The 56,178-nt window shown below is 69.4% G+C and carries 58 protein-coding genes (2 of these 58 only partly in view); 34 read left to right on the forward strand and 24 right to left on the reverse strand.

Annotated features, from left to right (window positions below; all coding sequences use genetic code 11):
- Positions 1-220 carry the 3' end of an NAD-dependent protein deacetylase gene (locus tag SK571_RS04865; protein WP_319982817.1) on the forward strand. It extends 650 nt beyond the left edge of the window, so only the last 220 of its 870 coding nucleotides appear in the window; its start codon lies off the left edge, out of view; the stop codon is at positions 218-220.
- A gap of 6 nt (positions 221-226) precedes the next feature.
- Positions 227-1,648: a DUF4419 domain-containing protein gene (locus tag SK571_RS04870; protein WP_319982818.1), complete on the forward strand. Its 1,422-nt coding sequence runs from the start codon at positions 227-229 to the stop codon at positions 1,646-1,648.
- Between the two features lie 131 nt (positions 1,649-1,779).
- On the opposite strand, the gene SK571_RS04875 is transcribed toward SK571_RS04870, so the two are convergent.
- Complete coding sequence (locus SK571_RS04875) at positions 1,780-2,136, reverse strand: RNA-binding S4 domain-containing protein (RefSeq protein ID WP_319982819.1); 357 nt, start codon at positions 2,134-2,136, stop codon at positions 1,780-1,782.
- A 27-nt stretch (positions 2,137-2,163) separates the two neighbouring features.
- Between SK571_RS04875 and SK571_RS04880 the strand changes: the two genes are divergently transcribed.
- Positions 2,164-2,439, forward strand: a complete 276-nt coding sequence (locus tag SK571_RS04880; RefSeq protein WP_319982820.1) for a chorismate mutase — start codon at positions 2,164-2,166, stop codon at positions 2,437-2,439.
- Between the two features lie 223 nt (positions 2,440-2,662).
- Here the strand turns inward: SK571_RS04880 and SK571_RS04885 are convergent, their stop codons facing one another.
- Positions 2,663-3,637 carry an STAS domain-containing protein gene (locus SK571_RS04885; RefSeq protein ID WP_319982821.1) on the reverse strand — a complete coding sequence of 325 codons (975 nt, stop codon included), beginning with the start codon at positions 3,635-3,637 and terminating at the stop codon, positions 2,663-2,665.
- Here SK571_RS04885 and SK571_RS04890 point away from each other — a divergent pair.
- The 5 genes from SK571_RS04890 (at position 3,624) to SK571_RS04910 (ending at position 9,183) form a co-directional block, all read left to right on the forward strand.
- Positions 3,624-4,079 (forward strand): glycosyltransferase, encoded by a 456-nt coding sequence (locus tag SK571_RS04890; protein ID WP_319982822.1) that lies wholly within the window; start codon positions 3,624-3,626, stop codon positions 4,077-4,079. The genes SK571_RS04885 and SK571_RS04890 overlap by 14 nt on opposite strands.
- 132 nt (positions 4,080-4,211) lie before the next feature.
- Complete coding sequence (locus tag SK571_RS04895; RefSeq protein WP_319982823.1) at positions 4,212-5,870, forward strand: peroxidase family protein; 1,659 nt, start codon at positions 4,212-4,214, stop codon at positions 5,868-5,870.
- 60 nt (positions 5,871-5,930) lie between these two features.
- Positions 5,931-6,392, forward strand: a complete 462-nt coding sequence (locus SK571_RS04900; RefSeq protein WP_319982824.1) for a DoxX family protein — start codon at positions 5,931-5,933, stop codon at positions 6,390-6,392.
- Positions 6,393-6,447: 55 nt separating this feature from the next.
- Complete coding sequence (locus SK571_RS04905) at positions 6,448-7,671, forward strand: MFS transporter (protein ID WP_319982825.1); 1,224 nt, start codon at positions 6,448-6,450, stop codon at positions 7,669-7,671.
- Positions 7,672-7,782: 111 nt separating this feature from the next.
- Positions 7,783-9,183 (forward strand): serine hydrolase, encoded by a 1,401-nt coding sequence (locus SK571_RS04910; protein WP_319982826.1) that lies wholly within the window; start codon positions 7,783-7,785, stop codon positions 9,181-9,183.
- Between the two features lie 24 nt (positions 9,184-9,207).
- Here the strand turns inward: SK571_RS04910 and SK571_RS04915 are convergent, their stop codons facing one another.
- Genes SK571_RS04915 through SK571_RS04925 form a run of 4 tightly spaced genes read right to left on the reverse strand, consistent with a single transcriptional unit; the run spans position 9,208 to position 11,223 of the window.
- Positions 9,208-9,798, reverse strand: a complete 591-nt coding sequence (locus tag SK571_RS04915; protein WP_319982827.1) for a nitrile hydratase subunit alpha — start codon at positions 9,796-9,798, stop codon at positions 9,208-9,210.
- Positions 9,791-10,057, reverse strand: a complete 267-nt coding sequence (locus tag SK571_RS46325; protein WP_406601939.1) for an SH3-like domain-containing protein — start codon at positions 10,055-10,057, stop codon at positions 9,791-9,793. The genes SK571_RS04915 and SK571_RS46325 overlap by 8 nt, the downstream gene beginning before the upstream one ends.
- A complete protein-coding gene (locus tag SK571_RS46330; RefSeq protein ID WP_406601940.1) occupies positions 10,050-10,301 on the reverse strand; it encodes a hypothetical protein in 252 nt (83 codons plus the stop codon). Before SK571_RS46330 ends, SK571_RS46325 begins: the two co-directional genes overlap by 8 nt.
- A gap of 1 nt (position 10,302) precedes the next feature.
- Positions 10,303-11,223, reverse strand: coding sequence for a TIGR01777 family oxidoreductase (locus SK571_RS04925; protein ID WP_319982828.1), 921 nt, complete (start codon positions 11,221-11,223; stop codon positions 10,303-10,305).
- A gap of 98 nt (positions 11,224-11,321) precedes the next feature.
- Between SK571_RS04925 and SK571_RS04930 the strand changes: the two genes are divergently transcribed.
- The 7 genes from SK571_RS04930 to SK571_RS04960 are packed head-to-tail and all read left to right on the forward strand — an operon-like array spanning position 11,322 to position 18,557.
- Positions 11,322-12,350, forward strand: a complete 1,029-nt coding sequence (locus tag SK571_RS04930; protein WP_319982829.1) for a substrate-binding domain-containing protein — start codon at positions 11,322-11,324, stop codon at positions 12,348-12,350.
- A 33-nt stretch (positions 12,351-12,383) separates the two neighbouring features.
- Positions 12,384-13,682 (forward strand): ABC transporter substrate-binding protein, encoded by a 1,299-nt coding sequence (locus SK571_RS04935; protein WP_319982830.1) that lies wholly within the window; start codon positions 12,384-12,386, stop codon positions 13,680-13,682.
- Entirely contained in the window at positions 13,679-14,554 is an 876-nt protein-coding gene (locus SK571_RS04940; RefSeq protein ID WP_319982831.1) for a carbohydrate ABC transporter permease, read from the forward strand. The genes SK571_RS04935 and SK571_RS04940 overlap by 4 nt, the downstream gene beginning before the upstream one ends.
- Entirely contained in the window at positions 14,554-15,381 is an 828-nt protein-coding gene (locus SK571_RS04945; protein WP_319982832.1) for a carbohydrate ABC transporter permease, read from the forward strand. Before SK571_RS04940 ends, SK571_RS04945 begins: the two co-directional genes overlap by 1 nt.
- A complete protein-coding gene (locus tag SK571_RS04950) occupies positions 15,378-16,328 on the forward strand; it encodes a hydroxyacid dehydrogenase (protein ID WP_319982833.1) in 951 nt (316 codons plus the stop codon). The genes SK571_RS04945 and SK571_RS04950 overlap by 4 nt, the downstream gene beginning before the upstream one ends.
- Positions 16,325-18,037, forward strand: a complete 1,713-nt coding sequence (locus tag SK571_RS04955; RefSeq protein WP_319982834.1) for a DUF2264 domain-containing protein — start codon at positions 16,325-16,327, stop codon at positions 18,035-18,037. The genes SK571_RS04950 and SK571_RS04955 overlap by 4 nt, the downstream gene beginning before the upstream one ends.
- A gap of 37 nt (positions 18,038-18,074) precedes the next feature.
- Positions 18,075-18,557, forward strand: coding sequence for a hypothetical protein (locus SK571_RS04960; RefSeq protein WP_319982835.1), 483 nt, complete (start codon positions 18,075-18,077; stop codon positions 18,555-18,557).
- A 22-nt stretch (positions 18,558-18,579) separates the two neighbouring features.
- Here the strand turns inward: SK571_RS04960 and SK571_RS04965 are convergent, their stop codons facing one another.
- The 4 genes from SK571_RS04965 to SK571_RS04980 form a co-directional block, all read right to left on the reverse strand.
- Positions 18,580-18,879 (reverse strand): hypothetical protein, encoded by a 300-nt coding sequence (locus tag SK571_RS04965; RefSeq protein WP_319982836.1) that lies wholly within the window; start codon positions 18,877-18,879, stop codon positions 18,580-18,582.
- Positions 18,880-19,169: 290 nt separating this feature from the next.
- Positions 19,170-19,550: a class I SAM-dependent methyltransferase gene (locus SK571_RS04970; RefSeq protein WP_176929884.1), complete on the reverse strand. Its 381-nt coding sequence runs from the start codon at positions 19,548-19,550 to the stop codon at positions 19,170-19,172.
- Between the two features lie 62 nt (positions 19,551-19,612).
- Complete coding sequence (locus tag SK571_RS04975) at positions 19,613-20,020, reverse strand: VOC family protein (RefSeq protein WP_319982837.1); 408 nt, start codon at positions 20,018-20,020, stop codon at positions 19,613-19,615.
- A gap of 85 nt (positions 20,021-20,105) precedes the next feature.
- The gene (locus tag SK571_RS04980; RefSeq protein WP_319982838.1) at positions 20,106-21,251 is read right to left on the reverse strand and encodes an acyl-CoA dehydrogenase family protein; all 1,146 of its coding nucleotides are present in this window, start codon (positions 21,249-21,251) and stop codon (positions 20,106-20,108) included.
- A 94-nt stretch (positions 21,252-21,345) separates the two neighbouring features.
- Here SK571_RS04980 and SK571_RS04985 point away from each other — a divergent pair, with 94 nt between their 5' ends.
- Positions 21,346-22,005 (forward strand): winged helix-turn-helix transcriptional regulator, encoded by a 660-nt coding sequence (locus SK571_RS04985; protein WP_319982839.1) that lies wholly within the window; start codon positions 21,346-21,348, stop codon positions 22,003-22,005.
- Between the two features lie 107 nt (positions 22,006-22,112).
- On the forward strand, positions 22,113-22,550 hold the full coding sequence (locus SK571_RS04990; RefSeq protein WP_319982840.1) for a hypothetical protein: 438 nt from the start codon (positions 22,113-22,115) through the stop codon (positions 22,548-22,550).
- A gap of 312 nt (positions 22,551-22,862) precedes the next feature.
- Here the strand turns inward: SK571_RS04990 and SK571_RS04995 are convergent, their stop codons facing one another.
- Positions 22,863-23,240, reverse strand: coding sequence for a PH domain-containing protein (locus SK571_RS04995; RefSeq protein ID WP_319982841.1), 378 nt, complete (start codon positions 23,238-23,240; stop codon positions 22,863-22,865).
- 122 nt (positions 23,241-23,362) lie between these two features.
- Here SK571_RS04995 and SK571_RS05000 point away from each other — a divergent pair, with 122 nt between their 5' ends.
- Complete coding sequence (locus tag SK571_RS05000) at positions 23,363-23,851, forward strand: SgcJ/EcaC family oxidoreductase (protein WP_319982842.1); 489 nt, start codon at positions 23,363-23,365, stop codon at positions 23,849-23,851.
- Here the strand turns inward: SK571_RS05000 and SK571_RS05005 are convergent.
- The 3 genes from SK571_RS05005 to SK571_RS05015 are packed head-to-tail and all read right to left on the reverse strand — an operon-like array spanning position 23,808 to position 26,218.
- Complete coding sequence (locus tag SK571_RS05005) at positions 23,808-25,076, reverse strand: sensor histidine kinase (RefSeq protein ID WP_319982843.1); 1,269 nt, start codon at positions 25,074-25,076, stop codon at positions 23,808-23,810. The genes SK571_RS05000 and SK571_RS05005 overlap by 44 nt on opposite strands.
- Positions 25,073-25,723 (reverse strand): response regulator transcription factor, encoded by a 651-nt coding sequence (locus SK571_RS05010; RefSeq protein ID WP_319982844.1) that lies wholly within the window; start codon positions 25,721-25,723, stop codon positions 25,073-25,075. The genes SK571_RS05005 and SK571_RS05010 overlap by 4 nt, the downstream gene beginning before the upstream one ends.
- A gap of 9 nt (positions 25,724-25,732) precedes the next feature.
- Entirely contained in the window at positions 25,733-26,218 is a 486-nt protein-coding gene (locus tag SK571_RS05015) for a DUF6886 family protein (protein ID WP_319982845.1), read from the reverse strand.
- Positions 26,219-26,236: 18 nt separating this feature from the next.
- On the opposite strand from SK571_RS05015, the gene SK571_RS05020 reads away from it, so the two are divergent.
- The 7 genes from SK571_RS05020 (at position 26,237) to SK571_RS05050 (ending at position 37,077) form a co-directional block, all read left to right on the forward strand.
- Positions 26,237-27,268, forward strand: coding sequence for a hypothetical protein (locus tag SK571_RS05020; RefSeq protein WP_319982846.1), 1,032 nt, complete (start codon positions 26,237-26,239; stop codon positions 27,266-27,268).
- Between the two features lie 477 nt (positions 27,269-27,745).
- A complete protein-coding gene (locus SK571_RS05025) occupies positions 27,746-28,723 on the forward strand; it encodes an ABC transporter permease (RefSeq protein ID WP_090068720.1) in 978 nt (325 codons plus the stop codon).
- Between the two features lie 16 nt (positions 28,724-28,739).
- Positions 28,740-29,717 (forward strand): ABC transporter permease, encoded by a 978-nt coding sequence (locus SK571_RS05030; RefSeq protein WP_319982847.1) that lies wholly within the window; start codon positions 28,740-28,742, stop codon positions 29,715-29,717.
- The gene (locus SK571_RS05035) at positions 29,717-31,840 is read left to right on the forward strand and encodes an ABC transporter ATP-binding protein (protein WP_319982848.1); all 2,124 of its coding nucleotides are present in this window, start codon (positions 29,717-29,719) and stop codon (positions 31,838-31,840) included. Before SK571_RS05030 ends, SK571_RS05035 begins: the two co-directional genes overlap by 1 nt.
- 86 nt (positions 31,841-31,926) lie before the next feature.
- Positions 31,927-33,621 carry an ABC transporter family substrate-binding protein gene (locus SK571_RS05040; protein WP_319982849.1) on the forward strand — a complete coding sequence of 565 codons (1,695 nt, stop codon included), beginning with the start codon at positions 31,927-31,929 and terminating at the stop codon, positions 33,619-33,621.
- Positions 33,622-33,688: 67 nt separating this feature from the next.
- On the forward strand, positions 33,689-34,567 hold the full coding sequence (locus tag SK571_RS05045) for a hypothetical protein (protein WP_319982850.1): 879 nt from the start codon (positions 33,689-33,691) through the stop codon (positions 34,565-34,567).
- A gap of 41 nt (positions 34,568-34,608) precedes the next feature.
- On the forward strand, positions 34,609-37,077 hold the full coding sequence (locus tag SK571_RS05050; protein ID WP_319982851.1) for a caspase family protein: 2,469 nt from the start codon (positions 34,609-34,611) through the stop codon (positions 37,075-37,077).
- Here the strand turns inward: SK571_RS05050 and SK571_RS05055 are convergent.
- Both SK571_RS05055 and ligD read right to left on the reverse strand, forming a co-directional pair.
- Positions 37,056-37,988, reverse strand: coding sequence for a DNA polymerase domain-containing protein (locus tag SK571_RS05055; RefSeq protein WP_319982852.1), 933 nt, complete (start codon positions 37,986-37,988; stop codon positions 37,056-37,058). The two genes, SK571_RS05050 and SK571_RS05055, sit on opposite strands and share 22 nt — an antisense overlap.
- Positions 37,978-38,922 (reverse strand): non-homologous end-joining DNA ligase, encoded by a 945-nt coding sequence (ligD, locus tag SK571_RS05060; protein WP_319982853.1) that lies wholly within the window; start codon positions 38,920-38,922, stop codon positions 37,978-37,980. The genes SK571_RS05055 and ligD overlap by 11 nt, the downstream gene beginning before the upstream one ends.
- A 50-nt stretch (positions 38,923-38,972) precedes the next feature.
- Between ligD and SK571_RS46335 the strand changes: the two genes are divergently transcribed.
- Entirely contained in the window at positions 38,973-39,146 is a 174-nt protein-coding gene (locus SK571_RS46335) for a hypothetical protein (protein ID WP_406601941.1), read from the forward strand.
- 4 nt (positions 39,147-39,150) lie between these two features.
- Here the strand turns inward: SK571_RS46335 and SK571_RS05070 are convergent, their stop codons facing one another.
- Positions 39,151-39,516 (reverse strand): DUF5997 family protein, encoded by a 366-nt coding sequence (locus SK571_RS05070; RefSeq protein WP_319983153.1) that lies wholly within the window; start codon positions 39,514-39,516, stop codon positions 39,151-39,153.
- A gap of 56 nt (positions 39,517-39,572) precedes the next feature.
- Here SK571_RS05070 and SK571_RS05075 point away from each other — a divergent pair, with 56 nt between their 5' ends.
- On the forward strand, positions 39,573-40,298 hold the full coding sequence (locus SK571_RS05075) for a LysR substrate-binding domain-containing protein (RefSeq protein ID WP_319982854.1): 726 nt from the start codon (positions 39,573-39,575) through the stop codon (positions 40,296-40,298).
- A 51-nt stretch (positions 40,299-40,349) separates the two neighbouring features.
- On the opposite strand, the gene SK571_RS05080 is transcribed toward SK571_RS05075, so the two are convergent.
- Positions 40,350-40,772, reverse strand: a complete 423-nt coding sequence (locus SK571_RS05080; protein ID WP_319982855.1) for a YciI family protein — start codon at positions 40,770-40,772, stop codon at positions 40,350-40,352.
- A 117-nt stretch (positions 40,773-40,889) separates the two neighbouring features.
- Here SK571_RS05080 and SK571_RS05085 point away from each other — a divergent pair, with 117 nt between their 5' ends.
- Both SK571_RS05085 and SK571_RS05090 read left to right on the forward strand, forming a co-directional pair.
- Positions 40,890-41,282 (forward strand): CoA-binding protein, encoded by a 393-nt coding sequence (locus tag SK571_RS05085; RefSeq protein WP_319982856.1) that lies wholly within the window; start codon positions 40,890-40,892, stop codon positions 41,280-41,282.
- Positions 41,283-41,361: 79 nt separating this feature from the next.
- On the forward strand, positions 41,362-42,258 hold the full coding sequence (locus SK571_RS05090; RefSeq protein WP_319982857.1) for a ParB/RepB/Spo0J family partition protein: 897 nt from the start codon (positions 41,362-41,364) through the stop codon (positions 42,256-42,258).
- 191 nt (positions 42,259-42,449) lie between these two features.
- On the opposite strand, the gene SK571_RS05095 is transcribed toward SK571_RS05090, so the two are convergent.
- Entirely contained in the window at positions 42,450-43,556 is a 1,107-nt protein-coding gene (locus SK571_RS05095; RefSeq protein ID WP_319982858.1) for a helix-turn-helix domain-containing protein, read from the reverse strand.
- 121 nt (positions 43,557-43,677) lie between these two features.
- Between SK571_RS05095 and SK571_RS05100 the strand changes: the two genes are divergently transcribed.
- A complete protein-coding gene (locus SK571_RS05100) occupies positions 43,678-44,259 on the forward strand; it encodes an NUDIX hydrolase (protein WP_319982859.1) in 582 nt (193 codons plus the stop codon).
- Between the two features lie 326 nt (positions 44,260-44,585).
- Here the strand turns inward: SK571_RS05100 and SK571_RS05105 are convergent, their stop codons facing one another.
- Positions 44,586-45,545 carry a hypothetical protein gene (locus SK571_RS05105; RefSeq protein ID WP_319982860.1) on the reverse strand — a complete coding sequence of 320 codons (960 nt, stop codon included), beginning with the start codon at positions 45,543-45,545 and terminating at the stop codon, positions 44,586-44,588.
- A 225-nt stretch (positions 45,546-45,770) separates the two neighbouring features.
- Here SK571_RS05105 and SK571_RS05110 point away from each other — a divergent pair, with 225 nt between their 5' ends.
- Positions 45,771-47,609: a S8 family serine peptidase gene (locus tag SK571_RS05110; RefSeq protein ID WP_319982861.1), complete on the forward strand. Its 1,839-nt coding sequence runs from the start codon at positions 45,771-45,773 to the stop codon at positions 47,607-47,609.
- 3 nt (positions 47,610-47,612) lie between these two features.
- Here the strand turns inward: SK571_RS05110 and SK571_RS05115 are convergent, their stop codons facing one another.
- The gene (locus SK571_RS05115) at positions 47,613-48,233 is read right to left on the reverse strand and encodes an L-threonylcarbamoyladenylate synthase (RefSeq protein ID WP_319982862.1); all 621 of its coding nucleotides are present in this window, start codon (positions 48,231-48,233) and stop codon (positions 47,613-47,615) included.
- Between the two features lie 100 nt (positions 48,234-48,333).
- On the opposite strand from SK571_RS05115, the gene SK571_RS05120 reads away from it, so the two are divergent.
- From SK571_RS05120 to SK571_RS05130, 3 genes are all read left to right on the forward strand, one after another.
- Positions 48,334-49,980 carry a glutamate--tRNA ligase gene (locus SK571_RS05120; RefSeq protein ID WP_319982863.1) on the forward strand — a complete coding sequence of 549 codons (1,647 nt, stop codon included), beginning with the start codon at positions 48,334-48,336 and terminating at the stop codon, positions 49,978-49,980.
- A 103-nt stretch (positions 49,981-50,083) separates the two neighbouring features.
- Positions 50,084-50,659 carry a hypothetical protein gene (locus tag SK571_RS05125; protein WP_319982864.1) on the forward strand — a complete coding sequence of 192 codons (576 nt, stop codon included), beginning with the start codon at positions 50,084-50,086 and terminating at the stop codon, positions 50,657-50,659.
- Positions 50,660-50,778: 119 nt separating this feature from the next.
- Positions 50,779-53,382 (forward strand): exo 1,3/1,4-beta-D-glucan glucohydrolase, encoded by a 2,604-nt coding sequence (locus SK571_RS05130; protein WP_319982865.1) that lies wholly within the window; start codon positions 50,779-50,781, stop codon positions 53,380-53,382.
- 129 nt (positions 53,383-53,511) lie between these two features.
- Here the strand turns inward: SK571_RS05130 and SK571_RS05135 are convergent, their stop codons facing one another.
- The 3 genes in view from SK571_RS05135 to SK571_RS05145 are tightly spaced (at most 16 nt apart) and all read right to left on the reverse strand, a layout consistent with a single transcriptional unit that may run on beyond the window.
- A complete protein-coding gene (locus SK571_RS05135; protein WP_319982866.1) occupies positions 53,512-54,111 on the reverse strand; it encodes a YigZ family protein in 600 nt (199 codons plus the stop codon).
- Complete coding sequence (locus SK571_RS05140) at positions 54,108-55,175, reverse strand: ATP-dependent DNA ligase (protein WP_319982867.1); 1,068 nt, start codon at positions 55,173-55,175, stop codon at positions 54,108-54,110. Before SK571_RS05140 ends, SK571_RS05135 begins: the two co-directional genes overlap by 4 nt.
- A gap of 16 nt (positions 55,176-55,191) precedes the next feature.
- A protein-coding gene (locus SK571_RS05145; protein WP_319982868.1) for an MAB_1171c family putative transporter crosses the window boundary here: on the reverse strand, positions 55,192-56,178 show its 3' portion. 123 nt of this gene lie beyond the right edge of the window; the window shows 987 of its 1,110 coding nt (coding positions 124-1,110); the start codon falls outside the window, past its right edge — the gene reads right to left on this strand; its stop codon occupies positions 55,192-55,194.

Genomic DNA, 56,178 nt, shown 5'->3' on the forward strand with positions numbered 1-56,178 from the left:
GTGCTACTCGCTCGTCGACAGCGCGCGGTCCCTGCTCGTCCTCGGTTCCTCGCTGACCGTCATGTCCGGGCTGAGGTTCGTGCGGCGGGCCGCCACCGCCGGAATCCCGGTCGTGATCATCAACCGGGGCGAGACGCGGGGTGATCCACACGCGTCGCTGAGGGTCGATCTGCCGCTCGGGAAATCGCTCACGGAGCTGGCTGAAGTCGTTGTGGGGTGAGGAATGGTGACCTTTTCGGTCGACGACGTCACGCCGGTGACCGAGGCGCTGCCCACCCGCCCGATCGCCGACCTGTTCCCGGACGCGCTCGTCGTCGCCGGCGAGCAGGCCGTGCTCGAACCGGACGGCGTGCACCCGCTGCTGAGCGCGGTGGCGAAGGCGTTCGCCCAGCACCGGCCGCTCGTCCTCACCCCGGACGCGGTGTGGCTGACGATCGCACGCGGAATCGCCCAGCACATCAAGCTGCACGCGGAGGAACTGCGGCCGCTGCTGGTCAGCCACGAGGGCAAGAAGCGCCTGACGGTGCTGATCGACGGCCCGATGCCGGTGGACGCCGAGTCGTGGGCGCACGTCGTGGAGCTGTTCGGCAAGCAGATCGGCGACACGACTTTCGAGTGCGACTTCAGCACCAGCACGGAGATCGAACGAGTGGCGGGCCGCGTCGCGATGATGGACGCGTACTCGCCGTACTACGCCTACTGGGCGGTGTGCGTCTGCGGAATCCCGTCGATCACGCTCACCGGCACGGCCGACGACTGGCGCAAGATCCGCGCCCGCGTCGACGACCTGAGCGTGCTCGGACTCGGCCAGTGGGTGCGGTCGCTCGCACCGATCATGGACGAGTTCGTGCGGGCCGCGTCGGGCGATGCGCGCACGGAGTTCTGGAAGCGCATCTACAACCCGGCCGACGCCTACGGCGGCGAGGTGGTCACCGGGTGGATCTCGCGGTTCTACCCGTACCTGGCGCTGCAGGGCACGAACGGTGCGCCGAACCCCATGCTGGGCCTGCGTCTCGGCGAACCGCGCGGCGAACGAGGTCCGGGCATCAGGACGGACACCGTGCCCGCCACCCTGTGCCGCGCGACGATCAACGTCAGCGACCTCGGCACCAATCGCGTCGTGACGCTCGACGCGGGCCTGATCGGTGTCGTGCAGGATCCGGACGGCGCGCTCCGGCCGGTCGCGGGCTGGGCGCTGGTCGACGCGCCCCCGGACATCGAGACGGTGACAACCCGGCTGATCGCGGAACACGAGACGACGCCACCCACCGAGCACCCGCACGGGCCATCCGGCGCTGGGGAGGTGATCGCCCTGTACAACCGCGTCGGAACCGCTTCGCTGTTCGGCGGCACCTGGCGGCTCTGCCCGCACGACGCCACGACGTTCCTGGACTCCGGGCCGCACACGGTCCACGGCCGGTTCGCGCTCGCGGACGGGCGGTACGTCGGCGAGGTCCAGGCGTGGAACGACGCCGAACCGCACTGGGCGGTGCTGCGCGACGGCGACGACCCGGCGGAGGTGCCGTTGCTCGGCACCTCGCTCGCTCACCTGCTGGACGCCGCCATGGACGCGGACGGCGACATCGCGCAGCTCGAAACCGGGAAGCTCGCCGATCTAGGGCCTGTGTCGAAGTCTGGTCCGCGATAGCCGGGCCCGAGGCGGCCCCTGGCGGCACGGCCGGACGGCCCACGTACAACACCGGTATGCGGGCCGTCCGGCCGCACCACCAGGAACCACCTCAAGCGCGACTCTCATCGAACCAGACTTCGACACAGGCCCTAGTGCTGTGACCGGAACTGGTCCAGCACGCGCCGTTCCCGCTTCGTCGGACGCCCCGCACCCCGCTCGCGCCGCGCGATCGGGGCCTCCACGGGCGGCGGGGGAGTGCGGTCGATGAAGCAGGTGGCCGCGTCCGCCGCGCCCACCCGTTTCTGGATCACCCGCACCACCTCGACGATGCGGGTCTTGTCGCCCACCCGCGCCCTGACCTGGTCGCCGGGCACCACCGTCGCCGAGGCCTTCGCGGGCTTGTCGTTGATGCGCACGTGGCCGCCCTTGCACGCCTGAGAGGCGTCCGGGCGGGTCTTCGTCAGCCTGACCGCCCACAGCCAGCGGTCGATGCGCGTGGACTCCACCCCGCCATCATGGCACTCTCGGAGATCATGAGGCTCCTGGCGGTCGCGCTGACCCTCGCCGCGTCACTCACCCCCGTCGGCCCGCTCGGTGAGCTCACGGGCCTCGCCGTGCAGCGCGTCCAGGTCGCGGACCTGGTGGCGGCGGCCAAGTTCGGGACGGCACAACCGATCGACGACCCCTTGCGCGAACAGCAGGTGCTCGACGGCGTGCGGGCCAGGGCGGTGGAGCTGCACCTCGACAAGAGGTCCCGCAGCACAGGCCCGATCTCGCCACCGAGGTCCGGCCGGTCCTCGACCGGCTGACGACCGGCATCCTGGCCGAGATCGAGGACACCGAACGGCTCCGCCGCCCGTCGCTGCGGTGCGAGATCCACGCGACCATCGCGGAACGGTCGGCGGTGGTGCTGCACCGCCTCGACCGGTTGCACGAGAGCGCCCTGGCCGAGGCGATGCACACCGTGTGCGCATAGGCCCTGTCCTGCAGGTCTCGACCGTGACTCTCATCGAACGGACCTGCAGGACAGGCCTAAGCCTCCACAGTGGACTGCAGGCCCAGCATCCTTGCGAGCCCCGACAGTTCGAGCACGCGCGTCACCTGCTCGGACGCGGCGGCGAGCTTGAGACCGCCCGCCGCGGCCGAGGCGCGCGCATGTCCGCGCACGAGTGCGCTCACCCCGCTGGAGTCGCAGAACGTGACGGCTGTCAGGTCCAGCACGACGTAGCGGTGACCGTTGTCGAGCAGACGGTCCAGCCGTGCGAGCAGTCGTTCCGAGCCGGAGCCGGCCAGTTCGCCGGAGACCGTGACGAGGGTGGAGGCAGGCGACGACTCCGTCACCGTGACTTCGAGCATTTCGCAGCTGTACCCGGTGCTGCCCACCGCGAAACTGGTTTTGTGCGAGTTCTTCTGACGTCCTTGCCCATCCACTCCCACCTGATGCCGGCGATGGTGCCGCTCGCGCGGGCGTTCCGGCAGCGGGGCCACGAGGCCGTGATCGCGACAGGGCCCGCGATGGCGCACCTGGAGCACACCGTCGTGATGCGGGACGTCCCGGCGCCGTCCGACCTCGGGCCGCCGCCACCGTGGATCCCGGAACGCGACGGCGTGCTGAAGGTGCCGCTCTGGTCCGGCCCGCTCGTGGTCGCGTCCGCCGCCAACGTCCTCGACTTCGCCCGCACCTGGCGTCCCGACGTCATCGTGCGCGAGACCAGCGAGTACGGCGGCCAGATCGCCGCCGAGGTGCTCGGCATCCCGCACGCGCTGGTCGACATCGCCCCGTTCGCGCCGCTGGAGATCCCGCTGCTCGACGAGCTGGTGGACAAGGTCCGCGCCAGGTTCGGGGTCGGCGCGACCGAGCCGGCCCTCGTCGCCGGCCTGACCCCGGCGTCGTGGCACCCGGCCCAGCACCACTTCCGCGTGCCGATCGAGCAGGGGTGGCGAGGAAGGACCGGAGATCGTCGCGTCCTTCGGCACCAACGCCCAGTGGCTGATGCCGGGGTCCACGCTGCCGCACGTCGTGGTGGAGGCGCTGGGCGAGGTCTCCGCACCCTCCGTCGTCGCGATCGGCCACGGCGACTGGACCGGCCCGCGCCCGTCGAACGTCCGTCTCGAACCGGAGATCCCGCAGCAGCGGCTCCTCGGCACCGCGAAGGTGTTCGTGACGCACGCGGGCTACAGCGGCGTGCGGGAGGCGCTGACCGCCGGTGTGCCGATGGTCGCGGTGCCGTTGTTCGCCGACCAGCCGCGCAACGCGGACCGGGTTCAGGAACTCGGCGCGGGCGTGCGGGTGGACGTGAAAGGACTGACCGCCACCGTTCTGGCCGAACGGATCCGGCACGTGCTGAACACGAGGAAATATCACGAGGCCGCTGAGAACCTCGCCGCACAAACAATGGATCTTGAGGCTTTCACGAATATTCCGGACCACCTCGTATCCGCTGTGTGACGACATTTTGGGTGTGGCCAAAAGCTTCGACGGAAATTTAGTCCGTCCGGAGACTGGCGGTGGGGCAGGTGCTTGTTGGGGAGAACAGGTCGCCTGTACGAGGGGAAACCAGGGGGAAATATGAAGAGGCACGTGCGCGACAGTTTCTTCGTCGTGGGCGAAGGCGTACTGGAATTCGACGGCAGAGGTGGGGCCACCACGCGTCAGCCCTCCACGGCGGAGGAGCTGCGCAGGTTCCGGTTCTCACGACTGGGGCCGAAAGGGCCGCGCACCGACGAGGAGACGCGGGTCGCCCTCGCCACCGCGATCACCGCGGACGTTCCGCAGCCCGACTCGGCGGATCCGGCCGTCCCCGCGGGGTTCACCTACCTCGGTCAGTTCGTCGACCACGACCTGACCATGGACCGGACCGAGTCGCAGCTCGGGCAGGACGTCAACCTCGACGAGCTGACGCAGGGCCGCTCGCCCGCGCTGGACCTCGACTCGGTCTACGGCCGCGGCCCGCGAGACAAGGACGACCAGGCCTTCTACGCCCAGGACGGCGTGAAGCTCAAGGTCGGCACCACGACACCGGTGCCGTTCCCGGACGAGGGCACCAACGTCCCGTTCGAGGGCTTCGACCTGCCGCGCCGCGGTGGGACGGCCGGCACCGCGGCGGATCGGCGGCTGCCGCTGATCCCGGACGCCCGCAACGACGAGAACCTCGTGGTGGCGCAGACGCACCTCGCGTTCATCCGCTTCCACAACCGGGTGGTCGACGAGCTCGCGCTCACCGGCCTCACGGGTGAGCGGCTGTTCCGCGCCGCCAAGGAACTCGTGGTGCGGCACTACCAGTGGATGCTCAGGACCGACCACCTGCCGCGGATCATCGACCCGGCGATCGTGGACGACGTCTTCACCAACGGCCGCAGGTTCTTCGAGGTGCCCGGCCGGTGCCGCGACCACTCGCCGACGATGCCGATCGAGTTCTCGGTCGCCTCGTACCGCTTCGGGCACAGCCAGATCCGCGGCGCGTACCAGTGGAACCGCGTGTTCAACTCGGCCGGGCCCGGTGGCATCGCGACGCTGTTCGCGCTGTTCACGTTCACCGGCGTGAGCGGCAACTTCGATCCCAGCTCGGGCACGCCGGCCGACCTCGACGACGTCGACCGGGGGCCGGTCTTCACGTTGCCCAGCAACTGGATCGCGGACTTCCGGCGGCTCTACGACTTCACCGAGGCCGAGCGGGACGACCTGGTGCCGCCCGCGGAGTCCGGTGGCGGCAACGTCACCAAGCGGATCGACACGCTGCTGGTCGACCCGCTGACGCAGCTGCCGGCCGGCACGTTCGGCGGGCGCGGCACGCAGTTCCGCGAGATCGAGCGCAACCTCGCGTTCCGCAACCTCACCAGGGCCTCGATGATGGAGCTCGCCACCGGGCAGCAGATCGCCGAGCTGTTCGGCGTGGAGCCGCTCACCGCCGAGCAGATCCTCGTGGGCAACGGCGGCGCGGTCGTCGAAGGCCTGTCCGAGGAGCAGAAGGCGCAGCTGGTCGCCGCCACCCCGTTGTGGTTCTACGTCCTGCGCGAGGCCGAGGTCGGCAACGGGCTGATGGGCCCGGTCGGCGGCCGGATCACCGCGGAGGTCTTCCACCGCGCGATGGAGGGCAGCCGGATCTCGATCGTGCGCTCGCCGTACTGGCGGCCCACGCTCGGCCCGGACTCCAGCACGTTCCGCATGGTCGACCTGCTGCTGTTCGCGTTCGAGGGCAAGGCGGACCTGCTGAACCCGCTGGGGGACCCCGTCAGCTGATCTTCCTCGCGCGTCGGGGTCTGACCGGGTGGTGGCAGTCAGACTCCGAGGGGGAGATCGATGTCGCGTCCAGAAACCACACGCAGCGAAAGCACCGGGGAACGCCTGGCTCGTTTTGCGCGGGAGTCCGGAATTCCGTTGCTGCGCATCGGCCTGGGGGTCGTGTACCTCTGGTTCGGCGTGCTGAAGCTCTTTCCCGGTGGCAGTCCGGCCCAGGATCTCGTCGAACGCACGGTCTCCGCGCTGACGTTCGGGATCATTCACGGGGATGTGGCGAGAATGAGTGCCGCGATCAGTGAGATCGGGATCGCGCTGGTCCTGCTGAGCTTCCGCGCACCGCGGTCGTGCGCGGTCCTGCTGGCCGGTCATGTCGTGCTGGTGTCGACACCACTGGTGTTGTTCCCCGGCGAGATGTGGTCCGGTCCGCTGCAGGCGTCGTTCGAAGCCCAATACATCCTGAAGAACCTGGTGACCGTCGCCGCCGCGGTGGTCATCGCCTCATCGCACCCGAGGGTGCGGTGAACGGGAGCCGTTCGATCCTCGGGTCGGGCGGCTCCCGCCGTTATAGGTTTCCCTTATGGGGGATTCACTGGCGCCTTTGGCGCATCCGGCTTTCCGATGGCTTCTCGCGGGCCGCGTCACGACCATCACCGGCAACGCGATGGCACCGATCGCGCTGGCGTTCGCCGTTCTCGACCTCACCTCGTCGATCACGTCGCTGGGCCTCGTCGTCGCCGCGCGGTCGCTCACGAACGTGGTGTTCCTGCTGTGGGGCGGTGTCGTCGCGGACCGGCTGCCGCGCCAGCTCGTGCTCGCCGGGTCGTGCGCGGTCAGCTTCGCCAGCCAGGCGGTGATCGCGGGTCTCGTGCTGACCGGGACGGCGTCGGTGCCGTGGCTCGTGGTGCTGTCGGCGGTCAACGGGATGTCGAGCGCGTTCTCCCTCCCGGCCTCCGCCGCGCTGGTGCCGCAGACCGTGCCGGTCGAGCAGCGCCTGCAGGCGAACGCGCTGCTGCGCCTGGGGTTGAACTTCGCGCGCATCGGCGGTGCGGCGCTGGGCGGCCTGCTGATCGCGTTCACCGGTCCGGGCTGGGGCCTCGCCGTGGACGCGCTGTCGTTCGCGCTGGCCGGTGTGTTCTTCGCGTTCGTGCGCGTGCCCGCCGCCCACGTCCCGGCAGGCCACAAACCGTCGGTGCTGGCCGAGCTGAAGGTCGGCTGGACGGAGTTCGTGGCGCGGCAATGGGTCTGGGTCGTGGTCGTGGCCTTCACGTTCGTCAACGCGGCTCTCGCCGGCGGTGTGATGGTGCTCGGGCCGGTGCTGGCGGACACGACGTTCGGGCGCGAGATGTGGGGCCTGATCCTCGCCGCGCAGACCGCGGGCATGGTCGCCGGCGCGTTCGTCGTGATGCGGGTCAAGGTGCGCAGGCAGCTGCTGCTCGGGGTGGCGTGCGTGGCGGGCTTCGCGCTGCTGCCGCTGGTGATGGTCCTGCACCCGGCGCCGTGGCTGCTCCTCGTCACCGCGTTCCTGTCCGGACTGGGCCTGGAGCAGTTCGGGGTGGCGTGGGAGATGGCGCTGCAGCACCACGTGCCACCGGACCGGCTCGCGCGGGTCTACTCCTACGACATGCTGGGGTCGTTCGTGGCGATCCCGCTGGCCCAGATCGCCATCGGGCCGGTGTCGCACGCGTTCGGGACCTCGGCGGCCCTGCTCGGCTGCGCCGCGATCTGCCTGCTCGCGACCGCGGGAATGCTCGCCTCCCGGTCCGTGCGGTCGTTGGAGAACGTCCCCGAGCCGGTTCGATGATCCGTGCAACGCGACAGGAGTCCGCGGCGTCTATGTGGACGGAAGCGGAGCACTGATCATCAGCCTTCGATGCAGTCGCCCGCGCTGGATCCACTTCAACTGGGGAAGTGAATGAAAATCAAGCGTTTCGCCGTGCTGGGCACGGTTCTCGCGCTGGCAGGTGCGACCCTCGCGCCGGCGGCGTCGGCCGAGGAGTACGACCGTCCACTGGCCGACCGGCTGCGTGAGGCGATCGTCGCGCAGAACTTCAAGGACGTCATCGACCTGACCCCGCCGGAGTTCGGCGCACGGTCGGCGGGCAAGCGGGAGAAGTACGACGCCTCGCCCGCGGAGCTGATGAACAAGGCCCAGGCGCGGATGGCGGTGGCGGCGGGCAAGCCGTTGCACCAGACGCCGAACATGGACGCGGCGATCATCGAGCTCGACCCGTTCGGCCGCCCGAAGTCCGTGGCGAACGTGCTGCTCAGCCCGCAGTACCCGAACGGCGTGGTCGTGCCGGTCACGCACAAGGGCCTGTCCACCGACCAGGTGCGCTACCGCTGGTGGGACGACACCGAGTGGGACGTCAACGGCGGCAAGGGCACCGTCGACGTGCTGCCCGGCCGGGAGAACGCGGCGATCGACTTCTCCTCGCCGTACCCGGCGTCGGTGCTGAAGCTGATGGTGGGCTTCGGCGTCCTGCGCCTGGCCGACCAGGGCAGGATCGATCTCGACGCCGACTACGTCTACGCCCCGGACCCGGTGCGCCCGGCGTGCGGCGGGCCGTCGGTGAAGAAGATCCGGCAGCACTTCGACGAGATGATCACGAAGTCGCAGAACGAGTCCACCTGCTCGCTGATCAAGCTGATCCACGACCACAAGGCCTGGGACGAGGTCAACCAGACGTTCGCCGACCTCGGCATGCCGACCCTGATGGTCACCGGCACCCTGCCCGAGAACGGCGGCCGGTGGATCGGTTCCAACATGAGCGGCCTCGACACCGCGAAGCTCCTGCTGCTGGTCAACGGCGGCGCGGGCGTGCTGTGGACGACCGACAAGGGCAAGCCCGTCACCCGCAACGAGCTCTCGTACTCGTCGCGGAAGTTCTTCCAGGAGACGCTGGCGGGCCAGGGCCACAACGAGATGCTGTCGACGCCGAACTGGTGCGGGCGCGACTACCCGGTGCAGGGCATCCCGCAGCAGGTGCCGTCGCGCTGGATCAAGCCGGACGGCACCGTGACCGTCGGCGACGCGGTCTACGACCGTGACGTGCGTCCGTGCAACGACGCCGCCGAGGTGACGTTCGCGCACAAGACGGGCTGGGTCGACACGACCGGTTCCGACGCGGGCATCGTGAAGTCGTTGCGCGGCAAGGACAACCGCAACTACATCGTGGTCGTGTTCTGCAACCTGGGCACCGACTACGTGGACGCGGCCCGCCCGGCCGACCCGCCCGGCGTGTACCCCGTGCTGTACACGCAGAAGTACGCGCAGCTCGGCAAGGCGATCGACACCATCATGAAGGACCTGTAGCCGGCAGTGCGGCACCGCGGCCGGTCACACGGCCGCGGTGCCGATCAGCCCGTTGCGCGTCACCAGTGCCGCCAGCTCGGCCTCGGTGAGGTCGCCGGTGCCCTCGGGACGGCGCGGCAGCACCATGTACCGCGACTCGGCGTTCGCGTCCCACACCTCGATCCTGGTGGTCTCGGGCAGCGTCAGCCCGAACTGCTCCAGCACCTCGCGCGGGTGGCTGACCACCCTCGCGCGGTACGCCGGGCTCTTGTACCAGGTGGGGGACGGTCCGAGCAGCGAGAGCGGGTAGCAGCTGCAGAGGGTGCACACGAGGACGTTGTGCACGTCCCCGGTGTTCTCGACGACGTGCAGCCGTTGCACCTGCAGGCCGCCGCCCATCGACAACCCCAGTTCGGGCAACGCCTCGTTCGCGTTCTCCAGCAGCCGCGCCCGGAAGCCGTCGTCGGTCCAGGCCCTGGCCACGACCCGGAACCCGTTGGCGGGGGAGGCCCTGTGCGTGAACGCCTCCAGCACCTGGTCCAGCTCCCGCGGGTCCAGCAGCCCCTTCTCCTCGAGGATCGCTTCCAGCTCCCGGACGCGCGCGGCGATCGGGGAGTCGTCGTGGTCGTCACTCATCGCTGAGGTAGTCCTCCCAGAGGGACAGCGTCACGCTGTGGTCGCCGTGGCCGAACAGTTCGCGTGCGGAGAACCGCACCAGGTACACCTGTTGTGGCTGCTGGACTCCCCGCGCGCTCAGGTCCGCCAGCGGATGAACGCCGTCGTGCCCGACCACCGTGCCGAGCCGGCCGCGCGCGTAGTGCGGCAGCCGGGTGTGGTGGTCCGGTTCCACTGTGGACGTCCGGACGCGGTCGCCGGTCCGGTAGCGCTCAGACAACGCCGCGCTCCTTCAGCAGCGTCTGGATCGCGCGGAACCAGTTCTCGTAGTAGGAGGACTCGTGCGACATCGTGCGTTCGACGGCGTCCCGGAACTCGTCCAGGTTGTAGACGCCCCGCACGATCAGCGCGCGGTTCATGGCCATGACATGGGCTTCCCAGTCGGCGTGGAACGGCGGTTCGTCGAGCTCCTCGACCACGGGCCCGAAGCCGTCCTGGCCGCCGACGTCGTTGATCCTCGGCATGTCACCTCCTGCTCTCAGCCAGATTCTGCGCCGCCTCCCGCCAGTTCGGGAAGTGGAACTCGAATCCGGCCTGCAGGAGCCTGCCCGGAACGACCCGGCGGCTCTTGAGGAGCAGCTCGGTGTCGCTGCGGATCGCGAATGCCCCGATCTCGGCCATCCAGCTCGTCGCGGGCAGTCCCACCGGCACGTGCCAGGCCTGGCGCAGCTCGCGCATGAACTCGCGCTGCGGCACCGGGTTCGGCGCCGCGAGGTTGACCGCGCCCGCGATCGGTTCCCTGATCAGCAGCGCGACCGCCCGCACGAAGTCGTCGTCGTGGATCCACGAGACGTACTGGTGCCCGCCCGCCACCGGTCCGCCCAGGCCGAGCCGCGCCAGCCACGACAGGTAGTCGAAGACACCGCCCCTGTCCGGGCTCATCACCATCGCCGCCCGGAGCGCGACCTTGCGGGTGGCCGGCGTGTCGGCCTCGTCCAGTTCGGCCTCCCAGCGCTTGGCGATCTCGACGCTGTAGGTCCAGTAGCCCGGCACGTCCGGTTCGCGTCCGCCGAGGACGCCGGTCTCCTCGTCGTTGGCCGCGTCGAACCGGTGCGCGTAGATCGTCGCGGTGCTCATCTGCAGCCACACCCCTGGAGGGTTGGCCGCCTTCGCGATGGCTTCGCCGACGACCGGCGCGGAGTCCACGCGCGAGCGCATCATCTGCTGCAGGTTCTCCGCCGTGTAGCGGCAGCTCACGCTCCGCCCGGCCAGGTTGATCACGACGTCGGCGCCGTCGATCTCGTCGGCCCACCTGCCGAGCGTGTGGCCGTCCCAGCGCACGCCGGTGCTGCGGCCGATGATCACGACCTCGTGGCCCGCCGCCTTGAACGCGCGGGTCAGCACGCCGCCGACCTGCCCGGTACCGCCTGGAATCACGATCTTCATGTCGTCGCTTCCCCCTCGCTGACGACGCTAGCCCCCGGTCGCTGAGAGCCGTTTCAGCTATGATCCCGGAAAACGCTCAAACGAACAGGCGGTCGGTCATGCGTGAGTCCAGCGAGGCGCGGCGGCAGCGGATTCTGGCCGTCACGGCGTCGCGGGGCACGGTCAAGGTGAGCGATCTGGCCGGGGAGCTGGACGTTTCGATCGTCACGATCAGACGCGACGTCGAGGAGCTGGCACGGCTCGGCAAGCTGCGTCGCGGGCACGGCGTCGCGCGCTCGCTCACGCCGATCGAGCAGCCGGAGCCCAGGCAGGCCACGAACGGGGCGATCGCGCTGGTCGTGCCGGAGCGGCACACGTACCTCTACGAGACCATGAACGGCGCCCGCAAGGCCCTCGAAGAGGCCGGCATGCGGGTCGTTCTGCACATCGCGCCGCAGGTCAGGGGCGCGGAACGGCCCATCGTCGAGAAGGCGCTGACCGAGCCGGTGCAGGGGCTGCTGATGGCGCCGCGGTGGCGCACGTCCGAGGAGGAGTCCGAGGACGACTGGCTCGCGGACACGGGCGTGCCGACCGTCCTCATGGAGCGCCGCCCGAGCGGAGGCCTGCGGGCGATGAACTCCGTGTGCTCGGACCACTGGTACGGCATGCATCTGGCCGTGAAGCACCTGACGGGGCTCGGGCATCGCCGGATCGTGCTCGCCGCACGCGACGACAGTCCGACGGCGCGGGTGCTGCGCAGGGCGTTCCGCGAGATCTCGGCGGACCTGGAGGACGCGGTCACGGTGCGGAGCTCGCCGGACACCGGGCTGGTGGACGTGGTGCGCGAGCGTCGGGCCACGGCGGCGGTGCTGCACGGCGACGAGGACGCGTTGATGCTGGTCCAGCAGATGATGCACGCCGGGATGGAGGTGCCGCGGATGTGCTCGGTGGTGTCGTACGACGATGTGGTCGCGTCGCTCGGCAGCATCCCGCTCACGGCCGTGGCGCCGCCGAAGACCGAGGTCGGCAGGGTCGCCGCCGAACTGCTGCTCCGCAAGCTGAAAGGCCAGGCCGCGGCCACCGAACGCATCGAGCTGCTGCCGACGTTGAAGGTCCGCTCATCGACTGAGCGTTTGAACGTTTCTTGACGGCAAACCGATCAGGCGATCAGGATGCGATCCATGCGCCTGAGTCGTCGCACACTTCTCGCGGCGGGTCTCACGGCACCGTTGGCGGCCTGCTCCACTCCGCAACGCCGCGGTGCCGGAGGTCCGGTGGAGATCACGTTCTGGTCGGCCCTGCGCGGTAGTCAGCAGGTCGTCGACGCGTTCAACTCCTCGCAGAACCGCATCAGGGTGGTCTTCCAGCAGATCCCCTCCGGTGGGCAGGGCGGCTACGCCAAGCTCAGCAACGCGGCTCGCGCGGGCAACGCACCGGACGTCGCCACGATCGAGTACCCGCAGGTCCCGGGGTACGCGATCGACGGCGTGGCCCGGGACATCACCGACCTCGTGACCGACCGTCTGAAGCAGAAGCTCCTGCCCCAGGCGCTCAAGCTCACGACGTTCGACAACCGCGTGTTCAGCGTCCCCCTCGACGTCGAGCCGATGGTCCTGCACTATCGCGCGGACCTGTTCCAGGCCAACGGTTTCGAAGTCCCGACGACCTGGGACGAGTTCGCCGGCCTCGCGCGGACGGTGAAGTCCAGGTTCCCCGACAAGAGGCTCACGCTGTTCCCCACGGACGGTGGCACGCAGTTCGCCTGCCACGCCTGGCAGGCCGGCGCGCAGTGGTTCGACACCCGCGGCGGCAAGTGGCGCGTGTCCCTCGCCGACGAGCCCACTCAGAAGGTCGCCGCCTACTGGCAGGGCCTGATCGACGAGGACCTGGTGTTCCGCAACGCCGGTGACAGCAAGCAGCACGACGCGCAGATCGGCCAGGACCGGGTGATCACCAGGCTGAGCGGTGCGTGGGACGCGGGTGCGCAGATGCGGGCGAGGCCCGCGCAGAAGGGCAAGTGGCGCATCGCCCCCATGCCGATCTGGGACGAGCAGGTCGTCGGCACGCACGGCGGTTCGACGTTCGCCGTCACCAAGGACTCCCAGGAGCCCGAGGCCGCGATGGAGTTCATCGAGTGGCAGTGCACGCATCCGGACGCTCTGACAGCTCGGTTGAAGAGCGGCACCAGCAGCCAGTACCCGGTCGCGCCCGGCCTGGTCGAGACGGGCGCCAAGGCGTTCCCCGGCGAGTACTACGGCGGCCAGGACATCTACCGGCTCTTCCAGCAGGAGGCGGACAAGATCCGCGACGGCTGGGTGTGGGGCCCGCGGATGACCGCCACCCTGAAGGTCATGCAGGACGGGTTCGCGAAGGCGGGCGCCGGGGCCGGCACGCTGATCGACGCGGTGCGGGAGGCCCAGAGCGGCACCATGCCCGACCTGCTGGCGCTCGGACTGTCCACTGAGGAGGGTGCGCGGTGAAGGGCAAGCTCGCCTGCGCCGTGCTGATGGCGCCGTTCTTCCTCCTGCTGGTCACGGTGTTCCTGATCCCGACCGGCACGGCGGTCTGGCTCAGCTTCTTCGCGGCCGACCAGCCGGGACTGGGCTTCGGCCCGGAGAACACGGTGTTCGTCGGCCTGCGCAGCTACGGCGCGGTGCTGAGCGACCCGACGTTCCTGGGCAGCCTCCTCACCGTCGTGCTGTACTGCCTGCTCTACATCCCGCTCATGGTCGCCGGCGCGCTCACCCTCGCGCTGCTGCTCGACTCCGGCGTGGTGAAGCTGCGCAGCTGGATGCAGATGGGCCTCTACCTGCCGCACGCCGTGCCGGGCATCATCGCCGCGCTGATCTGGCTCTACCTCTACACGCCCGGCCTGAGCCCGATCATCGACCTGTTCGCCAAGGCCGACGTCCAGATCAGCTTCCTCGGCATCAACACCGTCCTGCCGTCGATCGTGAACATCGCCCTGTGGAGCAACCTCGGCTACAACATGGTGATCTTCTACGCCGCGTTGCAGGCCGTGCCGCGCGAGGTCCTGGAAGCGTCCGTCGTGGACGGTGCGGGCCCGGTCAAGCAGGCCCTGCGGATCAAGGCCCCGCTGGTGCGCGGCGCGATCGTCACTGTCGGCATCTTCACCCTGATCTGGGCGCTGCAGCTGTTCACCGAACCCGTGCTGCTCAGCCAGTCCACCCCGATGATCAGCGCCCGGTTCTCGCCGAGCATGTACATCTTCGACGCCGCCTTCACCCGCAACAACTACGGCCTCGCCGCGGCCGCGTCCGTGATCCTGCTCGCCTTCACGGTCGCGCTGTCCTACGGCGTCACCCGCTGGACGAACAGGAAGGCCGACTGATGACCCTCCTCGGCCGTACCACGGTGAACGTGGTCGTCGGCATCTCGGTGCTCTACACCCTGCTGCCGGTGATGTGGCTGGTGCTCGCCGCCACGAAGAACGTCGACGCCCTGTTCAACAGCGATCTCTTCGGCGGCTTCTCGCTGGTGGAGAACGTCAAGGACCTGTTCGCGATGGACAAGGGCCTGTACCCGCGCTGGTACCTCAACAGCCTGCTGTACGCCGTGGTCGGCGCGGCGGTCAGCGCGTTCATCTCGATCGCCGCGGGCTACGCGTTCGACAAGTACGCGTTCCGTCACAAGGAGAAGCTCTTCGGGCTCGTGCTCGCGGCGGTCATGGTGCCGCAGACCGTGCTCGCGCTGCCGCTCTACCTGATGGCGTCCGAGGCGGGCCTGGTGAACACGTTCTGGGCGGTGTTCATCCCGGCGCTGTTCAACCCGTTCGGCGTCTACCTCGGCCGGATCTTCGCGCAGGGCTACGTGCCGGACGAGGTGCTGGAGGCCGCCCGCATCGACGGCGCGGGCGACCTCACCACGTACTTCAAGGTCGCTTTCAGGATGCTGGGACCGGGCGTGGTGACGCTGTTCCTGTTCCAGCTCACCACGATCTGGAACAACTTCTTCCTGCCCATGGTCATGCTGTCCGACCAGTTGCTCTACCCCGTCAGCCTCGGCCTCTACCAGTGGAACAGCTCGGCCACTGTCTCTCCCGAATACTACCCGGTGGTGATCATGGGATCTCTCCTCGCGGTGCTGCCGCTGATCCTCGCTTTCATGTTGCTGCAACGGTTCTGGAAGGCCGGCCTGACCGCGGGAGCCGTCAAGTGAGGGCCGCGGGCGTGATGTCGGCGGAGGCCGCCGGCGCCGTTCTCACGCCCGTGCTCCACGACCTGCGGGTGGTCTGCGACTTCGCGGGCGTCCGCCCCGACTTCGCCGAGGTCCCCGACGTCGACCTGCTCGTCACGGGCTGGGGCTGCCCGCCGATCACCGCCGAGGTGCTCGCACGGCTGCCCCGCCTGAAGGCGATCGTGCACACCGCCGGCTCGGTCAAGGGCTTCGTCACCGACGCCTGCTGGGAACGCGGCATCGCGGTGTCGTCGGCCGCGCAGGCCAACGCGCTGCCGGTCGCCGAGTACACCGTCGCGATGATCCTGCTCAGCGGCAAGCGGGTGCTCGAACGCGCCCGCGACTACCGCGAGACCAGGCGGATGTCGGTGTACGAGGTTCCCGCCTCGGTGGGCAACTTCGGTGCCACGGTCGGCATCCTGTCCGCGTCGATGGTCGGCCGCCGGGTGATCGAGCTGCTGGCGCCCTACGACTTCCACGTGCTGGTGCACGACCCGTTCGTGACCGAGGTGGACGGTGCCGAGTCCGTGAGCCTCACCGAGCTGTTCAATCGCAGCGACGTCGTCAGCGTGCACACGCCGTTGCTGCCGGAGACCACGGGCCTGGTGAGCCGCGAGCTGCTGGGCCTGCTGCGCGACGACGCCGTGCTGATCAACACCGCTCGCGGCGCCGTCGTCGACCAGGACGCCCTGGCGGACGAGGCCGGCCGGATCCGGGCGGTGCTCGACGTGACCGACCCCGAGGTGCTGCCGGCGGACCACCCGTTGTGGCGCAACGACAACGTGCTCATCACGCCCCACCTGGCCGGGTCGCAGGGCAACGAGTGGGGCCGGCTCGGCCGCCACGCCGTGGACGAGGTCCGCAGGTGGGCGGCGGGGGAGGCGTTCGCGACCCCGGTGCCCGCTGATCGAAGGGAACGCATCGCGTGAAGCTGCCAGACCCCGACCACGTCCTCAGTCCCCGCACCGGCCTCACCCGCGAGCACTGGGTGGCCACCGCCGACGGCCTGCTCGCCGCCGCCTGGCGGTACGCGTCTCCCGACCAGGCCTTCCTCGACCTGCCCGGCAGGCCGTCCCGCAGCGGTGTCCGGTCGGACGGCCTGGAGGGGTACGCCCGCACGTTCCTCGCCGCCGCGTTCCGCACCGCGCACGGCGAGGACCCGCACAACTGGCTGGAGCGCTACGCCGCGGGGCTCGCGGCCGGCACGGCGGGGGAGTGGCCCGCGATCTTCGACGTCGGCCAGCCCATGGTCGAGTCGGCCTCCGTGGCGCTGGGCCTGCGCCTCACCAAGCCGTGGCTCTGGGACGAGCTCCCGGAGGCGGTGCAGGACCGCGCCGAGGCCTGGCTGCGGGAGGCGCTGCGGCGCGTTCCCGCCGCCAACAACTGGTACTTCTTCCCGTACACCGTGGCGTCGTTCCTGGAGTCGGCCGGACGCGGTGACGACGAGACCCGCCAGGCGAAGGCCCGCGCGATGGAACTGCTCCAGGGCTGGTACGTCGGCGACGGCTGGTACTCCGACGGCGACGGCCGCGCGTTCGACCACTACAACGGCTGGGCACTGCACCTCTACCCGGCGCTGGACGCCCACCTCGACGGCCGTCCCGTCACCACGCACCTGCGCGAGCACCTGGAGAGCTTCCACCTGCTGTTCGGCGCGGACGGCGCCCCGCTCTACCTCGGACGGTCGCTCACCTACCGCTTCGCCGCCGCGTCGGCCGTGGCACTGGGTGCGATCACCGGCGAGACACCGCTGAGTCCCGGTCACTCCCGCCACCTCATCAGCCAGAACCTCCAGTACTTCCTCGACCGGGGATCGCTGTGCGACGGCCTGCTCAGCCTCGGCTGGCACGGCCCGCACGAGGCGAGTCTGCAGGTCTACTCCGGCCCGGCCTCGCCGTACTGGGCGTCCAAGGCGTTCGTCTGCCTGCTCGCCGGCCCTGACCATCCACTGTGGACAGAGCAGGAGGAGGGCCAGGACGAGGACCGGACGCTCGCGCTGCCCGGCCCCGGCTTCCTGATCCGGCGGCACAACGGCGTGACGCGCCTGCACAACCACGGCAGCGACCACGTCCGGCCGTTCGAGGGCGAGTACGCGACCGAGGACGACCCCCTCTACAGCCGCTTCGCCTACTCCACCGCCAGCGGCCCGACCGCGAAGCACAACGTCGCCGACAACCACATCAGCCTGGTCGTCCGGGGTGACCGCAGCGTGCGCAGGCGGATCCACCCGCTGGGCGCGCGGGACAACTGGGCCGCGTCCTGGCACCGCCCCGTGTTCGACGCGCACCAGCCCACCGTGCCGGGCCTGCGGATCGAGAGCGTCACGGCGGTCTGGGACGACCAGGAGCTGCGCATCCACCGCGTGATCGGCGCACCGCCCGGCACGAGGGCCGAGCTCACCGGCTGGGCGACGGACCTGGAGTCGTCGTTGGCCGGTGTGCGGGGCTGGACGGGCACGGAGTCGCGGACAGCGCCGCAGGGCACGGCGTTCACCGCCACCACGAAGGTCCCCGTGCTGACCGCGGAAGTCGAAGGCACCGTGACTCTCGCGGCGGTGGCGGTTCTCGGCGGTTCCGTCGCGGACGCGGACTGGGACGCCCGCGTCGACGAGATCCTCCGGCTGACCCTGGACGCCTGACCGGGTAACGCGGCGGCGGCAGGCTCGATGAAGGGATGTGCGCATCACCCTTCTCGCCGCCGCCGCGTTCCTGCTCGCCGCCTGCACCTCCGAGCCGGAGGCCGCCCCGTCGCAGGCCCCTGCGACCCCGACGACGGTCGAGCAGCCCGCCGGCAACGGCCCGAACTGCGCGAACGCCAACTCCTCCGTCGTCGGCAAGGCGCTCAACCTGCGGCTGCAGGGCCAGCGGGAGAGCGTCGACAAGGCCGTGACGACGTGCAACTACGTGGGCGCGGGCATGCCGGTCGAGGTGCGGTTCACCACCAACGCGACCGCCGCGACGTTCGCCAAGGGCAAGCCGGAGAAGGCCAAGGCCATCGAGGGCCTGTTCGACGAGGCCTACGAGTCCAGCGCGGGCGGGTCCGAGACCGCCCAGCACACCGTGGCCGCGCGCAGGGGCAAGACCCAGATCGAGGTGATGTCGCCCGCGGGCGTCGAGCCGTCGAAGAAGCTGATCACCGACCTGTTCGGCCGGATCTAGTCGCCCGAGGTCTGGACCTGGGTCAGACGGGATCGGTGAACGAGATCGGCTTGCCGGTGGCGTGGGCATGGGCGATCTCCCTGCGCGTGGACTCGCCGACGTACCCGCCGGGGTTGACGACCAGCACCCGGTCAGCCAGGTCGATCTTGTGCAGGTGGAGGGCGTCCAGTGCGGCCTTCTGCTCGTCGGTGATCAACCCGTCTGCCTCGCCCGGCGCGACGACGATGACACCTGCGAGTGTCAGATCGCGGTTCGCCGCACGCATCTCGTCCACGAACCGGGTGGAGCCGCAGATGCAGACGATCTCAGGTCGGTCGGGCACAGAAGAAGTTCTAGCAGAGCGTCGCGGCTAAGTTGCGCTCCGTTGAGCAGGGCAGAGGGCTGGGCGGTGTGGTCGCTCGTTACCCGAAGCCCCGGATGGTCGCGCTCTCACGCACATTTGCCGCCGAGTTGGCGGTAGAAAACTGCTGGCGCAAACGTCTGCTGATCACCCCAACTGCCGCCAACTGTGCAGGTGGCAGCGGCGAGAGCGCGATCTTGATGATCGAAGCGCGGCCACCGACCGGCATCACTCCCACCGTCACCATCCCAAGAGATAGCTGCGACGCCCAACTAGACCGGTACGTCGAAGAACGACAACACCCGCGCGCCCGGCGCGAGCCAGGGCTCCAGCAACGCGTGCGCACGGTCGGGATCGCGGTGGAACAGCCCGACCCGCACCGCGAACACCAGGTCGAACCGCCGGTCGCCGAGGTTCATGTCCTCCAGCGACGCGATGAGGAACTCGGCCCTGCCCGACGCCACGTACGCGGCGTTGCGGCGGGTCGCGGCCTCGATCATCTTGGTGGAGCGGTCGATCGCGGTGAGCGTGCCGGTGGACAGCAGCTGGCACACCATCGTGGCGGCCACGCCCTGGCCGCAGCCGATCTCCAGCACCCGGTCACCGGGCCTGATCGCGAGTTGGCCGACCACACCCCGCAGACGCTCGCTCATGGTCCACATGATGCGTCAGCGCGGCGGGCGGGGCCACTCCCGCAGCCCCGCCGAAACGGTCGTCAGCCCAGGCCGCCCATGTTGACCATCCAGTTGACGCCGAACTTGTCGACGAGGTCGCCGTACTCGTCGCCCCACATCTGCTTCTCCAGCGGCGTCCCGACCTCGCCACCCTCGGCGAGGGCGTTGAAGTAGTCGCGCAGCACCTCTTCGTCGCCCGACAGCGACACCGTGATGCGGGAGCCGGACTTGTACTCCATGCCGGGCGGCGTGTCGGCGGCCATGATCGTGTAGCCGGCCGAGGTCTCCAGCTGCGCGTGCATGATCTGGTCGGCCTGCGGCGTGTCCTGCATGCCGAACTCGCCGAAGGTGTTCATCTTCAGCTCGCCGCCGAAGACCGACTGGTAGAACTCCATCGCCTGGCGGGCCTGACCGTCGAAGCTGATGTACGGGTTGAGGCGAGTGGCCACCGGAATCGCTCCTTCTCCGAAGACGGACACGAATCCTCGCAAACCCTTGCCACACCTACAACTTGAACTTCATCCAAGACGAATTCTATTCAGTGACTCCGGGGTCACCCTGAGCGACCTTGCCCGCGTACATGAGTGTGGCTTCGGGCGTCAGCGGGTGGAACGTCCCGGCGCGCACGTCGCGGTAGGCGCGCTCCAGCGGTGACCGCCGGAAGAACGACCGTCCACCCAGGACCTCCATCGCGACGTCCACGACCTCGATCGCCTCGACGACGGCCTGGCGCTTGGCCAGCATCACCGTGATGGTCGACGCGGCGTTGGCCGTGTAGTCGTCGCCGAGCTCGTCGATCGAGCCCATCAGCGACCACCACGCCGTGCGCAGCTTGTAGTCCATCAGCCCGATCTGCCGGGTGGCGCTCTTCGACGTCGACCGCACGGCCACGTCCCGCGCGCCCGCCGCGATGCCGAAGTACGTCGCCCCGCACACCGGTGCGAAGTGGACGACCGCGGCGAACAGAGGTGCGCCGAACTCGCCGTAGGGGCGGCGGGCGGCGATCTTCTCGGCCGGGATGAACACGTCCTCCAGCACCACGTCGTGGCTGGCCGTGCCGCGCATCCCGAGCGTGTCCCACGTTTCCTCGATGCGCACGCCATCGGCGTTCAACGGGGCGCTGAAGTGCAGCACCTCCTCACCGAGGACGGCGGAGGTGGCCACGACGTTCGCGCGCGGCGACTGGCTGCAGAACGTCTTGCGCCCGTTGACCAGGAAGCCGCCGTCCACGGGTGTCGCGGTCGTCGTGGGCCACAACCAGTCCGAGCCGCCGCTGGTCGCGATGACCAGGCCCTCCGCGGCCACGCGCCGCAGCACGCCCTCCGCGTCCGGTGCGCCCTTGCGCCGCCGGTAGCCCTGCATCAGCGTCAGGTACAGGTGCATGGTGACGGCCAGCGCGGTGGCGCCGTCGTGCCGCGCGAGCTCGGCCTGCGCGTAACAGACCTGGCGCATCGTGGCGCCGAGCCCGCCCAGTTCCTCGGGTACGGCCAACGCCAGGTAGCCCTCCTCGCGCATGGCCTCGTACGCCTCGCTCACGAACGTGGCGTCGCGATCGTGCCGGGACGCGTTGGCTGCCGCGATGGCACCGATGCGTGCTGCCATCTCCGCGAACTTGTCGTCGCCGTCTCTGGTCACGGTGGGGAACGTGCTGGTCACCCGTGGTGCATCAAGTGTTGTCATGCGACAAACGTAAGAACGCGCGACCCCCGCGGGTAGTTCTGAAAGTGAACCGGACGGCGGTAACGAAACCCCCGCCACGACGGAGACTTCCCCTGTGAGGACGTATGCGCAGTACTGCCCGATCGTCCGCGCCGTCGAGGTGCTGGGCGACCGGTGGACGTTGCTGATCGTGCGGGACATGCTCGTCGGTGCCTCGCGCTTCAACGAGCTGTCCCGCGGCCTGCCGGGGCTCTCGCGCGCTCTGCTGTCGCGACGGCTGCGGCAGCTGGCGAACGCCGGCCTGGTGCAGCGCACCGGTGACGGCTACGCGCTCACGCCGGCCGGGCAGGCGTTGCGTCCCTTGGTGTTCGGCCTCGCCGACTGGGGCGCCCGCTACGCGTTCGGCGATCCGCGCGCCGACGAGCTCGACCCCGAGGTGCTGATGTGGTGGATGCACGGCCGCGTCGACACGGGCACGCTGGACAAGCGCGCGACCATCGAGGTCCGCATCAACGACCGCCGCCGCACGTTCTGGCTCGTCGTCGAACCCGGTGACGCCTCGATCTGCTACACCGACCCCGGCCTGGAGATCGACGCGGTGCTGGCGTCCGACATCGCCACGCTCTTCCGGATGTGGGAGGGCGAGGTCGACCTGCTCGACGCGGTGCGCGCGGGCAGCATCGAGCTGACCGGCACGCGCTGGGTGGTGCGCGGCCTGCCGGAGTGGCTCAAGCTCAGCCCGGTCGCGGAGCACGTGCGTGCGGCACGGGCCTGACCAGCGCGAACAAGTTTTTTGAAGATTTCTGGGCCGTCGTGTCGATCCGGGCTGCTGCCCGTTCGACGCATCAGTGGAAGGACACGACAGCCCAGGAGGAACTCGACATGACCGCCACGATCGCCGCCCCCGCCCGCGTCTCCCGCAAGTCGGCCGCCGCCCGCCACGCCACGCTCGTGACCCGCGTGCTGACCGGCCTGCTGTTCACCGTGACCGGCTTGAACGGGTTCCTGAACTTCATGCCCGCACCGGACCCGAGCACGATGGCGCCGGCCGGGGTGGCGTTCACGACGGCGCTCTACGCGACGGGCTACATGCTGCAGCTGTCGTCGGGCGTCCAGCTGGTCGCGGGCCTGCTGCTGGTCGCCGGCCGGTTCGTGCCGCTCGCCCTCGCGATCCTGGCGCCGGTGATCGTGAACATCTTCCTGATCCACGTGTTCCTGGAGCCGTCGGGCATGGGCATGGCGCTCTTCGTGGTCGCCGCCGAGATCGGCCTCGCCTGGGCCTACCGCGACAAGTTCCGCCCGATGCTGCAGGCCCGCTAGACCGCACCGCCGACGTCCCCCGCAGGCCCTGTGCCTGCGGGGGACTTTTCGTTGCAGGACAACAGTTCCGGTCCTGGCCGGTCGAATCGGGAGGGTGTCGTTCGACGTATCTGTGAGAGCCGGAAACGTTGGAGGAGAACGGAAATGTCCACCACCCGCTGCACCACCGCCGTCCTGCGAGTGCTGGTCCGCGGCCGGGTGGTGCCCGTGGCCCTGACCGCGGCGAACCTCCTGCTGGACACCGGCCACGTGGTCACCGCGCTTCTCCTGGCGCTGGCCGAGATCGCCGTGGCGATCGGTTCGCAGGCGGTGCTACCGGGAGAGGAACGCGGCCAGCAGCGCCTGCACCTCGTAGACGTCGACGCCCTTGCCGAACTGCTTGGAGATCGGCGCCTCGGCGCCGGAGACCCAGATCTTCAGCTCCGCGTCCATGTCGAAGTGACCGGCCGTCTCGACTGAGAACTGCGTGATCGCCTTGTACGGCACCGAGTGGTACTCGACCTTCTTGCCGGTCATGCCCTGCTTGTCGACCAGGATCAGCCTCCGGTCGGTGAACAGGAACGAATCGCGCACCAGCTGGTACGCCGCGTGGATCTGTTCCCCCTGCGCCAGCAGCCGCCCGAACTCCTTCGCGGCGTCCCGCGGGTCGAGCTTCGACGCGTTCCCCATCATTCCGCTGAGAAGTCCCATACGTCCACGTTTACCAGGCTTTCCGAAAGCTTGTCCCGGTACTGGGCTGCTCCTGTCCGAGCGTTTCCGGTCCTAGCCCGAAAGTGGATCTCAACAGCCACTCGATCGGGGAGAACGACACGATGCGCAAGCACTTCATCGGAGCCGCCGGACTGGTCGGAGCGACCGCTCTGCTCGTCGGATGTTCCAGCGCCCCAGCGCAGACGTCCACGGGATCGGACGAGCGGCCGACGACCGAGCAGATCCGGGCGTTGTTCGCCGACTGGAACGGCTCTCTCGCAACGGGTGACGCCCAGAAGGTCGCCGATCGCTACGCTCCGAACGCGGTTCTGCTGCCCACGGTGTCGAACCAGGTGCGGTCCACGAGGGCCGAGATCGTCGACTACTTCGAGCACTTCCTGCAGAACAAGCCGAGCGGCACCATCCTCGACTCGCACGTCGCCGTCCTCGACGCCGACGACGCGATCGACGCGGGCACCTACCGGTTCGCGCTCACCCAGGACGGCAGGCCGACGACCGTGGACGCGCGCTACACGTTCGTCTACGAGAAGGTCGACGGGAAGTGGCTCATCGTGAACCACCACTCGTCGGCGATGCCGGAGAAAGTCTGATCCGCACGCACAACCCGCCGCTGGACGCCTCCTCCAGCGACACCGCGCCGCCGTCGTCGGTGACGAGCTGCTTCACGATGGCGAGGCCGAGGCCCGACCCGCCCTTGCCGGTGAGGCCCTGGCCGCGCCAGAACCTGTCGAACGCCCGCGCCCGGTCGGCCTCCAGCAGGCCGGGGCCGGCGTCGATGACCTCGACCAGGCCCGGCCGCGTGGTGCGGACGAGGATCGTGGCACCGTCCGGGGACACCTCCAGCGCGTTGGACAGCACGTTGTCCAGCACCTGCTCGAGGTGCCCCGGCGTGGCGAGCACGCGGATGTCGAAGCCTTCGGCGACCAGGGAGATCGAGCGTTCGTCGGCGGCGGCGCGCCACGCGGTGAACCGTTCCGCGACGACGTCGAGCACCTGCACCGGTTCGGGGTGGGCGACGTCCGCCTCGGCGCGTGCCAGCGCCAGCAAGCCGTTGACCAGCCTCGACATCCGCACGACCTCGGCCGTCGCCATCTCGACGTCCTCGCGGACCGTCGGGTCGTCGACGCCGTCGGCGACGTTGTCGAGGCTGAGCCGCAGCGCGGTGAGCGGCGTGCGGAGCTGGTGCGAGGCGTCGCCGATGAACGCGCGCTGCGAGCCGACGAGCGTGCCGATCGTCTCGGTGGCGGTGTTGAGGGTGCGGGCGAGGGTGCGGGTCTCGGGCGGCCCGGTCTCCTCGGCCCGCGCGGTCAGGTCGCCGTCGCGCAGCCTGCCCGCCATCGCGTTCAGCTCGCGCAACGGCCGGGTGACCCGGCGTGCCAGCCACAGCCCCAGGAACGCCGCCAGGATCAGCACGCCGACGGCGAGCGCGGCGCGGAAACCCCAGATCTGCCAGAGCCTGTCGACGATCGGACCGTCCGGATAGGACAGCCGGATCGCGCCGACGACCGTGCCGTCGGGCTTCTTGGCCGCGACCGTGAGCTTCAGTCCCTCGGAGTCCCAGACCTTCGACTCCGGCTGGGGTTCGAGGACGTCGATCTGGCCGGGTGTCTGGCGTTCGTAGGCGTCCACCAGGGCGCTCAACGACCGCGTGTCACCGGAGGCGAGCAGCAGGGCCGCGGTCTCGGCCTCGCGGCGCGCGGTGTTCTCGGCGTCGCCGTAGATCTGGGCGTTCAGCGTGAACGCCACCGGCACCGTGAACGCCGCGATCGCCACCGCCACCAGGAGCACGTAGCTCCAGGCGAGCTGGCGGATCACGCGAGCACCAGCCGGAACCCCACGCCCCGCACGGTCTCCAGCGAGGCTGCCTCACCGAGCTTGCGGCGCAGCACGCCGACGTGCACGTCGAGCGTCTTGGTGGGGCCGAACCAGTTCTCGTCCCACACCGCCTCCATGATCTGCTCGCGGGTGAACACCGTGCCCGGCTCCTCGGCCAGGAACGCGAGCAGGTCGAACTCCTTCGGCGTCAGCTCGAGCTCGACACCGTCGAGGTGCACCCGCCGCCCGCGCCGATCGATGCGCACCCGCCCGTGCGCCTCCGGTTCGGGCTGGGCGGGCTGCACGCGCCTGAGGACCGCTCGCATCCGTGCGATCACCTCGCGCACCCCGAACGGCTTGGTGACGTAGTCGTCGGCGCCGATCTCCAGTCCCACCACCCGGTCGACCTCGTCGGACCGCGCGCTGATCACGATGATCGGCACGTCCCCGCGCGCACGCAGTTCACGGCAGACGTCGAGGCCGTCCATGTCGGGCAGCCCGAGATCGACGAGCACCATGGCGAAATCCCCGGCCGTCAACGCCTCCGCGCCCGTGCGCACCCACTTGACCTCGAACCCGTAGCGGGACAGTCCGCGCGTGAGCGATTCCGCGATCGGCTCGTCGTCCTCCACCAGCAGCACCCGCATGGGCGGAGATCATTCCACTGATCGGGGCAGGGCGTTGCGCAGCCGGATGCCGCTGAACTCCAGGGTGCTCGCCGTCACCGCGTCCCAGAACGGCCAGAGGTTGGCGAGCACGCGCAGTTCGATCCCCGCCTCCTCGTGCAACGCGAACAGGTCGCCGACGCGTTCGGCCGGACCCAGCGGCACCACCGGCTCGGTCGCGACGTGGGCGTGATCCTCGAACGGCTGGAACCGCCTGATGTCGAACCGGTACGCGTACAGCTCCACGGTCCGCATCCGCTCCAGCCACCCGTACTCGATCGCGTGCACCCTGGTCGTGCTCGTCCAGGCCATCGCCCGCGGGCACTGCCGCGGAAACCAGTAGTCGGGGCTGCGCCCGGCGTCCACCGCCCACACGTACTCGCCGGGCTGCCGCGCGGTCGCCGCCCGATGCGGGACGAACCGGGTGATCGAAGGATCTTCGGAGAAGTGCAACACCTGACCGGGTTCGGGCCGCATGTGGTCATACTGGCGCGCATGCGCAGGCTGACGCTCGCGGTTTTGCTGGTCCTCGCCGGCTGCTCTTCAGGCGGTGGGGACGACACGGTCGGTTTCACCGCCGTCGACCTCACAGCCACGCCCGAAGCGTTGGCCACGCACGGCGACATGCTGGTCATCGGCACCCGTCCGTCCGACCACCCCGAGCTCGTCACGCGGACCAAGGACGGCACGCTGTCCAACTCCCGGCTGACCCCGGCGACCCCGTACGGCAAGGAAGCGCACTGGTACGGCCTCACCTCCGACGGCACCACGATCACCGGCGTCGGCGGCGAACGAGGCGGCGCGCACGGCAACGTCCGCTGGAGCGCCTGGACCGGCGACACCCGTGCCATCAACGAGAAACCGCAGGCGTTCAGCACGTTCGGCGGCTACGGCGCCGGCGAGCTCATCGGCCCGGTGCGCACGGCGAAGGGCCCGCTGATCATCGGCACCTGGCAGAGCGCCAAGGCGGGCCTCGACATCGCGGCCTGGACCTACGCCGCCGACACCTGGACCCGCCAGCCGTCCGCCGGCACCGTCCTCGAAAGCTCGCAGGAGCTCCTCCGGTTCCCGCTGGCCGTCACCCCGGACGGCGACGGCGCGCTCGTGACCGGCTGGCAGATCGCGAAGGGCACCGTGAGCGCCGCGGTCTGGCGGTTCGACGGCACCACCTGGACCACCGCCACCCTCCCGGACGGGGACGCCGCGCTGGCCGCCCGCTGCTGGGACGGCACCTGCCACGTCGTGGGCCGCAGCAAGGGCAGGCTCGCCTGGTGGTCGGGCCCGGACTGGAAGAAGCTCACCACCCCGGACATCCCCGTGGGTGACGACGACAAGCTCGCCGCGCCCGCTCCCGTCAACGGCGTCCCGACGTTGTTCGTCGACCACGGCGGCGTGAAGCTGGTGTCCGATAAGGACGAACGCCCGGCGGACGGACCTTCCGGTGCGGTCGTGGCGGTGGAGAAGGTCGGCGACCAGGTGTTCGTGATCGCGGGCGGCCGTCTCTGGCGCCTCGGTCAGGCCGCCTGAGCCATCTGGTCCCGCCGGACTGTGACGTGGTTCACCCCGTTCGGGCGAGCGCCCGGTGAGCTGGACGGGCGTCCGGCCTGCTCCGCATCGATGCAGTCACGGTGCACGTCCGAAGCGCTTCGCAGTGTGATGCCCGGTTTATGATCACATTGCGCTGCTTGTCCCACGTCTTCCGGCGATTGCATTCACCCGGATGCGTCACATCCATCCGTGGCGAGACAGAACTTCACGGTGAATACGGCGATCCGGCCGCACAATGGTCACGCTTCAGCACACAATTGGCGAGAGTCAACTGTTGATGTGGCAGTTCGGCCGCCCTTTCCTCCACGCATGGGTGACTATGGCCCGGTCAGTGGGCCTCCGCGTATTGGTGGGGGTGGGCAGCGGTCCGCCGGATCGGCGGTTAATCTCTTGCAACTCGTCCACTGCAATCCAGTGTGCCGATGTCGCAACCACCGGGGAGAGGACTGAACACGGGTGGCCGGATTTCTGTTGCGGCGGTTGGTCAACTACGTGGTGCTCGCCCTAGTGGCGACGTTCCTCGCGTTCACGTTGGCCTCCGCCACCTTTGACCCGATCGGGGTGCTGCAACAACGCAACCCACCGCCGCCGGCGGCATCGATCGAGGCGAAGAAGAGAGACCTCCACCTCGACCAGCCGATCCCGCAGCGGTTCGTCACGTGGATGGGCGGTGTGGTCCAGGGCGACTTCGGTCGCACGATCACCGATCGCCCGATCACGGACGAACTCGGCAGGCGCATCGGCGTGAGTTTGAGGCTGTTCCTGCTCGGCATCACGATCGGCATCCTGTTCGGTGTGCTGCTCGGTGTCGTGAGCGCGATCCGGCAGTACAAGTTCAGCGACTACTTCGCGACCCTGTTCAGCTTCATACTGCTGTCCACACCCGTGTTCGTGCTGGGCACGCTGCTGAAGATGGGCGCGCAAGGGATCAACGACTCGATCGGCACCAACGTGCTGATCTTCGTCGGTGAGACGACACCCGGATTCCAGGGCAACTGGTTCGAGCACCTGGGCGACCGGCTGCAGCACCTGATCGTGCCGACGCTCGCGATCGCGCTCGGCCAGATCGCCTACTACAGCCGCTACCAGCGTTCGTCGATGCTCGACGTGCTCGGCAGCGACTTCCTGCGCACCGCCCAGGCCAAGGGGCTGACCCGCCGCAAGGCGCTGTTCAAGCACGGCCTGCGCACCGCGCTCATCCCGATGGCGACCCTGTTCGCGTTCGGTTTCGGCCTGCTCGTCGTCGGTGGCACGTTCACCGAGCGGATCTTCGGCTGGTTCGGCATGGGTGACTGGCTCGTCACCGGCATCTCGGCGCAGGACACGAACATCACCGCCACGGTGACGCTCTTCGTCGCGGTGTGCGTGCTGTTCTCCGGCTGGCTCGCCGACGTGCTGTACGCCGCGCTCGACCCCCGAATCCGCGTGAACTAGGCAAGGTGACGACGACGTGACCGTGATCCTCAACGAGGGGGACGCCGCCGGAACCACCGGCGCCGCCTCCGGTGGCCCAGTCGACGCGGCGCCCGAACCGGGCAAGGCGATGACGCGCGGCCGGCTGGTGCTCATCCGCTTCATGCGCAACAAGCTGGCGCTGGTCGGCCTGGTGGTCATCATCGGGATGTACCTGATGGCGTTCGTGGGCCCGCTTCTGTCGAAGTGGAGCTACGACACCCAGGACTACACCGCGTTCCTGGAGCCGCCCTACTCCGAGCACATCTTCGGCACCGACAAGATCGGTACCGACATGTTCGCGCTGACCATGCGCGGGCTGCAGAAGTCGTTGATCATCGGCCTGCTCGTGGCGCTGATCTCGACCACCGTGGCCGCGATCGTCGGTGCGGCCGCCGGCTACTTCCTCGGTGTCGCCGACAAGGCGCTCATGTGGGTCGTCGACCTGCTGCTGGTGCTGCCGTCGTTCCTGATCATCGCGATCCTGAGCCCGTGGTTCCGCGGCAAGTCGTGGTTCCTGCTGGTGCTGATGCTCGCGGCGTTCCAATGGATGATCACCGCCCGCATCGTGCGCGGCATGACGCTGACGCTGAAGGAACGCGAGTTCGTGAAGGCGGCCAAGTTCATGGGCCAGCCCGCACGCAAGATCATCGCCAAGCACATCGTGCCGAACATGGCGTCGCTGCTCATCATCGACGCGACCATCAACGTCGGTTCCGCGGTGCTCGCCGAGACCGGCCTGAGCTACTTCGGGTTCGGCGTCCAGTCGCCCGACGTCTCGCTCGGCACGCTGATCGGCGGCAACGCCGAGTCCGCGACGACCTTCCCCTGGCTGTTCCTGTTCCCGGCGGGCTTCCTCGTCGTGTTCGTGCTGGCGGTGAACTGGGTCGGCGACGGGCTCCGTGACGCGCTCGACCCCACCTCCACGCGCGTGCGCCGCAAGGAGAAGAAGGACACCAAGGAGAAGGCCGCCTGATGACCACCTCGGAGCTCCAGTTCGACACGCCGTCCGACCGTGTCGTCGAGGGACCGGTTCTGCAGGTCGAAGACCTCCACGTGTCCTTCCCGAGCGAGTCCGGCCGCGTCCAGGCCGTGCGTGGCCTGAGCTACCACGTCTCGCCCGGCGAGGTCCTCGGCATCGTCGGCGAGTCCGGTTCCGGCAAGTCCGTGTCGTCGCTCGCCGTCATGGGCCTGCTGCCGTCCTCGGCGCGCATCACCGGTTCCATCAAGTTCCAGGGCCGTGAGCTCATCGGCCAGAACGACGCGGAGTTGTCGAAGATCCGCGGCCGCCGCATCTCGATGGTGTTCCAGGACCCGCTGTCCGCGCTGACGCCGGTGTTCACCGTCGGCGACCAGATCGCCGAGGCGATCCTGGTGCACCGCAAGGTGTCCAAGCAGGCGGCGGCGAAGCGCGCGGTCGAGCTGCTCGACCTCGTCGGCATCCCGAACGCCGTCGAGCGCGCCAAGGCGTTCCCGCACGAGTTCTCCGGCGGTATGCGGCAGCGCGCGGTGATCGCGATGGCGATCGCCAACGACCCCGACCTGATCATCGCCGACGAGCCGACCACCGCGCTCGACGTGACGGTGCAGGCGCAGGTGCTGCAGCTGCTCGAGACCGCGCAGGAGGTCACCGGCGCGGGCATCGTGATCATCACCCACGACCTCGGCGTCGTCGCCGGGTTCGCGGACCGGCTGATGGTCATGTACGCGGGCCGCGCCGTGGAAAAGGGCAAGGTCGACGAGATCTACCAGCAGCCGCGCATGCCGTACACGCTCGGCCTGCTCGGCTCGATCCCGCGCCTCGACGTCAGCGAGAAGCAGGCGCTCGTGCCGATCAAGGGCCAGCCGCCGTCGCTCACGGACCTGCCCGACGGCTGCCCGTTCGCGCCGCGCTGCCCGATGGTCGTCGACGCCTGCCACACCGCGGAACCGCCGCTGATGGACGTCGACGGTTCCGTCGAGCACGCCGCCGCGTGCATCCGCACCAACGAGATCGCCGCGACCGACGCCGAGGGCGCCGAGGCCGCCGTCGAGATCTTCGGTGCCGAGGTGGCCGGCGAGCCCGAGGTCGCGAAGATCCCGCGCGAGCAGCGCGACGTCGTGCTGGGCCTCGACAACCTCGTCAAGGAGTACCCGGTCAACAAGGGCGTGGTGTTCAAGCGCCGCGTCGGCACCGTCCACGCGGTCGCGGGCATCTCGTTCGACATCCGTGAGGGCGAGACCCTGGGCCTCGTCGGCGAGTCGGGCTGCGGCAAGACCACGACGCTGATGGAGATCCTCAACCTCCAGAAGCCCATGGGCGGCGAGATCTCCGTGCTCGGCACGAAGTCGTCCGAAGTGGACGGCAAGCGCCGCTTCGCGATCCGCCGCGACATGTCGGTGGTCTTCCAGGACCCGATGGCGTCGCTCGACCCGCGCCTCACGATCCACGACTGCATCGCCGAGCCGATGCAGGTCCACGGCTACGCCAAGGACGAGATCAACCGGCGAGTGCCGGAGCTGATGAGGCTCGTCGGCCTGCGTCCCGAGCAGCTGTCGCGCTACCCCGGTGAGTTCTCCGGCGGTCAGCGCCAGCGCATCGGCATCGCGCGGGCGCTCGCGCTCGAACCGAAGCTCGTCGTGCTCGACGAGCCGGTGTCGGCGCTGGACGTCTCCATCCAGGCGGGTGTCATCAACCTGCTGGAGGAGCTCAAGTCCAAGCTGGGCCTGGCCTACCTGTTCGTGGCACACGACCTTTCGGTGGTGCGCCACATCGCGGACCGGGTGGCCGTCATGTACCTCGGGAAGATCATCGAGATCGGCGAGGTGAACTCGGTGTTCGAGGCGCCGCGCCACCCGTACACGCAGGCACTGCTGTCGGCGATCCCGATCCCCGATCCCGTCAAGGAGCGTCAGCGGGAGAGGATCATCCTCACCGGCGACCTGCCGAGCCCGGCGAACCCGCCGTCCGGCTGCCGCTTCCGGACCCGCTGCTTCCTGCACGCGTCGCTGCCGCCCGAGCAGCAGCGCCAGTGCATCGAGGTGGAACCACCGCGCGAAACGCAGGCCGCGGACCACGAGGCCGCCTGCCACTTCGCCCAGATCCGTCAGGTTCTCTGATGCATCCGTCGCCTCAGCAGACCTGCGAGCACGAAGGAACAGTGTCCCCGGCAACTGGTGTCCGGGCACGAGGGAGGTTCACGACAGTGAGTCGACGTACCAAGGTGGGAGTGACCGCGCTGGCCGTCGTCGCCCTCACGCTTACCGCGTGTGGGGGGCCCAGCAACAACGCGAACTCCGGGCTCAAGGGCGCGGACAACGCGATCGGCCAAGCGGACATCAACCCGCAGGACGCGTCCAAGGTCAAGGACGGCGGCGAGTTCCGCTGGCCGGTCGACCAGTTGCCGGACAACTGGAACTACAACCAGCTCGACGGCACCAACGCCGACGGCCGCCGCATGATCGACACGGTGATGCCGAACCTGTTCAAGCAGCAGCCCGACTCGAAGATCGTCGTCAACAAGGACGTCCTCGACGACGCGAAGCTCGCTTCTTCCGACCCGCAGGTCGTCGAGTACAAGATCAGCTCCAAGGCGAAGTGGTCGGACGGCACCGCGCTGTCCTGGCAGGACTTCGAGGCCATGTGGAAGTCCCTGAACGGGACCGACAAGGCCTTCGAGGTCGCCGGCACCACCGGCTACGAGGACATCGAGAAGGTCGAGAAGGGCGCGACCGACCAGGACGTCAAGGTGACCTTCAAGAAGAAGTTCGCCGAGTGGCAGGGTGGCCTGTTCTCACCGCTCTACCCGAAGGCCATGTCCTCCTCGCCCGAGGAGTTCAACAAGGGCTGGGCCGACGCCCCGAAGATCACCGCCGGTCCGTTCAAGATCGGCACGATCGACCGCACCGCCAAGCTCGTGACCGTCGTGCAGGACCCGGCGTGGTGGGGCCCGAAGCCGAAGCTCGAGAAGATCACGTTCCGCCAGGTCGACCGCCCCGCGCTCGCGGACGCGCTCGCCAACGGCCAGATCGACTTCTTCGACATCGGCTCCAGCATCGACAACTTCACGCGTGCCAAGTCGATGCAGGGTGTGACGATCCGCCAGGCGATCACGCCGGACTACTCGCACATCACGTTCAACGGTGCGGACACGTCGATCCTCAAGGACGCGAAGCTCCGCGTCGCGCTGCAGCGCGGTATCGACACCAAGACCATCACCAAGGCGCTGCTCGGCCAGATGATCAAGGGCGACGCGCAGGTCACCGGTAACCACTTCTTCCTGCTGGGCTCGGCCGGCTACAAGGACAACTCGTCCGTGGCGTCGTTCGACAAGGAAGCCGCGAAGAAGCAGCTCGACGAGCTGGGCTGGAAGCTCGAGGGCGAGACGCGCAAGAAGGACGGCAAGGAGCTCGTCGTCCGCTACGTCATCCCGACGCCGAACCCCACCTCCGACCAGATCGCGAAGCTCGTGCAGTCGCAGCTGAAGGAGATCGGCGCCAAGGTCGACATCCAGGCCGTGCCGTCGACCGACTTCTTCAAGCAGTTCGTGAACGTCGGCAACTTCGACATGACCGGCTTCCGCTGGCTGGCCTCGGCCACGCCGATCTCGGACAGCAAGGGCATCTACACGCTCGACCCGGCCAGCACCAACCAGAACTACGGCCGGATCGGCTCCGACGAGGTCAACAAGCTGCTCGAGCAGGCCAACGGTGAGCTCGACGAGACCAAGCGTCTCGAGCTCGCCAACGAGGCCGACAAGAAGATCTGGGAGCTGGGCGCCCAGCTGCCGCTGTACCAGCTGCCCGGCGCGGTCGCGGTGAAGAGCAACGTCGCCAACTTCGGTGCCGTCGCGTACGCGAACCGTCCGTACGACTACATCAACATGGGCTTCACCGAGTGATGTAGGTGGCTGTCGACGGCCCGGCGGGTCTTTCCGCCGGGCCGTTTCTTTCTGTTTGGAGCTTGCTTTGTCGCGTTCCCGGGTACGTGCGCTGCGCTACGGGCTGTTCACCACGGCTGTCGTTCTGGTCGTGTGCTTCGTGGTCGCGTTGTTCTCCTGGCTGTCCTATTCGGACGATCGGGCGGTGCTGGCGTCGCTGACGTCCCGTGACACGGGCGAGGTCGTGTCGTTCGCGGACGGTGCGGTCGAGGTGCGCTGGCCGTCCGGGACCGCCCGCGTCGCCTACGAGAACGGTGCGCGCGTCGTCGGGAAGCAGACGCAGGTGGCGTTCGACCCAGCGGACCCGTCGCGTGCCGTGATCCCCGGTTCGGACCTGTTCCTGGAGACCGACCGGGCGCTGGGCGGCGTGACGTTCTCCGTCGCGGTGGCGCTGCTGGTGGTCCTCGCCGGTGCCGTGCGGCTTCTGCTGGCGGTGCGTTCGGCACGTGCGCAAGGGACCACGGTGTCCGTGCGGCGGATCCGGCTGCAGTCCGGGCTGATGGTGCGGTCGTGGCTGGAGATCGAGGGGCCGGTCGAGCGCTGGCTGCCCGTCTACTACGACCCGGTGCTCGTGACGCTGCCGTCGCCGTCGGACGCCGAACTGCGCGGCGGCCGGGTCGCCGTCGTCGACGGCGTGACCCTCTACCCGTCCGGCCGCCCGGTGACCAAGCACCCGCGCGGCCGCCGGCTCGACAACCCCGTGCAGCCCGATCCGGACACGCGCGCGCCGCGCGGCCTGGCCGCTCAGCTGCGGGTCGACGCGGTGTTCATGGTGCCCGCGCCGGTCGTCGGCCTGTTCTGGGCCTACCTGGACGGCAGCGGGTTCACCGGCTGGATCACGGCCACGGTGATCGCCGCGGTGCTGGGCCTGTGGTGGGCGGCCTTGCGGGGTTCCGACCCGTCGTAATGCTTCGTGCCCGGTGAGCGACCTCCTTCTAGGAGGCAGCTATGACCGACGTCACATTGCGCGTGCGCGAAGACGGCGCCGACGACGAGCGCATCGAGCAGCTCACCGCGTTCCTGCGGACGGAGCTGACGGAACTGGTCGCCGTCTCCGGCGTTCCCGGCGAGGCCCCCGAGGGCACCAAGGCCGTCGACCTGAACGAGCTCGGCACGCTGCTGACCACCGTCTCCCAGTCGACCGTGCTGGCCGCCCTGATCAACGCGGTGTCGTCGTGGCTCGGCCAGCGCCGCGAGCGTTCGGTGACCGTCGAGGCCGACGGGGATCCGCTGGAACTGACCGGCGACCCGTCGGAAGCAGAGCTGGCCCAGCGCTCCGCGTGGCTCGGCCGCCACCTCCACCGCTACGCGTTGATCATCGCGAGCCACGAGTTCGCCGACCCCGGCCTGTCCTCCCTGCGCGCCCCGGCCCATGACGCCGCCCGCCTGGGCGAGGTGCTCGCGGACCCGCGCGTCGGCGGCTTCCACGTGCGGACGCTGATCAACTCCCCGGCCGCCGTGGTGAACGAGGCCGTCGAGGACTTCTTCGCCGACCGCGAACCGGACGACCTCCTGGTCCTGCACTTCTCCGGCCACGGCGTGAAGGACGAGGCCGGAGAACTCCACTTCGCCACGTCCGGCACCAAGCTCTCCCGCCTGGCCGGCACCGCCGTGTCCGCGGACTTCGTGGCCCGCCGCATGAACCGCTCCCGTTCCCGCCGCATCGTGCTGCTGCTGGACTGCTGCTACTCCGGCGCGTTCGGCCGCGGCATGGTCGCCCGCGCGGGCGGTTCCGTCGGCCTGGAGGAGCAGTTCGGCGGCAGCGGCCGGGCCGTCATCACCGCCTCGTCGGCCATGGAGTACGCCTTCGAGGGCGCGGCCGTCGCCGACTCGTCGGAGAGCGAACCGTCGGTCTTCACCTCGGCCCTGGTGGAGGGCCTGGAGTCGGGCGACGCCGACCGCGACCAGGACGGCCACGTGGGCCTCGACGAACTCTACGAGTACGTCTACGACCGGGTCCGCCGCGTGACCCCGCACCAGACCCCCGGCAAGTGGATGCTCGACGTGCGAGGCGACCTGCGCATCGCCCGCCGCGCCCGTCCGGTCTCGGTGCCGGCCGCGCTGCCGGCGGAACTGCAGGAGGCGATCGACCACTCGCTGCCGGGCGTGCGTGCGGGCGCGGTCCCCGAGCTGCGGCGGATGCTGTCGGTCGCGCACGAGGGGCGGGTGCTGGCGGCGCGGCTGGCGTTGCGGAGGCTGACGGAGGACGACAGCCGCATGGTGGCGTCGGCGGCCCGCGAGGCGCTGGGGGAGAAGGCCGCACCGGCGCCGACCTCGAAGCTCCCGGACAGGCACGACACGACCGCCCGAAAACTGTCGGTGCCGCCTGAGACGATGGGAGTGGGGCCTTCTGCCTCCCCCGGAGGGGGCCAGGCGGGATCGATTCCGAAGAGGCCGAAGCAGGCCTTGCTCACCGCGTCCGGCTCAGGCACGGCCGAGTCAGGCGCGCCGGCGCGACGCCAGGCAGCGGCTGAGTCGGACACGTCCGCGAGCCGTCAGGCGCAGGCCGAGTCGGGTACGGCCGCGAGTCGCCGGGCGCAGGCCGAGTCGGGTACGGCCGCGAGCCACGCATCTGCCGGGCCGGACCCGTCCGTGAGCCGCGAGACACCGGCCGCCGTGGCCACACCTTCCGCCGCACTCGTAGCCACGCTGCCCCGCCTCGCCGCGGGCCTGGCCCTGGCGCTCCTGGTCGTCAGCCTGATGGCGATCCCCGGCGGCATCCTCGGCCGCCTCGGCGACTCCAGCCCCCACACCTTCGTGTTCGCCGCGGTGTGGCCGTGGGCGCTGGTCGCGGCGCTGTTCGTGATCACCTGCCGCGACCACCCCTGGGCACCCGGCGCCGCACTGGGCCTGCTGGCCGGCACGACGGGCCTGCTCAGCGGCGACGACTTCACCTGGGTGCCGTACGCGCTGGCGGCGACAGCACTGGCCGTCGCCTGCACGACGACCCCGTGGTGGCTGGCGGTCGCGGGCGGCGGGCTGGGAGCGCTGGGCGTCTACGTCGTCGCCTACGCGGCTCACGACCTGACGTCGATCAACGGCGACGGCGAGGACGTCACCGTGATCGCCACCGCGGCCGCGCTCACCTGCCTCGCGGCGTACCGGACCTGGCGGGACGGGCACTGGCTCAGCACGATCGCGCCCGCATTGTTGTTGCTGGACGCGGTCATCACGATGACCGTCGAGGCGCCGCTGTACATCACCCACGCGAGCCTGGCCGGGCTGATCGTCGTGCCGCTGATCGTCAGCCTGACCACCGGCACCGCCAGGTTCGCCGCGTGCGTCGCCGTCGCGGCCGGGCTTCTGGTGCGCGCCAGCGACTACGTGTCCGCGAACGAACCGACGTTCACCAGCATCGCCCACGTGACGCTGCCACTCGCGGCGGCGGTGGTCGCCTACTTCTCGCGCTCCCGCTGAGCCTTCCGGCGCTTGCCCTCGTGCATCGCGGCCACGCGGGCGACCGGGATGGTGTGCCCCTCGGCGATCAGGTCGGCGGGCAGGCGTTGCGGCTTCGGCATCAGCTCGGTCCACGGGTCGCCGTCGAACCGGGTCCTGATCGTGAAGTCGGCCGGTGTGACGTCCTTCAGCGACTCCCACGGCACGGGGAACGAGATCGGCAGGCCCTCGCGCAACCGGGGGCTGTAGGCGGCGACGACCGTGGCACCCCAGGCGCGCGTCGAGTCCAGGAACACCTTCCCGCCCCGTTCGGCCCGGATGTAGGCGGTGGTCGCCAGCGACGGGTCGAGCTTCTCCGCCCGCACGGCCACCGCGCGCGTCGCCGCGGCCACGTCGTCGGGGGAGTGCTCCTCCAGCGGTACGAAGATGTGCACACCCTTGGCACCGCTGGTCTTGACCGCGCCTTCGAGGCCGGTCTGGGCGAGCGCCTCGCGCACCAGCAGCGCCGACCCGACCACGACGTCGAACCCGGCGCCCTCCGGCGGGTCGATGTCGAGCACCAGGTGGGTCTGGTGGTGGTCGTCGCCGAAGTGGTCACCGAGGTACAGCGGCACGTGGTACTCGACCGCGCGCTGGTTCGCGAACCACATCAGCGTCTGCTTGTCGTCGCAGATCGCGTACTTGATCTTCCGGTGCGACGCCTCAGCCCAGACCTCGACGGTCCTGACGTAGTCCGGCGTGTACTTGGGGACGTTCTTCTGCATGAACGGGTCCTGGCCGCGCAGGATCCGCCACACCGACAGCTGCCGCCCGGCGAGCACCGGCACGAACCGGTCGGCCACGAAGTCCAGGTACTCCACCAGGTCGCCCTTGAGCAGGCCGCCGAACAACGGCTGGTCGAGCGACGAGAACTTCAGCGGGCTACTGCTCATCGGGGACCTCGAGTTCGTCTCGGGCGGCCCACTCCAGCAGCGGTTCGATCGACCAGACCGCGTCGTCGATCCCGGCGTGCAGGTCGCCCAGTTCGGCGTAGCGCTTCGGCACGGTCGCGATGGTGAACTCGTGCGGGTCGACGTCCGGGATCTCGTCCCACCGGATCGGAGTGGACACCGTCGCCTCGGGATTGCCGCGCACCGAGTAGGCGCTGGCGATCGTCCGGTCGCGCGTGTTCTGGTTGTAGTCCACGAAGACCAGTGACGGGTCGCGGTCCTTGCGCCACCACGTGGTCTCGACGTCGTCGGGCGCGCGTCGTTCGACCTCGTGCGCGAACGCCAGCGCCGCCTTGCGCACGTCCTGGAACCCGTAATCGGGCTTGATGCGCACGTAGATGTGCAGGCCCTTCGAGCCCGAGGTCTTCGGGAACCCCGTCGCGCCCAGTTCCGCCAGCACCTCCTGCACCACCAGTGCCACTCGCCGCACGCGGTCGAACGAGCACGTGGGGCCGGGGTCGAGGTCGATGCGCCACTCGTCGGGCTTCTCGGTGTCCGCGGCGCGCGAGTTCCACGGGTGGAACTCCACAGTGGACATCTGCACGGCCCAGATCACGTCCGCTGGGTGCGTGACGCACAGTTCGTCCGCGTGGCGGTTGTAGCGCGGGAAGTGCACCCGGACCGTCCGGATCCACGGCGGCGCACCGTTCGGAAGCCTTTTCTGGTGCACCTTCTCGCCCGTGACGCCCTCGGGGAAGCGGTGCAGCATGCACGGCCGTTCGCGCAGCGCGCGGACGATGCCGTCACCGACGGACAGGTAGTAGTTCGCGAGATCCAGCTTCGTCTCGCCACGCGCGGGGAAGTAGACGCGGTCGGGGTTGGAGATCCGCACGACGCGGTCCTCCACCTCGAGCTCCACAGCCGGGGACTTGCCCATGCCCACCAACCTAACGGTTCGTCCGCCCTCGATCGTTGTAGTTTGCGGCTGTGGACCTGTTTTCGCTTGCGCTCGGGGCGCTGCTCAAGGCGGTCGGCGGGACGCGGGCCGTCGGCGCAGGCGCCGACACGGACGTGCTGCTCGTGGGAACGGGACGGCGCGCCCCGACAGGTGCGGAGCGCGCCGAACTGGGTGAGCTGGAGATCCCGTTCGTGCTGGGCTGAGCCGTTATTCCGCTTCTGCTTCCTCGAGGCGTGCCTTTTCCGCCAGACGCGCCTCTTCGGCCTTGAACTCCTTGTAGGTGGCGCGCTCGCGCACCAGCCAGTCCGGGTTCTCCTCCTTGAGCGCGTTGATCTGCTCGGTGGTCAGCGCCTCGGTGATGCCGGCACGCACCAGGCCACTGGTCGAGATGCCGAGCTTCTGCGCGATGAGCTGCTTGGGGTGCGGACCGTTGCTGCGCAGGTCTGCCAGCCACCGCGGCGGGTTGGCCTGCAGCTCGTTCAGCTCGTCGCGCGACACCACGCCCGCCTGGAACTCCTCGGGCGTCGCCTCGAGGTACACGCCGAGCTTCTTGGCGGCGGTGGCGGGCTTCATGGTCTGCTGCGACTTCATGCGCAAAGAGTAACCGCTGCGTCCGGTAGCCTCAGCGCGTGACCGGATCGTTCACGCTCGCGTACGTCCCAGGCGTGACGCCGGGCAAGTGGGCACGGGTCTGGCAGGAACGCCTGCCGGAGACCGAGCTGACCCTCGTGCAGGTACCCGTCGCCGAAGCGGCCGCCAGGGTGCGCGCCGGCGAGGCCGACGCCGCGCTGCTCAGGCTGCCGGGCGACCGCGAGGACCTGCACGCGATCCCGCTCTACACCGAGACCACCGTCGTCGTGTTCCCGAAGGACCACGAGTTCGCCGCGGCCGACGAACTGTCCCTTGAGGACTTGGCGGAGCACGTCCTGTGGCAGCCGCTCGACGACACGCTGGGCTGGGACGAGGTGCCCGGTCAGCCGCCCGTCGAACGTCCCGCCACCACCGCGGACGCCATCGAGGTCGTGGCGGCGGGCGTCGGCCTGCTGGTCGTGCCGCAGTCGCTGGCCCGCCTGCACCACCGCAAGGACCTGAAGTACGTGCCGCTGTCCGACGCGCCGCAGTCCCGAGTCGCGCTGTCGTTCCCGATCCGCGACGAGAACCCCGAGCTGATCGAGCACATGATCGGCATCGTGCGCGGCCGCACGGCCAACAGCACCCGCGGCCCCGCGGCCGAGCCCGCCCCGAAGCAGACGCCCAAGCAGGCGCCCAAACAGGCACCGAAGCAGCGGCGCGGCCCGGCGCCGCAGCAGAAGAAGCAGCCCGCGAAGCGCGCGAAACCGCGCCGCGGACGCTGACCTGACCACGGTCGCGGGGCCGGACGCTCGCCGCCCGGCCCCGGCCCGCGCTCACTGACCCTGCGCGGCGATCTGCTCGCGCAACCGGTCCTCCTGCGCCTGGATCTCGGGCGTGACGACGCTCTCGAACGCCTCGGGGCCGTGGATCTGCCGGATCTCGACCTCACCGGTCTGGAACGGCGCCTTCTTCAGCCACTCCACGGCGTCCTGCAGCGACGGCAGCTCCCAGATCCAGAAGCCGGCGATCAGTTCCTTGGTCTCGGCGAACGGACCGTCGATGACCGTCGTGCCGCCCTTGCCGTCGAACGCGACCCGCGCGCCCTTGGCACTGGGGTAGAGACCGTCGCCCGCGAGCATCACCCCGGCCTTGACGAGCTCCTCGTTGTAGTCGCCCATCGCGGCCAGCTCCTCGGCGGTGGGCATGACGAAGTTCTCGGTGTCCTCGTTCGCCTTGACGATGACCATGAACCGCATCTCGATCTCCTCTGGCTGGTGTCAGGTGCGTTTGTACTCAGGCGTCGATCGGGGACCCCGGTGTTTCGACCGGCTTCCGGCAATTGTGACCGGGGTCACAGGATTAGGGTGGTCAGCATGAGTGGAGACGTCGACTGGATCCTCGAGAACTGCCAGGTCTGGGCCATCGTCGGGCTCTCGGACAACCCGTCCCGCGCGGCACACGGCGTGGCCCGCTTCCTGCAGCAACGCGGGAAGAAGATCGTGCCCGTGCACCCGTCCGCCGAGACCGTGCACGGTGAGCAGGGCTACCGGACGCTGGCGGACATCCCGTTCCCGGTCGACGTCGTGGACGTGTTCCGCCGCTCGGAGGACGCGGGCCAGTTCGCGGACGAGGCCGTCGCGATCGGCGCGAAGGCGGTCTGGTTCCAGCTCGGCGTGGTCGACGACGAGGCGTACGCGCGCACGCGTGAGGCCGGACTGCACATGGTGATGGACGTCTGTCCCGCGATTGAGTGGCGCTCCCGTTGAACGAGTAGCTAACCTGCTCTGGTCGTCTCCGGACACCTGGGGGTTCCGGGGAGATTCAGCCTGGGGGGCTTGATTCAGCATGCTCGTAGACATCACCGCGCTGCGGTCCGCGGACTCGCCACGGCTTCGTGGCCTCAGCGATGACTTCGTCCGTTCACTGGCGTCTTCCGGCGCCCATCTGCCACCGATCGTGGTGCACCGCCCGACGATGAAGGTCGTCGACGGCACCCACCGCCTGAAGGCCGCCGTGCTGCGCGGCTGCCGCTCCGTCGAGGTCGAGTACGTCGACGGACCCGCGGAGGACCTCTTCGGGCTGGCGGTGTCGCTGAACCTGTCGACGCTGTCGACCGCCGACCGCGAGGCGGCGGCCAGGAGGCTGCTGCGCTCCCACCCGCAGTGGTCGGACCGCGCGATCGCCGCGTCCACGGGCCTCGCCGCCAAGTCCGTCGGCGTGCTGCGCCGCGCGGTGGGCGGTCAGGCCCCGGTGCGGGTCGGCAGGGACGGAAAACTCAGGCCGGTCAACTCCTCCGCCGGCCGCCGCCTCGCCGGGCGCATGATCCAGGAACGCCCCGACGCCTCGCTGCGCGACATCGCCCGCGCGGCCGGGGTGTCACCGGGAACGGTCCGGGACGTCCGCCGCCGGTTGAGCGCGGGTCTGGACCCGGTGCCGGAACGGATGCGCGCCGCCGAACGCGCCGAGGCCGTGCTGCCCGCCGGGCGGACCGAGGTGCGCGATCCCGACGCCACCCTGCCGATCCTGCGGCGCGACCCCTCGTTGCGGTTCAACGAGCACGGGCGGCTGGTGCTGCGCTGGCTGGAGGCGCACGCGGTGTCCTCCGGCGAGTGGGCCACCGTCGTGTCCGGGGTGCCGTCGCACTGCCGGGAACTGGTGGCGGACATGGCTCGCGGGTGCGCGGAGGCCTGGGTGGAGATGGCCGAGGCGTTGGAGAGGGAAGGGCAGCGGACCGCGGTGTAGGGCGGCTTCCGCGGTTGCGGGCGAAGGCCGGGGAACACCTCGCGCCTCGTTGGGGACGAAGGGCGTCTGCAAGTACCACCAACCCTTGATCGAACCGCCGTCAACCACACCCGACATGGTGGTGGCGGGAAAGTGCCCGTTGATGTTGAGTTGGCGGTACTTGCAGACGCCATCAGGGCCGGGCGACGTGCTCAGCCGTCGAACAGGATGACGCCGATCTCGCCCGCCACCTCACGCCCTGCCGCAGGACGTAAGCGCGACAACAGCTTGCTGAACGCCGTCAGGTCGATGTGGACGGTCGCGGACTGCACCTGCCGGATGTCGTCGAGCAGTCCCTCGACCAGTTCGCAGGCGTGGTCGACGTCGCCCGCCGCGGCGTGGGCCAGCGCCCTGCGCAGGCCGAAACGGGTGCGGGCGCGCAGGGCCGTGGGGGCGATCAGCGGCATCTGGTCGTCGAGGATGGCGGCGGCCTCCGCGTGGCGGCCGAGGTCGTGGAACGACCAGGCCCGCGCGATGGCCACCTGGTCGATGAGACTCGTTGTGCCGTAACGGGAATCGCTCACGGCGCGCTGGAGTTCGTCGGCGCGGTCGAGAGCGGCCTGGCAGCGGTCGGCGGCTCCCGCCAGGGCGTAGCCCTGGGCCTCGCGCTGGGCGGCCACGGCCTGCACGGCGGTGGAACGGGACTTGCCGGCGCGGCGGGCGAAGTTCACGGTGGCGTGGGCGTCGCCGCGGTAGAGCGCGAACTCGGAGGCCCGGACGTACGCGTAGGCCTCCAGGTCCGGGTCGCCGCCCTTCGCGGCGTACTGGACCGCGCGGCGGGTGAGCTCGGCCGCCGAGGCGTCGTCACCGCGTTCCTGCTCCATCCAGCCCGCGTACTCGGCGTACCGGGCGGCCAGCAGCCACAGGCCGCGTCCGAGGCCCGGGTCATCGGCGGAGCGGGCCATGGAACTCAGTGCGTCGACCTGGGGACGCAGGCTCGACAGCACCACCTCCGGGCTCAGCCGGTGGCCGAGAGCGCGGTGGTGGTCGAACATCGAGTCGAAGGTGAGCAGTGTCGCGTGGTCGCTCGGGATCGGGCGTGCCGGGGCGTTGGCGAGCTCGATCAGGTGACCGTCGGCCTGGAGGACGTTGTCGAAGAGCCTGGCCATTTCGGGGTTCGGGTGAACCTGACCGTTCTCGATCTTGCTGAGGTGTCCCTTGCTGTACGGTACGAGGCCGGTCATCTGGCTGAGTGAGAGCCCGCGCTCGTTGCGCAGGCGGCGAACCTCCTGGGCGAACGTGGGCGACAACGGCTTCACCCCCCTCCCCCGGAAGTGTGTACGTCGTCAAACACCCGAATGCGGAATGTCCATTAATTGGCCTGTGATTGACGATCAACTGGGCCTATCTGGAGCCGTCGGCGGTGGTTCCATGTGAGTCATGGTGATGACGCGGTTCGACGAGGCGGCTGGTGTGGTGATGGTCTGGCAGCGCTTGGCGACCAACGTGGTCCACCGGTCGCCGTGGTTCGAGGTGCGCGCCGACAGCGTCGTCAGACCCGATGGCGGTCATGGCACCTACACGCACGTCGTGGCGCCGGGATCGGTCACCGTCCTCGCGATCCAGGACGACGACGAGGTCGTGCTGACTCGTCAGTGGATCTACACCCACGGCGGCACCGAGTGGCGACTACCCGGCGGCGCGGTCGACGAGACGGACTCCGATCCGCTGGCCGCGGCACGTCGTGAGCTCGCCGAGGAGACCGGGCTGCGAGCGGCGAAGTGGGAGCGGCTCGGCCAGATCCACGGCGCCGACAGCCTGAGCAACCACGTCGACCACATCTTCCTGGCCACCGAGCTCACCCAGGGCGAGCCGTCGCTCGAACCCGGTGAGGCGGACCTGCGCGTGCGGACCATGCCGTTCTGCCACGCGCTCGACCTCGTCCGGCAGGGCATGCTCCCGCACGCCGGCAGTTCACACGCCCTGCTCGTCATGGCACTGCGCCGCACGAACCAGAAATAATGCCCAGAGGGTTTCCTCATTCAGCGTGAAACAGGAAACCCGTTCTCATTCGACTGGCGAAAAGCCACTCTTGGTGCATCGGCGAGAACATCAGCCCGAAAGCCAGTCAGAATGAGAAGGTGAATTCTTCGATGAGAATGATCTGCTCACTCGCCACCGTTGTGAAAGTTGCCGCTGTCTGCCTTTTCGTGGGATTCATGGTCGGCAGCGTCTTCATCGCGACGATGATCTGACTCCGCTTCGGACTGCGGTTCTCCCTGGCCATCAAAGGGAGGTGTCAGCCGTGGAACCGCACTTCTGCAACGAGATGATCTGACCGTCTCCGGCTATCCGCGTGGCGTCCACTGCACGCCGTAGCCGCGGCCCTGACGAGGGTGTGGGAACTGCACGTCGATCTCACCGATCTCGTCCAGCGGCAACGACTGCGGCCAAGGCGTCAGGTCATCGGTGTCGCGCGCCAGGGCTTCCTCGACGCGCCACACCGACTCCGGCAGGTCGTCCCGGTCGAACCGCACCCGCAGCCGGAACGACTCGCACATCCGCTCCGGCCAGAACACGTAGGTCGGACGCATCGACTGTCCGCGCGGCACGCGCACTTCGAGCGCGAACTGGTGCGTTTGCCCTGCGTTGAGGGGTCGGGGCAACCGCAGCTTCATCAGGAAGCGCCGCGGGGACGGACGTTCGTGGCCGATGAGCTCGACCCCGTGCAACACCTCCACGTCCAGGTCGCCTGGAGCACCGTCGGGCGTGGGGGAGGGGATCGTGATCGACCACGCGATCTCGTTGACACCGTCGGTGTCGGCCACCACGGTCCGGCGTTCCGTGCACGCGGGCGTCGGACCGTCCAGCTTCAGCAGCGCGTCGAACTCCTTGACGTGCCACAGTTCCGACGGCGCCACGTGCGTCGTCGAAGGGGCCGGCTGCAGCGCCACCTCCACCAGGCGCTGCAGTCCGGCATCCATCCTCCTGCGCACCGTTCGCGCACCGCGGTCCTGTTGTCTCGCGAGCCACTCGATGCGTTCGTTGAGGAACCGGAACTGCGCGTCGTCGTGCAGTCCGAGCGGCGCCAGAACTGCGTTGCGGACCTCCACCGGGAAAGCGCGTGCCGCGTTCGCGACCCAGTCGCGCAGTTTCGTCCGCACCGCTTCCGCGCCATCCGTCTCGACGACGCCGCAGACCTGGCGCAGCGCCGGACCGACGTGCAAGTCGATACCGGGAGTCTGCACACCGCGCCCTCGGCACAAGGTGCGCAGTTCTTCCATCAGCTGCTCAGGTGAGACAGGCATCCGTCCTCCGCGCGGAAATGCTTTGCCGGGCATGTCGGGCTTACCTGATCGGACGTTACTCCGGATGCACCATCCGGGTGAACGTGAATGTCGGCAGAGGAAGGGATTGTTCTACACCGTCCCACAAGATGATCACCGCCGAACGACTGATGTCCTGACCTGCTCATCACCGGTAACGTGCTGGTCACGGGCGGTGACTCCCTCCGGTCACCGCCAACCCTGCCGATGGAGGTTTTGTTCGTGCTGCGCACAATATTGAGCGTCGCCACGGTGTTCTCGCTGATCAGCGGCGTTCCTGCCGTCGCTGCCCCGGCCGAGGGCGCCTACCTGCTGCAGTTCCGCACCACCCTGTCCGACGGCCAGCGCCACCAGCTCGAAGGGCTCGGCGTCCGGCTCGGAGCGTTCGTCCAGGACGGCACCTACCTCGCCCGCATGACGAACACCGCGCGCGTCGCGCGGCTGAGCTACGTGCGCGAGGTGAAACCGTTCCAGGCCCAGCCGCAGATCATGGCGCTGGGCGGCTCGTCCGACTACCTGATCACGCTGGTCGAGCAGGACGCGGCCGACCAGAAGGCCGTCGCCGCCAAGGTGAAGTCCTTGGGCGGCAAGGTGAACGTCCTCTCCGAGAGCCGAGAGCACATCATGGCCACCTTGGACGCGGGGCAAGCCGCGCAGCTCGCGAAGCTGCCCGCCGTGATCGCGATCGACCCGGTGTCCGCGCCGGAGACCGACATGGCGATCTCGCGCGAGTCGTCCGGTGCCAACCACATCGAGAGCGTCGGCGGCTACAAGGGCAAGGGCGTGCGGGGCGAGGTGATGGACGGCGGACTGCGCACCACGCACCAGGAGTTCCGGGCCCGTCCGCCGGTGATGCACACCGGGAACTCGTCGAGCACCTCGCACGGCACGTCGACGTACGGGCAGATCTTCGCGTCCGGCGTCTCGTCCGCGCACCGCGGCCTGCTGCCCGAGGCGCAGGGCATCTTCGCGATCTACGGTTCCGGCGACCGCTACGCCCACACCAAGCAGCTCGTGGACCCGGCCGGCCAGTACCGGGCGGTGTTCCAGTCCAACAGCTGGGGTGACGCGCTCACCACGTCGTACAACTCGATCTCGCAGCAGATGGACCGGATCGTGTTCGACCACGACCTGCTGATCTGCCAGTCGCAGAGCAACGCGGGCACCAGAAGCTCGCGCCCGCAGGCGTGGGCGAAGAACGTGCTGTCGGTCGGCGGGCACTACCACTACAACACCCTCGACCGCGCGGACGACAAGTGGAACGGCGGAGCGTCGATCGGCCCGGCCGCCGACGGCCGCATCAAGCCGGAGATCTCGAACTACTACGACCGCATCGACACCACGACGTCCACCAGCGACACCGCCTACACGACGTCGTTCGGCGGCACGTCCGGCGCCACGCCGATCACCTGCGGCAACGCCGGTCTGCTGTTCCAGATGTGGGCCGACGGCGTGTTCGACGGCGCGCCCGGCAAGGCCCGTGACGTCTTCGCGTCCCGCCCGCACGCGGCGACCGCGAAGGCGCTGCTGATCAACACCGCCAACCAGCACGCGTTCTCCGGCACCACGCACGACCAGACCCGCACGCACCAGGGCTGGGGCACGGCGTCGGTCCGCAACCTGTACGACCGCGCGAAGGCGGGCGGCTGGAAGCTGCCGGTCCTGGTGAACGAGACCGACCTGCTCACGACCGGTCAGTCGCGCAAGTACACCGTGGCGTCCAACGGCCAGACGCCGCTGCGCGCGACGCTGGCCTACACCGACCCGGCCGGTTCGCCGACCGCGGCCAAGGCGACCGTCAACGACCTGACGCTGAAGGTCACCGCCCCCAACGGCACCGTCTACTGGGGCAACAACGGCCTGCTGGCCGGCAACTGGTCCACCTCCGGCGGCGTCGCGAACACCGTCGACACCGTGGAGAACGTCCTCGTCCAGACGCCCGCCGCGGGCAACTGGACGGTCGAGGTGATCGCGACCTCGGTCAACGTGGACGGGCACGTCGAGACCACCGCGACCGACGCCGACTACGCGCTGGTCGTGTCCTAGGGGTTATTCGAACCGGGCCGGGTCGCCCGCGCCGTAGCGGATGATCTCGGCCTCGCCGCTCGAGAAGTCCACCACCGTGGTGGGCGTGGTGCCGCACTCCCCGGAGTCGATCACCGCGTCCACCACGTGGTCGAGGCGTTCCTTGATCTCCCAGCCCTGCACGAGCGGCTCGGCCTCGTCGGGCAGCAGCAGGGTGCTGGTGAGCAGCGGCTCGCCCATCGCCTCGAGCAGGGCCTGCGTCACGACGTGGTCCGGGATGCGCGCGCCCACCGTCTTCTTCTTCGGGTGCATCATGCGGCGCGGCACCTCCTTCGTCGCGGGCAGGATGAACGTGTAGCCGCCGGGCGTGGAGGCCTTGACCGCGCGGAACACGGCGTTGTCGACGACCACGAACTGGCCGAGCTGGGCGAAGTTCTCGCACATCAGCGTGAAGTGGTGCTTGTCGTCGAGCTTGCGGATCTCCCGGATGCGGTCGATGCCGTCCTTGTTGCCCAGGCGGCAGCCGAGCGCGTAGCAGGAGTCGGTCGGGTACGCGATCAGGCCGTCCTCCTGCAGGATCCGCACAGCCTGGTCGATGGCGCGCTTCTGCGGGTTGACCGGGTGGACGTCGAGGTACTTGGCCATGACGTGTGAGCTTAGGCCGATCACCGAGGGGCCAGCATTTCGGCTCGCGCACGTTGATAACCTGGGCGTACTTCTTTCCCTGGTTTGGAGACCCCTAGCGATGCTCGACCGTGCCGTCGTCGACGCCCTGTTCCCCTCGGACCTGCCCGAGCCGTCCCACTGGGAGGAGCAGTACCCGCCCCGCGGGCTGGGCGAAGGCGCGAAGGTCACCCGCCTGGGGCCGTCGCCGACCGGGTTCCTGCACATCGGCGGCCTGTACGTCGGCATGATCGACCGCGACCTGGCGTCCCACTCCGGTGGTTCGTACATCGTGCGCGTCGAGGACACCGACCAGGCACGTGAGGTGCCCGGCGCCGTCGAGCAGTTCAACAAGGCGTTCAAGTACTTCGGCATCGAGCCCGACGAGGCCGACGCGGTGGGCTCGTACGGCCCGTACCACCAGTCGCAGCGCGAGCAGGTCTACCTGACGTACGTGCGTGAGCTGCTGCGTTCCGGCCACGCGTACCTGTGCTTCGCGACGAAGGAAGAGCTCGCGGACATCACCGCGCGCCAGCAGGCCACGAAGCTGCCGACCGGCTACTACGGCCGCTGGGCGATCTGGCGCGACAAGACCGCCGAGGACGTCCAGGCCGCTCTGGACGAGGGCCGCCCGTACGTCGTGCGCTTCCGTTCGCCGGGCAAGGCGGGGGAGCGGACGAAGTTCGTGGACGCCATCCGCGGCGAGCTCGAGCACGACGCCAACCGCAACGACGTGGTGATCCTCAAGGCGTCCGACCAGTCGCCGCGTCTGCCCACCTACCACTTCGCGCACGCCGTCGACGACCACCTGATGCGCGTGAACCTGGTGATCCGCGGCGAGGAGTGGATCTCGTCCGTCCCGACGCACCTGCAGCTGTTCGACGCCCTGGGCTTCGAGCGCGTCGAGTACGCCCACATCGCGCCGCTGATGAAGCAGCAGGGCGGCTCCCGGCGCAAGCTGTCGAAGCGCAAGGACCCCGAGGCGTCCGTCGAGTTCTTCATCGAGGCGGGCTTCCCGGCGCCGGCCGTCCAGTACTACATGCGCGGGCTGGTCAACGCCCGCCTGGCGGAGCTGCCGCTCGCCGAGGCCCTGCAGGAGCCGATCTCGCTCGCCGAGTGCGGTGTCGCGGGCCCGCTGGTCGACCTCGTCAAGCTCGACGACATCTGCGCCGACTACGTGGCCACGCTGTCCGGCGAGGAGATCATCTCCCTCGTGTCGGAGTGGGCCGAGACGTACGACCCCGAGCTCGTCACCGTGCTGGCCGCGGAGCGCGACGCGGCACTGGCGGCGCTGAAGGTCGAGCGCGGCCCGGAGGTCGCGAACCCGCGCAAGGACCTCCGCAAGTGGGCGGACTTCCGCACCGCCTACGGCTTCTTCTTCCCGTCGCTGTTCCCGCTCGTCTCCGACCGCACCGACGAGCGCCTCGGCGGACTGTCGCCGGAGCTGATCTCCGCGTTCGCCGCGGACTTCGCGGACGGCTACGCGGACCTGGAGGACGGCCAGGAGTGGTTCGGTCAGATCCGCGAGCTCGCCGCGAAGCACGGTTTCGCGCCGAACCCCAAGGAGCTCAAGAAGAACCCGGACGCGTACCCCGGCTCGATCCGTGAGGCCGCGCAGCTGATCCGCGTGGCGCTGACGGGGTCGAAGGCGAGCCCGGACCTGCACGCCGTGGCCCGCACGCTGGGCACCGACGAGGTGCTGCGCCGGGTGCGTGCGCTCGCCGGCTGACGCACGTGCTCGACAGCCCTCGGTTCCTGTGGGAGCCGGGGGCTGTTCGCTGTCCGGCGACAATTCGGGCGAGATCCGCCGGGCCGCCGCACATACTGCCGGAGTGGACCAAGAAGCCTGGTGGGCCGACAGGGCGCGCGAGTTCGCGGACCTGCGCAGCCGACACGTGAGGTCGTGGATCGGTGTGGAGTGGGCGCTGCGCGAGGACGTGCCGGAGAGCGGTCCTCACGTGTTCCACGATCCGTCGGTGCCCTGCCTGCAGTTGTGGGGGCTGCAGGCGGTGCTCGACGACGGCGAGCTGTTCACCGTCGGCACGTGCGCCCACTTCGGGGACAGCTCCACCTGCGGGCTGTGGCGGCATCAGGACCTCGACGAGAGGGTGCGGGACTCGCGGACGTGGGCTGAACCTGGCAGGGGCACCCGTTGGAGAGTGCTGAGCGAGCTGCCTGCCGGGCCGGTCGGCGACGTGACCTGTTTCGCCGACGAGGGCGTGCTGGCCGAGGTGCTCCTGAAGATCGGCGGGCGGCCGCTGTTGCTCATGGCGGGCGAGCTGTACGAGACGTGGACGGACGAGCTGGACTTCCATCGGCTTGACGAATCGGTGCTGGCCTTCACCGATCCCGCGGCGGCCGACCGGATCTCCTGGACCACGTCCCGGCAGGGCCTCCGGGCGCTCTGAGGAACGGCTGCGCGACTCCAACGGAGCGGTATGGGAACTTCGTCCTGAAACGTTCCGGAACAAAGTCGTGAGAGCGTTCCCATTGACGTGGACGTAACACGCCGTTGAGGATCGGCGGCATGCATTGGAGAAGCACTCTCGCCGCAGTGCTGGGGCTGACGCTCGCCGCCGGCACGACATCGGCGGCGGTCGCGCAGGACGCGCAGCACTGGCCGCCGAAGCAGCCGGTCATCGGCCAGCCCAAGACTGAGCACGGCTGTGCCCGCATCGAGAGGTCCCTGCCGACGCTCAAGGACTGGCCGAAGGTCGAGAGCCAGCTCAAGGGCGACCGCAAGGACGAGGCGCGCATCAAGGCGATCCTCAAGGACATGACGCTGGCCGAGAAGGTCGGCCAGATGACCCAGCCCGAGATCGCCGCGATCACGGCCGCGGACGTCACGAACTACGGGTTCGGCTCCGTCCTCAACGGTGGCGGTAGCTGGCCCGGGGCCAAGAAGAACGCGACGCCGCAGGAGTGGCTCGCGCTCGCCGACGCCTACTTCGACGCCTCGAAGCAGTCGCGCACCAAGATCCCCCTCATCTGGGGCATCGACGCGGTGCACGGCAACAACAACGTCTACGGCGCCACGGTCTTCCCGCACAACATCGGTCTCGGTGCGACGCAGGACCCGTGCCTCATCCGCGACATCAACGCGGCGACGGCCGAGCAGATCCGCGCGACCGGCCAGGACTGGGCGTTCGCGCCCACGCTCGCCGTCGTCGAGGACGACCGGTGGGGCCGCACCTACGAGGGCTTCTCCGAGGACCCGCGCATCACGCGCGCCTACGGTTACGAGGCCGTCAAGGGCCTGCAGGACAACGCGAAGAAGCGCATCAGCGAGGACGGCGTGATCGCCACCGCGAAGCACTTCATCGGTGACGGCGGCACGACCGGTGGCAAGGACCAGGGCATCAACCCCTCCACCGAGCAGAAGATGATCAACGTGCACGGCCAGGGCTACTACGGCGCGCTGGCCGCGGGTGCCCAGACGGTGATGATCTCGTTCAACAGCTGGACGAACGACGTCATCAACGAGGGCAAGGTGCACGGCAGCAAGTACGTGCAGACCGGCATCCTCAAGGAGAAGATGGGCTTCGACGGCCTGCTCGTCTCCGACTGGAACGGCATCGGCCAGGTCACCGGCTGCACCAACGCCAGCTGCCCGCAGGCGATCAACGCCGGCATGGACATCATCATGGTGCCGAACGACTGGAAGGCGTTCATCACCAACACGATCGCCCAGGTCGAGTCCGGTGAGATCCCGATGGCGCGCATCGACGACGCCGTCACCCGCATCCTGCGCGTCAAGCTGCGCGCCGGCACGTTCGACGCCCCCAAGCCCTCGCAGCGCGAGCACGCGGGTGAGCAGGAGGCGCTGCAGCACAAGGAACTCGCCCGCGAGGCCGTGCGCGAGTCCGCCGTGCTGCTGAAGAACGAGAAGCGCGTGCTGCCGTTGTCCAAGCGCAGCAAGGTTCTCGTCGTCGGCAAGAGCGCCGACAACATCGGCAACCAGACCGGCGGCTGGACGCTGTCCTGGCAGGGCACCGGCAACACCAACGCCGACTTCCCGAACGCCACCAGCATCCTCAAGGGCATCCAGGACACGCTGGGCGCCGCGAACGTCACGTTCGCCGAGACCGCGGACGGCGTCGACCCGGCGCAGTTCGACGCCGTCATCGCCGTCATCGGTGAGACCCCGTACGCGGAGGGCGTCGGCGACCTCGGCAAGCGGTCGTTCGAGGCCGCCCGCCTGCACCCGCAGGACATCGCCGTGCTGGACAAGGTCTCCGGCAAGGGCAAGCCGGTCGTCACCGTCTACGTCGGTGGCCGCGCGCTGTACATGAACAAGGAGCTCAACCGCTCCGACGCGTTCGTGGCCGCCTGGCTGCCGGGCACCGAGGGCGGCGGCATCGCCGACCTGCTGATCAAGGGCCGTCACAACGGGTTCAGCGGCAAGCTGTCCTACTCGTGGCCGGCCGAGGCCTGCCCGGCGCTGCCCGGTGAGCCCGCCAAGACGCCGCTGTTCAAGCTCGGCTACGGCCTGCGCGACTGGGAGACCGGCCGCGTCGGCAAGCTCGACGAGACCAGCCCCGGCGCCCTGTGCTCCGGTGGTGGCGGCGGCACGGCCACCGAGGACCTGGAGATCTTCAACCGCACCGACATCGCGCCGTACCAGTCGATGATCGGTTCGGCGGAGAACTGGGGCGGCACCGTGGTCGGCCCCGACGGCCAGGCCTCGCACGCCGAGATCAACGTCGTGCAGTCCGACGTCAACGTCCAGCAGGACGCGCTCAAGACGACGTGGACCGGCACCGGCCCCGGCCAGGTGTACCTGCAGAGCCCGGCGGGCAGCGACCTGCGCGGCTACGGCAACGCCAACGCGGCACTCCAGTTCGACGTGATCGTGCACCAGGCTCCGGCCAACCGCACGGTCATCAGCTCGCACTGCGTGTACCCGTGCCTGGCCGAGATCGACGCCACGCAGGCGTTCCGGAACCTCCCCGTCGGGCAGAAGTCGACCGTCAAGATCCCGGTCTCCTGCTTCTCCGACAAGGGACTGGACCTGGAGAACATCAACACGCCGTTCCTCGTCTACACCGACGGCGCGTTCCAGGCCTCGTTCGCGAACATCCGGTGGGTGCCCAAGGCGGGCGCCGATCCGGACGCCCTTCCCTGCACGTAAACGCTCGCAGGTGAAGCGATAGACCCGCGCGCCCCCGCCGACATCCAGGCGGGGGCGCGTTCCTGTGCGGACTCCAGCAGGAAAGCTGGGAAGAGTCGCCGACCACGTCTTGAAATGGGCCGAGATGGTCTAGCTGTCGAGGTCCACCGGCTCGCCCCTGATCGCGGTCACGGAACCGCCGGTCTGAGCGGCGAGCCAGACCTCGAAGCCGTCCGGGTCCTTCGTCAGAACGGTGAAGGTGACGTCATGGCCGTATTCGGTGTCCGCGACGTGGTACCCGGCCGCGCGCAACGCGTTCTCCAGCTTTCCCGCCTGATCGTGGTCCACGGCCAGAAGCACGCTCTCGTGCCGTTCGCGGGTGAGCGTGCCCAACGCGTCAACGGCCTCGGAGACGGCCCGTCCGTAAGCCCGGACCAGGCCACCGGCGCCGAGCTTGATCCCGCCGTAGTAGCGGGTGACGACGACGGCGGTGTCCACGAGGTCCCGGCGCGTCAGCACCTCCAGCATCGGCACACCGGCCGTACCAGCGGGTTCGCCGTCGTCGGACGAGCGCTGGGTGTCGGCGGTCCGAAAAGCCGTGCAGTTGTGCGCGGCCTGCCAGTGCTCCTTGCGGATCCGCGCGAAGAACTCGGAAGCCTCCTGGTCGGAGGTGACGCGGGCGACGTGGCACAGGAACCGCGACCGCTGGATCTCGATCTCGTGCGTGCCGTCCCGCTTGATCACCTTCACTGCTCGATTGTGCGCCTGCGCTGCTCGGCTTCACCGAACAGGGCGTCCAGCTCGGCGGGCGGCACCTCTTCCAGCTGCTCGTACGTGCACTCCGAAGGCGTCTTGTCCGCGCGGAACCGCACCAGGCGAGCCGTGTGCCGGAACCGTCCGCCCTGCACGTGCTCGTACCGCACCTCGGCCACGCGCGTCGGTTCGAGCAGCACGACCTGAAGCTGCTTCTCGGGGTTCCACCGGCTGTTCATGCCAGGACCCTCGTACGTCGCCCACGCGCTCCACGGATGCTCGGCCGGGTTCAGCAACGGCTTCAGCTCCTCGACCAGCTCCCGCCGCCGCGCCGCGGTGAAGCTGCTGGCCACGCCGACGTTGTGCAGTTCGCCGTCCTGGTAGAGCCCGAGCACCAGCGACCCGACCGTCTCGCCGTCCTTGTGCAAGCGGTAGCCCGCGACCACGCAGTCGGCCGTGCGCTCGTGCTTGACCTTGAACATCACGCGTTTGTCCGGCTCGTAGACGCCGTCCAACGCCTTCACCATCACGCCGTCGAAGCCCGCGCCCTCGAACCGGGTGAACCAGTCCTGCGCGACCTCGGGGTCCGCTGTGGACGGTGTCAGGTAGACGCCGGGGACCTCGGTGACGACCTCCTCCAGCATCTGGCGGCGCTCTGCCAGCGAGAGCCCGGTGACGTCGTCATCACCGCAGGCCAGCAGGTCGAACGCGACGAAGCTCGCCGGCGTCTCGACGGAGAGCTTGCGGACGCGCGAAGCCGCCGGGTGCAGTCGCAACTGGAGCGTGTCGAAGCTCAGCCCGCCGGGCGTGACCAGGATGATCTCTCCGTCCACCACGCACCGCGGCGGCAGCGCCTGCCTCAGCAGCTCGACGACCTCGGGGAAGTACCTGGTCAGCGGCTTGTCGTTGCGCGAACCCAGCTCGACCTCGTCGCCGTCGCGGAACACGACGCAGCGGAAGCCGTCCCACTTGGGCTCGTACGCGAGTCCCTCTCCGCGTGGCAGCGAAGGGACTGACTTCGCGAGCATCGGCTTCACCGGCGGCATGACAGGCAGGTCCACATTGGGGACCATAAGCTCAGCGGAGGGCCACCGCGAGCTTTTCGAGTTCGCGCACGTCGGCGTCCATCCCGTCGTCTTCGGGGATCGCGAGCGCGATCGGCCGCCGCATCGTGACGGCCCCCGACCGGCGAGTCTCCAGCCCCGCCCGCAGCCGTTCGGACAACGGCAGCTCGGCGGGTGTCTCCGCGACGTACGGGCTGATCCGCACCAGCCCGTCCCGGCACTCGATCACGCGCCGGTAGTAGCGCCGGTGCACGCCCCTAAGCGAGAACGCGTCGCGCCTCGACGGCACGCGGTGCAGGGCGTCCTCGGGGAACGACTGGTGCAGCAACATCCACAGTGGAGCGAGCCGGTGGTACGCGCGCAGGTGCCGCAGCCACAACCTCGTCGCTGCCAGCCGCATCGCGGCGATCGGGTAGATGACGCCGACGACGCACAGGAGCACGCCCGGCAGCAGGAACCACACGGCGGCGGTCAGCAGCCAGCGGGGGAGCGGCTCGCCGAAGTAGCGGGAGACGTTGGAGGACACGAAGATCGCGTCGGCGGGCACCAGCAGCGCGAGCCCGGTCGAGGTGATCAGCAGGCCGCGGCGCAACCGGGGCTCGGCGCCGCGGGCGTACCGCCGCGCCCACACGAACATCGTCGCGAAGCCGTAGAGCAGATAACCGTTGCCCAGCGCGTAGAACACCGTGATCGCGAGGACGCCGGTCGGGCCGCCGCCCAGCGAGTTCGGCACGCGCGCCGCCGCCACCCGCAGGTCGTCCGGGATCGCGAGCACCGCCCACGTCATGGCGCTCACGCACAGCACGAGCGGCGCGAGCTGGAGCAGTGCCTGCCGCCGTGCGCGGGCGTCGTCGAGCGCGGAGAAGATGAAGAAGCAGATCAGGCCGTACACGCCGATCTGCAGCATCGAGTGCTGGATCAGCTGGCAGACCATCGGGTCGAGCCCGAGGAACCACCGTCCGCCGGCCGCCGCGCGTCCGAACGGGTACCCGATCGCCCA

This window comes from Lentzea kristufekii, from assembly GCF_033949925.1.
Classification (GTDB): domain Bacteria; phylum Actinomycetota; class Actinomycetes; order Mycobacteriales; family Pseudonocardiaceae; genus Lentzea; species Lentzea kristufekii.

Bases quoted from the DNA above. Each gene is read 5' to 3' on its own strand.
- SK571_RS04880 (WP_319982820.1), top strand. From the start codon at position 2,164: ATGAGGCTCCTGGCGGTCGCGCTGACCCTCGCCGCGTCACTCACCCCC.
- SK571_RS04890 (WP_319982822.1), top strand. From the start codon at position 3,624: ATGCCGGGGTCCACGCTGCCGCACGTCGTGGTGGAGGCGCTGGGCGAG.
- SK571_RS04900 (WP_319982824.1), top strand. From the start codon at position 5,931: ATGTCGCGTCCAGAAACCACACGCAGCGAAAGCACCGGGGAACGCCTG.
- SK571_RS04905 (WP_319982825.1), top strand. From the start codon at position 6,448: ATGGGGGATTCACTGGCGCCTTTGGCGCATCCGGCTTTCCGATGGCTT.
- SK571_RS04910 (WP_319982826.1), top strand. From the start codon at position 7,783: ATGAAAATCAAGCGTTTCGCCGTGCTGGGCACGGTTCTCGCGCTGGCA.
- SK571_RS04915 (WP_319982827.1), bottom strand. From the start codon at position 9,798: ATGAGTGACGACCACGACGACTCCCCGATCGCCGCGCGCGTCCGGGAG.
- SK571_RS46330 (WP_406601940.1), bottom strand. From the start codon at position 10,301: ATGCCGAGGATCAACGACGTCGGCGGCCAGGACGGCTTCGGGCCCGTG.
- SK571_RS04925 (WP_319982828.1), bottom strand. From the start codon at position 11,223: ATGAAGATCGTGATTCCAGGCGGTACCGGGCAGGTCGGCGGCGTGCTG.
- SK571_RS04930 (WP_319982829.1), top strand. From the start codon at position 11,322: ATGCGTGAGTCCAGCGAGGCGCGGCGGCAGCGGATTCTGGCCGTCACG.
- SK571_RS04935 (WP_319982830.1), top strand. From the start codon at position 12,384: ATGCGCCTGAGTCGTCGCACACTTCTCGCGGCGGGTCTCACGGCACCG.
- SK571_RS04945 (WP_319982832.1), top strand. From the start codon at position 14,554: ATGACCCTCCTCGGCCGTACCACGGTGAACGTGGTCGTCGGCATCTCG.
- SK571_RS04970 (WP_176929884.1), bottom strand. From the start codon at position 19,550: ATGAGCGAGCGTCTGCGGGGTGTGGTCGGCCAACTCGCGATCAGGCCC.
- SK571_RS04980 (WP_319982838.1), bottom strand. From the start codon at position 21,251: ATGACAACACTTGATGCACCACGGGTGACCAGCACGTTCCCCACCGTG.
- SK571_RS04990 (WP_319982840.1), top strand. From the start codon at position 22,113: ATGACCGCCACGATCGCCGCCCCCGCCCGCGTCTCCCGCAAGTCGGCC.
- SK571_RS04995 (WP_319982841.1), bottom strand. From the start codon at position 23,240: ATGGGACTTCTCAGCGGAATGATGGGGAACGCGTCGAAGCTCGACCCG.
- SK571_RS05000 (WP_319982842.1), top strand. From the start codon at position 23,363: ATGCGCAAGCACTTCATCGGAGCCGCCGGACTGGTCGGAGCGACCGCT.
- SK571_RS05010 (WP_319982844.1), bottom strand. From the start codon at position 25,723: ATGCGGGTGCTGCTGGTGGAGGACGACGAGCCGATCGCGGAATCGCTC.
- SK571_RS05015 (WP_319982845.1), bottom strand. From the start codon at position 26,218: ATGCGGCCCGAACCCGGTCAGGTGTTGCACTTCTCCGAAGATCCTTCG.
- SK571_RS05020 (WP_319982846.1), top strand. From the start codon at position 26,237: ATGCGCAGGCTGACGCTCGCGGTTTTGCTGGTCCTCGCCGGCTGCTCT.
- SK571_RS05035 (WP_319982848.1), top strand. From the start codon at position 29,717: ATGACCACCTCGGAGCTCCAGTTCGACACGCCGTCCGACCGTGTCGTC.
- SK571_RS05050 (WP_319982851.1), top strand. From the start codon at position 34,609: ATGACCGACGTCACATTGCGCGTGCGCGAAGACGGCGCCGACGACGAG.
- SK571_RS05055 (WP_319982852.1), bottom strand. From the start codon at position 37,988: ATGAGCAGTAGCCCGCTGAAGTTCTCGTCGCTCGACCAGCCGTTGTTC.
- ligD (WP_319982853.1), bottom strand. From the start codon at position 38,922: ATGGGCAAGTCCCCGGCTGTGGAGCTCGAGGTGGAGGACCGCGTCGTG.
- SK571_RS05070 (WP_319983153.1), bottom strand. From the start codon at position 39,516: ATGAAGCCCGCCACCGCCGCCAAGAAGCTCGGCGTGTACCTCGAGGCG.
- SK571_RS05080 (WP_319982855.1), bottom strand. From the start codon at position 40,772: ATGCGGTTCATGGTCATCGTCAAGGCGAACGAGGACACCGAGAACTTC.
- SK571_RS05085 (WP_319982856.1), top strand. From the start codon at position 40,890: ATGAGTGGAGACGTCGACTGGATCCTCGAGAACTGCCAGGTCTGGGCC.
- SK571_RS05090 (WP_319982857.1), top strand. From the start codon at position 41,362: ATGCTCGTAGACATCACCGCGCTGCGGTCCGCGGACTCGCCACGGCTT.
- SK571_RS05100 (WP_319982859.1), top strand. From the start codon at position 43,678: ATGGTGATGACGCGGTTCGACGAGGCGGCTGGTGTGGTGATGGTCTGG.
- SK571_RS05105 (WP_319982860.1), bottom strand. From the start codon at position 45,545: ATGCCTGTCTCACCTGAGCAGCTGATGGAAGAACTGCGCACCTTGTGC.
- SK571_RS05110 (WP_319982861.1), top strand. From the start codon at position 45,771: ATGGAGGTTTTGTTCGTGCTGCGCACAATATTGAGCGTCGCCACGGTG.
- SK571_RS05115 (WP_319982862.1), bottom strand. From the start codon at position 48,233: ATGGCCAAGTACCTCGACGTCCACCCGGTCAACCCGCAGAAGCGCGCC.
- SK571_RS05120 (WP_319982863.1), top strand. From the start codon at position 48,334: ATGCTCGACCGTGCCGTCGTCGACGCCCTGTTCCCCTCGGACCTGCCC.
- SK571_RS05130 (WP_319982865.1), top strand. From the start codon at position 50,779: ATGCATTGGAGAAGCACTCTCGCCGCAGTGCTGGGGCTGACGCTCGCC.